The 56,989-nt window shown below is 72.2% G+C and carries 48 protein-coding genes and 1 pseudogene; 18 read left to right on the forward strand and 31 right to left on the reverse strand.

The genetic code is table 11. The features are described 5' to 3' along the window. Window positions 1-85 precede the first annotated feature (85 nt). Window positions 86-1,304: pseudogene (locus tag L3K22_RS09775) on the forward strand (IS3 family transposase). 38 nt (window positions 1,305-1,342) lie between these two features. On the opposite strand, the gene L3K22_RS09780 reads toward L3K22_RS09775, so the two are convergent. Beyond that, window positions 1,343-2,080 carry a TnsA-like heteromeric transposase endonuclease subunit gene (locus tag L3K22_RS09780; protein WP_263311222.1) on the reverse strand — a complete coding sequence of 246 codons (738 nt, stop codon included), beginning with the start codon at window positions 2,078-2,080 and terminating at the stop codon, window positions 1,343-1,345. Between the two features lie 148 nt (window positions 2,081-2,228). On the opposite strand from L3K22_RS09780, the gene L3K22_RS09785 reads away from it, so the two are divergent. Beyond that, window positions 2,229-2,903 carry a histidine phosphatase family protein gene (locus tag L3K22_RS09785; protein ID WP_263311223.1) on the forward strand — a complete coding sequence of 225 codons (675 nt, stop codon included), beginning with the start codon at window positions 2,229-2,231 and terminating at the stop codon, window positions 2,901-2,903. A gap of 141 nt (window positions 2,904-3,044) precedes the next feature. On the opposite strand, the gene L3K22_RS09790 is transcribed toward L3K22_RS09785, so the two are convergent. The 7 genes from L3K22_RS09790 to L3K22_RS09820 form a co-directional block, all read right to left on the reverse strand. Next, window positions 3,045-4,064, reverse strand: a complete 1,020-nt coding sequence (locus L3K22_RS09790; RefSeq protein ID WP_263311278.1) for an aldo/keto reductase — start codon at window positions 4,062-4,064, stop codon at window positions 3,045-3,047. Between the two features lie 121 nt (window positions 4,065-4,185). Continuing rightward, window positions 4,186-4,896: a sirohydrochlorin chelatase gene (locus L3K22_RS09795; protein ID WP_263311224.1), complete on the reverse strand. Its 711-nt coding sequence runs from the start codon at window positions 4,894-4,896 to the stop codon at window positions 4,186-4,188. Then, window positions 4,893-5,795 carry a uroporphyrinogen-III synthase gene (locus L3K22_RS09800; RefSeq protein WP_263311225.1) on the reverse strand — a complete coding sequence of 301 codons (903 nt, stop codon included), beginning with the start codon at window positions 5,793-5,795 and terminating at the stop codon, window positions 4,893-4,895. The genes L3K22_RS09795 and L3K22_RS09800 overlap by 4 nt, the downstream gene beginning before the upstream one ends. Further along, window positions 5,792-6,676 (reverse strand): uroporphyrinogen-III C-methyltransferase, encoded by an 885-nt coding sequence (gene cobA / locus L3K22_RS09805; protein ID WP_263311226.1) that lies wholly within the window; start codon window positions 6,674-6,676, stop codon window positions 5,792-5,794. Before cobA ends, L3K22_RS09800 begins: the two co-directional genes overlap by 4 nt. Beyond that, entirely contained in the window at window positions 6,673-7,059 is a 387-nt protein-coding gene (nirD, locus tag L3K22_RS09810) for a nitrite reductase small subunit NirD (RefSeq protein ID WP_263311227.1), read from the reverse strand. Before nirD ends, cobA begins: the two co-directional genes overlap by 4 nt. After that, window positions 7,056-9,620: a nitrite reductase large subunit NirB gene (gene nirB, locus L3K22_RS09815; RefSeq protein WP_263311228.1), complete on the reverse strand. Its 2,565-nt coding sequence runs from the start codon at window positions 9,618-9,620 to the stop codon at window positions 7,056-7,058. Before nirB ends, nirD begins: the two co-directional genes overlap by 4 nt. Further along, window positions 9,617-10,561 carry a formate/nitrite transporter family protein gene (locus L3K22_RS09820; protein WP_263311229.1) on the reverse strand — a complete coding sequence of 315 codons (945 nt, stop codon included), beginning with the start codon at window positions 10,559-10,561 and terminating at the stop codon, window positions 9,617-9,619. The genes nirB and L3K22_RS09820 overlap by 4 nt, the downstream gene beginning before the upstream one ends. A gap of 260 nt (window positions 10,562-10,821) precedes the next feature. Between L3K22_RS09820 and L3K22_RS09825 the strand changes: the two genes are divergently transcribed. Continuing rightward, window positions 10,822-11,802: an LLM class flavin-dependent oxidoreductase gene (locus tag L3K22_RS09825; protein ID WP_263311230.1), complete on the forward strand. Its 981-nt coding sequence runs from the start codon at window positions 10,822-10,824 to the stop codon at window positions 11,800-11,802. 34 nt (window positions 11,803-11,836) lie between these two features. On the opposite strand, the gene L3K22_RS09830 is transcribed toward L3K22_RS09825, so the two are convergent. Beyond that, a complete protein-coding gene (locus tag L3K22_RS09830; RefSeq protein ID WP_263311231.1) occupies window positions 11,837-12,841 on the reverse strand; it encodes a M14 family zinc carboxypeptidase in 1,005 nt (334 codons plus the stop codon). Window positions 12,842-13,069: 228 nt separating this feature from the next. On the opposite strand from L3K22_RS09830, the gene L3K22_RS09835 reads away from it, so the two are divergent. The 4 genes from L3K22_RS09835 to L3K22_RS09850 all read left to right on the forward strand — a co-directional run bounded on the left by L3K22_RS09835 (window position 13,070) and on the right by L3K22_RS09850 (window position 18,567). Further along, on the forward strand, window positions 13,070-13,615 hold the full coding sequence (locus L3K22_RS09835; RefSeq protein WP_263311232.1) for a nucleoside deaminase: 546 nt from the start codon (window positions 13,070-13,072) through the stop codon (window positions 13,613-13,615). Beyond that, on the forward strand, window positions 13,612-14,910 hold the full coding sequence (gene codB / locus L3K22_RS09840; protein ID WP_263311233.1) for a cytosine permease: 1,299 nt from the start codon (window positions 13,612-13,614) through the stop codon (window positions 14,908-14,910). The genes L3K22_RS09835 and codB overlap by 4 nt, the downstream gene beginning before the upstream one ends. A gap of 88 nt (window positions 14,911-14,998) precedes the next feature. Beyond that, window positions 14,999-15,427: a (deoxy)nucleoside triphosphate pyrophosphohydrolase gene (locus L3K22_RS09845; protein ID WP_263311234.1), complete on the forward strand. Its 429-nt coding sequence runs from the start codon at window positions 14,999-15,001 to the stop codon at window positions 15,425-15,427. Further along, window positions 15,427-18,567 carry a DEAD/DEAH box helicase gene (locus tag L3K22_RS09850; RefSeq protein ID WP_263311235.1) on the forward strand — a complete coding sequence of 1,047 codons (3,141 nt, stop codon included), beginning with the start codon at window positions 15,427-15,429 and terminating at the stop codon, window positions 18,565-18,567. Before L3K22_RS09845 ends, L3K22_RS09850 begins: the two co-directional genes overlap by 1 nt. 21 nt (window positions 18,568-18,588) lie before the next feature. On the opposite strand, the gene L3K22_RS09855 is transcribed toward L3K22_RS09850, so the two are convergent. Beyond that, complete coding sequence (locus L3K22_RS09855; protein ID WP_263311236.1) at window positions 18,589-19,896, reverse strand: acyltransferase family protein; 1,308 nt, start codon at window positions 19,894-19,896, stop codon at window positions 18,589-18,591. Window positions 19,897-20,047: 151 nt separating this feature from the next. Here L3K22_RS09855 and L3K22_RS09860 point away from each other — a divergent pair, with 151 nt between their 5' ends. Further along, a complete protein-coding gene (locus tag L3K22_RS09860; protein ID WP_263311237.1) occupies window positions 20,048-20,719 on the forward strand; it encodes a class I SAM-dependent methyltransferase in 672 nt (223 codons plus the stop codon). A gap of 94 nt (window positions 20,720-20,813) precedes the next feature. Here the strand turns inward: L3K22_RS09860 and L3K22_RS09865 are convergent, their stop codons facing one another. The 4 genes from L3K22_RS09865 to L3K22_RS09880 all read right to left on the reverse strand — a co-directional run bounded on the left by L3K22_RS09865 (window position 20,814) and on the right by L3K22_RS09880 (window position 24,127). Continuing rightward, window positions 20,814-22,307, reverse strand: coding sequence for a GmrSD restriction endonuclease domain-containing protein (locus L3K22_RS09865; protein WP_263311238.1), 1,494 nt, complete (start codon window positions 22,305-22,307; stop codon window positions 20,814-20,816). A gap of 259 nt (window positions 22,308-22,566) precedes the next feature. After that, the gene (locus tag L3K22_RS09870) at window positions 22,567-22,947 is read right to left on the reverse strand and encodes a nuclear transport factor 2 family protein (protein WP_263311239.1); all 381 of its coding nucleotides are present in this window, start codon (window positions 22,945-22,947) and stop codon (window positions 22,567-22,569) included. Between the two features lie 86 nt (window positions 22,948-23,033). Further along, a complete protein-coding gene (locus L3K22_RS09875) occupies window positions 23,034-23,831 on the reverse strand; it encodes an SDR family NAD(P)-dependent oxidoreductase (protein WP_263311279.1) in 798 nt (265 codons plus the stop codon). A 113-nt stretch (window positions 23,832-23,944) separates the two neighbouring features. Continuing rightward, window positions 23,945-24,127 carry a hypothetical protein gene (locus L3K22_RS09880; protein WP_010551926.1) on the reverse strand — a complete coding sequence of 61 codons (183 nt, stop codon included), beginning with the start codon at window positions 24,125-24,127 and terminating at the stop codon, window positions 23,945-23,947. A gap of 802 nt (window positions 24,128-24,929) precedes the next feature. Here L3K22_RS09880 and L3K22_RS09885 point away from each other — a divergent pair. From L3K22_RS09885 to L3K22_RS09900, 4 genes are all read left to right on the forward strand, one after another. Further along, window positions 24,930-25,901 (forward strand): hypothetical protein, encoded by a 972-nt coding sequence (locus L3K22_RS09885; RefSeq protein WP_263311240.1) that lies wholly within the window; start codon window positions 24,930-24,932, stop codon window positions 25,899-25,901. Between the two features lie 138 nt (window positions 25,902-26,039). Beyond that, complete coding sequence (locus L3K22_RS09890) at window positions 26,040-27,257, forward strand: toxic anion resistance protein (RefSeq protein ID WP_263311241.1); 1,218 nt, start codon at window positions 26,040-26,042, stop codon at window positions 27,255-27,257. Between the two features lie 249 nt (window positions 27,258-27,506). Continuing rightward, window positions 27,507-28,064, forward strand: coding sequence for a dihydrofolate reductase family protein (locus tag L3K22_RS09895; protein WP_263311242.1), 558 nt, complete (start codon window positions 27,507-27,509; stop codon window positions 28,062-28,064). Next, complete coding sequence (locus L3K22_RS09900) at window positions 28,061-28,582, forward strand: SRPBCC family protein (RefSeq protein WP_263311243.1); 522 nt, start codon at window positions 28,061-28,063, stop codon at window positions 28,580-28,582. Before L3K22_RS09895 ends, L3K22_RS09900 begins: the two co-directional genes overlap by 4 nt. A gap of 11 nt (window positions 28,583-28,593) precedes the next feature. Here the strand turns inward: L3K22_RS09900 and L3K22_RS09905 are convergent, their stop codons facing one another. From L3K22_RS09905 to L3K22_RS09925, 5 genes are all read right to left on the reverse strand, one after another. Further along, window positions 28,594-31,443, reverse strand: coding sequence for a sugar-binding protein (locus L3K22_RS09905; protein ID WP_263311244.1), 2,850 nt, complete (start codon window positions 31,441-31,443; stop codon window positions 28,594-28,596). A 76-nt stretch (window positions 31,444-31,519) separates the two neighbouring features. Beyond that, entirely contained in the window at window positions 31,520-32,779 is a 1,260-nt protein-coding gene (locus L3K22_RS09910) for a carbohydrate kinase family protein (protein WP_263311245.1), read from the reverse strand. After that, window positions 32,779-33,582 (reverse strand): carbohydrate ABC transporter permease, encoded by an 804-nt coding sequence (locus tag L3K22_RS09915; protein ID WP_053918393.1) that lies wholly within the window; start codon window positions 33,580-33,582, stop codon window positions 32,779-32,781. Before L3K22_RS09915 ends, L3K22_RS09910 begins: the two co-directional genes overlap by 1 nt. After that, window positions 33,579-34,442 carry a carbohydrate ABC transporter permease gene (locus L3K22_RS09920; protein WP_263311246.1) on the reverse strand — a complete coding sequence of 288 codons (864 nt, stop codon included), beginning with the start codon at window positions 34,440-34,442 and terminating at the stop codon, window positions 33,579-33,581. Before L3K22_RS09920 ends, L3K22_RS09915 begins: the two co-directional genes overlap by 4 nt. A 193-nt stretch (window positions 34,443-34,635) precedes the next feature. Further along, entirely contained in the window at window positions 34,636-36,003 is a 1,368-nt protein-coding gene (locus L3K22_RS09925; protein ID WP_263311247.1) for an ABC transporter substrate-binding protein, read from the reverse strand. A 157-nt stretch (window positions 36,004-36,160) separates the two neighbouring features. Here L3K22_RS09925 and L3K22_RS09930 point away from each other — a divergent pair, with 157 nt between their 5' ends. The 4 genes from L3K22_RS09930 to L3K22_RS09945 all read left to right on the forward strand — a co-directional run bounded on the left by L3K22_RS09930 (window position 36,161) and on the right by L3K22_RS09945 (window position 40,786). Continuing rightward, window positions 36,161-36,928: a DeoR/GlpR family DNA-binding transcription regulator gene (locus L3K22_RS09930; RefSeq protein WP_263311248.1), complete on the forward strand. Its 768-nt coding sequence runs from the start codon at window positions 36,161-36,163 to the stop codon at window positions 36,926-36,928. After that, on the forward strand, window positions 36,925-38,364 hold the full coding sequence (locus L3K22_RS09935; RefSeq protein ID WP_263311249.1) for a family 4 glycosyl hydrolase: 1,440 nt from the start codon (window positions 36,925-36,927) through the stop codon (window positions 38,362-38,364). The genes L3K22_RS09930 and L3K22_RS09935 overlap by 4 nt, the downstream gene beginning before the upstream one ends. A 220-nt stretch (window positions 38,365-38,584) precedes the next feature. Continuing rightward, complete coding sequence (locus L3K22_RS09940; protein WP_263311250.1) at window positions 38,585-39,337, forward strand: TSUP family transporter; 753 nt, start codon at window positions 38,585-38,587, stop codon at window positions 39,335-39,337. A 444-nt stretch (window positions 39,338-39,781) separates the two neighbouring features. Next, window positions 39,782-40,786 (forward strand): hypothetical protein, encoded by a 1,005-nt coding sequence (locus tag L3K22_RS09945; RefSeq protein ID WP_263311251.1) that lies wholly within the window; start codon window positions 39,782-39,784, stop codon window positions 40,784-40,786. An 18-nt stretch (window positions 40,787-40,804) separates the two neighbouring features. Here L3K22_RS09945 and L3K22_RS09950 read toward each other — a convergent pair whose 3' ends face one another. Continuing rightward, window positions 40,805-41,272, reverse strand: a complete 468-nt coding sequence (locus tag L3K22_RS09950) for a VOC family protein (RefSeq protein ID WP_263311252.1) — start codon at window positions 41,270-41,272, stop codon at window positions 40,805-40,807. On the opposite strand from L3K22_RS09950, the gene L3K22_RS09955 reads away from it, so the two are divergent. Both L3K22_RS09955 and L3K22_RS09960 read left to right on the forward strand, forming a co-directional pair. Further along, window positions 41,271-42,014 (forward strand): SDR family NAD(P)-dependent oxidoreductase, encoded by a 744-nt coding sequence (locus L3K22_RS09955; protein ID WP_263311253.1) that lies wholly within the window; start codon window positions 41,271-41,273, stop codon window positions 42,012-42,014. The genes L3K22_RS09950 and L3K22_RS09955 overlap by 2 nt on opposite strands. Continuing rightward, entirely contained in the window at window positions 42,011-43,711 is a 1,701-nt protein-coding gene (locus L3K22_RS09960; protein WP_505661137.1) for a D-apionate lactonase family protein, read from the forward strand. The genes L3K22_RS09955 and L3K22_RS09960 overlap by 4 nt, the downstream gene beginning before the upstream one ends. 18 nt (window positions 43,712-43,729) lie before the next feature. On the opposite strand, the gene L3K22_RS09965 is transcribed toward L3K22_RS09960, so the two are convergent. The 11 genes from L3K22_RS09965 to L3K22_RS10015 form a co-directional block, all read right to left on the reverse strand. Then, window positions 43,730-44,812 (reverse strand): LacI family DNA-binding transcriptional regulator, encoded by a 1,083-nt coding sequence (locus tag L3K22_RS09965; RefSeq protein WP_263311255.1) that lies wholly within the window; start codon window positions 44,810-44,812, stop codon window positions 43,730-43,732. Window positions 44,813-44,942: 130 nt separating this feature from the next. Further along, window positions 44,943-46,406, reverse strand: a complete 1,464-nt coding sequence (locus tag L3K22_RS09970) for a sugar porter family MFS transporter (RefSeq protein ID WP_263311256.1) — start codon at window positions 46,404-46,406, stop codon at window positions 44,943-44,945. A 413-nt stretch (window positions 46,407-46,819) separates the two neighbouring features. Then, window positions 46,820-47,551, reverse strand: coding sequence for a GntR family transcriptional regulator (locus L3K22_RS09975; RefSeq protein WP_263311280.1), 732 nt, complete (start codon window positions 47,549-47,551; stop codon window positions 46,820-46,822). Window positions 47,552-47,782: 231 nt separating this feature from the next. Continuing rightward, window positions 47,783-48,856, reverse strand: a complete 1,074-nt coding sequence (locus L3K22_RS09980) for a Gfo/Idh/MocA family protein (protein WP_263311257.1) — start codon at window positions 48,854-48,856, stop codon at window positions 47,783-47,785. After that, window positions 48,853-49,746: a 5-deoxy-glucuronate isomerase gene (gene iolB / locus L3K22_RS09985; protein WP_263311258.1), complete on the reverse strand. Its 894-nt coding sequence runs from the start codon at window positions 49,744-49,746 to the stop codon at window positions 48,853-48,855. Before iolB ends, L3K22_RS09980 begins: the two co-directional genes overlap by 4 nt. Before the next feature lie 37 nt (window positions 49,747-49,783). Beyond that, entirely contained in the window at window positions 49,784-50,719 is a 936-nt protein-coding gene (locus L3K22_RS09990; RefSeq protein WP_263311259.1) for a Cgl0159 family (beta/alpha)8-fold protein, read from the reverse strand. Further along, complete coding sequence (iolC, locus tag L3K22_RS09995; RefSeq protein WP_263311260.1) at window positions 50,716-51,753, reverse strand: 5-dehydro-2-deoxygluconokinase; 1,038 nt, start codon at window positions 51,751-51,753, stop codon at window positions 50,716-50,718. The genes L3K22_RS09990 and iolC overlap by 4 nt, the downstream gene beginning before the upstream one ends. Before the next feature lie 197 nt (window positions 51,754-51,950). Continuing rightward, entirely contained in the window at window positions 51,951-52,340 is a 390-nt protein-coding gene (locus tag L3K22_RS10000; protein WP_263311261.1) for a tautomerase family protein, read from the reverse strand. A gap of 149 nt (window positions 52,341-52,489) precedes the next feature. Beyond that, window positions 52,490-53,494, reverse strand: a complete 1,005-nt coding sequence (locus L3K22_RS10005) for a sugar phosphate isomerase/epimerase family protein (RefSeq protein WP_263311262.1) — start codon at window positions 53,492-53,494, stop codon at window positions 52,490-52,492. A gap of 30 nt (window positions 53,495-53,524) precedes the next feature. Further along, window positions 53,525-54,718 carry a Gfo/Idh/MocA family protein gene (locus L3K22_RS10010; protein ID WP_263311263.1) on the reverse strand — a complete coding sequence of 398 codons (1,194 nt, stop codon included), beginning with the start codon at window positions 54,716-54,718 and terminating at the stop codon, window positions 53,525-53,527. Between the two features lie 300 nt (window positions 54,719-55,018). Next, the gene (locus tag L3K22_RS10015; RefSeq protein ID WP_263311264.1) at window positions 55,019-56,629 is read right to left on the reverse strand and encodes an MFS transporter; all 1,611 of its coding nucleotides are present in this window, start codon (window positions 56,627-56,629) and stop codon (window positions 55,019-55,021) included. Between the last annotated feature and the right edge of the window lie 360 nt (window positions 56,630-56,989).

The following is a 56,989-nucleotide window of genomic DNA, read 5'->3' on the forward strand; positions in this document are numbered from 1 at the left end:
CACCGATGCACTTCCCGCGCTGACAGCCTGATCCCTATCGCCGAAGGATCGCTACACCACTTCCGGGGACTTGACCGTTGTCGTCATGGGAAAGCGGAAGAAATACACGCCGGAGTACCGCCGAGAGGCCGCGGCTCTGGTGCTGGATACGGATCGTCAGATCGCGCACGTGGCCGAGGAGATCGGCATGGGTGCGCAGCTGCTGGGCCGCTGGGTCCGGCAGGAACGCGAGCGCCGCGACCCGCTGCCGGGGACGGATACGCCCTTGGCCGCCGGGGAGCGGGAGGAGTTGAAGAAACTGCGGCGACGGGTCCATGACCTGGAGCGGGACAATGAGTTCCTGGGAAAAGCAGCAGCCTTCTTCGCGTCGAAGCCACCCGGACGGAACGGTTCGAGCTGATGGACGCGCAGAAGGCGAACTATGAGGTCACCCGCATGGCCAGGTTGCTCAGAGTGACGCGTCAGGGCTACTACGCCTGGCGCAAGCAGCGACAGACGGGCCCGGGCCCACGAGCGCGGCGCCGGGCAGAGATCGACCAGGCCGTGCGCGAGGCCTTCCGTGCTTCCGACGAGGTCTACGGGGCCCGCGGATCGCTCGCAAGCTCGCTGATCAGGGCGTGGTCCTCGACCGCAAGACGGTCGCCGCCTCGATGCGTCGGCAGGGCCTTGAAGGCACCAGCCCGCGCCGGTTCACCCCAGTGACCACGATCCAGGATCCCGCCGCCCGAGGCTTCGCCGATCACGCCCAGCGACGCTGGGACCAGGGACGCCTCGATGCGATCTGGACCAGCGACATCACCTACCTGCGCACCGGTGAGGGATGGCTCTACCTGGCCGCCGTCCGTGACGGCCACTCCCGGCGCGTGCTGGGGCGGGCGATGGACGAGTGCCAGGACGCCAGCCTCGTGGATCGGGCGCTACGCATGGCCCACACCCTGCGCGGCACCGTGCCCGAGGGCCTCGTGTTCCACGCCGACCGCGGAGTCCAGTACACCTCGCAGATGCTGTTTGAGACCTGCGAGGAGCTGGAGGTCCTGCAGTCCATGGGCCGGACCGGGGTGTGCTGGGACAACGCGATGGCCGAATCGTTCTGGGCCACGCTGAAGACCGAGTTCTACGACCGTCGCTCCTAGCCGACCCGGGCCGAAGCCCGCCGCGAGGTCGCTCGCTGGATCGAGATCGTCTACAACCGTCGCCGGCTGCACTCCAGCCTCGACTACACCAGCCCGGTCGCGTTCGAGAACGCCATCGACCACGACCAGGCCGAGACCGAAGAACACACCGATCAGGCCGAAGCAGCTTGATCAACCGTCAACGACTTGCGGGCACGCCCACTCCGCGCTCACGCCATCACCTCGGCGGTGCGTTGGAGGATCGTCTCGGCGTTCACGGGATGGCGGAGGTCGATCGTGACCTCACCAGACCAGGCGAGCGCGAAGACTGCCGCGTGCCACAGACTTTCATCTCCAGTCACGGGCCTGCGGGCAAGGATATTGCCCAACGTGGTTTCGGGCTCGTCCAATCTTGCCCGTACTTCTGGTAGGTACTCGTCGGGCAGTCGTCCGGGCCGGCGGCCGAGGGCAAGGAGCTTGATGTTGCGCAGCAGGATGGGGTCGCTGCCGGTGAAGACCTCGTAACGCCAGCCCTTGTCGCGACAGAGCCGACGCGTCCATTCGAACTGGGCACGAACCCGTGGCTTCTCGACGAGCGCAGCGGGCTTCACGTCGACGACGGTCGCCGTGCCGTCGTCATCGATCAGCAGCACATCGGGCACGTGCAAACGTGCGTCCGTACCGTCGAGGCCGGTGACTTGGAACGGCTGGGTACAGATTCTGGTCACTGCCGGATCGAAGTCCGCCAACCACAGTCGATCCAGCTCGAGCAAGCTCTCGTAGACCAGAGTTCGATCATTGGTCGCGGCCCAGAACAATCCTGGGTAGCTGCGTTGGCCCCGGTAGGTCGGCGGCACTCGCACGGGTAGTCCCTCGACGATCAGATCGGCACGTGCTTGCTCCCACGTCGTCGCGACCTCGTCGCCGGCGACGGTGCAGTACCGGAGGAACACCTCGCGTCCGCCCACACCTCCATCGTGCCCGTCAGACAGGTCGGCGAGAAATCTGACACGCACTGGCCAAGTAAGTGAGAACTGGCCAAGTTGGGCGAGAACCTACAACGCCGCCGAGACCGCGCCCGTGCACGCTCACGACGGATCTCGTACGGTGCTGAGCATGCGCCTCCTCCTTCTCCGCCACGGCCAGACGCCCTCCAACGTCGAGGGGATCCTCGACGCCGCCTATCCCGGGCCGGGGCTGACCACGCTCGGCCACACCCAGGCCCGTGCGGTCCCCGCCGCGCTCGCGCACGAGGACATCGCCGCCATCCACGTCTCCCGCCTGCTGCGCACCCACGAGACCGCGGCCCCGCTCGCCGCCTCGCGCGGGCTCAGCCCGCGCCTGACCGAGGGGATCGAGGAGATCCGCGCCGGGATCCACCAGGGCCGGCAGGACGCGGAGGCCGTCGACGCCTATCAGGACAACCACCAGCGCTGGAGCGCGGGCGAGCTCGAGGGCGGGCTGCCCGGCGGCGAGACCGGCCGAGAGTTCTGGGACCGCTGGACTCGGGCGCTGCGGCGCATCGCGGATCAGCACGCCGAGGACGCGACCGTCGTCGTGGTCAGCCACGGCGCCGCGATCCGCGTGTTCGCCTCGGTCGCCGGCGGGCTCGGCGCCGCCTCGCTGTCCGAGCGGCCGCTGTACAACACGGGCCTGGTCACCCTGGTGGGGGACCCGGCGGCGGGCTGGCGCGTCGAGGACTGGATCTCCAGCCCTGTCGGCGGCGAGCACCTGCTTCGCGATGCCGAGCACGACGTGACCGCCGACGACGCGGCCGACGCGAAGGCCTGAGGGCCGCCGCAGGTCACCGCGCCGTCGGCCAGGTGCGAGGAACCGGGGCTGTCCAGCTCGTCGTCGCAGCGGCGAAGGTGCTCTAGCTCCGGGGTCCGCCCGCCGTCGTCGGCGGGGGCGTGGTGCTCGGGGTCGGCGGGGTCACCATCGCGGATGGATGCTGTCCCGCAGCAGGGCGTCGTACGTCTCGTGCACCGCCGCGTCGAACCGGGCCAGGACGTCCTGCTCCGCGGTCGAGGTCGCGGAGCCCGCGGCGGCGTTCGCCCGGGCCTGCTCGCCGCTGCTCGCGCCGGGGATGACGGTGGTGACCCCGGGCTGCGCGAGGATCCAGCGCAGGCTCGCCTCGGGCAGCGCCATCTCCCCGTCGAGCGCCTGCTCGAGCCGGGCGACGGCCTCCAGGCCCGTCGCGTAGTCGACGCCGGAGAAGGTCTCGCCCTGGTCGAACGCCTCCCCGTGTCGGTTGAAGCGGCGGTGATCGTTCTCGGCGAACTCGCTCGTCGCGGAGAACTTGCCCGTGAGCAGCCCGGAGGCCAGCGGGACCCGGGCGATGACCGCCACGCCCTTGGCCCGCGCGAGGGGCAGCACCTCGTCCAGGGGCCTGAGGCGGAAGGGGTTGAGGATGATCTGGAGCGAGGCGAGGTGCTCGCGCTCGAGGCTGATCAGCGCCTCTTCGCAGGTCTCGACGCTGACGCCCCACGCGGCGATCCGCCCCTCCTCGACCAGCGCGTCGAGCACCTCGAACACCCGGTCGTCGCGGTAGATCGCCGGCGGCGGGCAGTGCAGCTGCACCAGGTCCAGGGTGTCCATGGCGAGGTTCTGCCGCGACCGCTCCACCCAGTCCCGCAGCGCCTCCTCGGTGAAGGACTCCGGCGCGAAGGGGTCCGCGCGTCGGGACGCCTTGGTGGCGAGGAACGGGAGGCCCTCGGCGGCGGTGGCGTCGGCGGCGACGCGGGCGCGCATCGCGCCGACGAGCCGTTCGCTGCGGCCGTCGCCGTAGACGTCGGCCGTGTCGAAGAAGGTCACCCCGGCCTCGAGGGCGGCGCCGAGCACCTCCTGGGCGGCGTCGTCGCCGACCTCGCCCCAGTCCGCGCCGATCTGCCAGCAGCCCTGGCCGATCACGGACAGCGGGCGGCCGAGGCGGGCAGGGGTGCGGTGCTGCATGGACATCGTCGACCTCGCGTTCTCCGGGCCGCCCCTCGATGGGCGGCGCTCGGGAGAGGAGTCTTCCAGACCGGCAGGCGCCCTCGCGCGCCGCGTTCGTGGGCGCTCACGGACCGCGGCCTCAGCCCACCGCCAGCGCGAGGGCGGCGCGAGCCTCCCGACAGCGCTGGGCGGCCACGGCGATCACCTCTGGGTGGTCGCCGAGCGGGGCGGAGACGAGGTCCGCGCCGGCCCGGTGGACGAGACCCGCGAAGTGCCCGGGAGCGAGGACGTAGCTCGCGGCGATCACGCGGCGCGCCCCGGCCGCGCGGGCCGCGGCCACGGCCTCCGGGAGACCGGGCGCGCAGCCGGCGCCGTAACCGGTCGTGACGGGAGCGGGCAGGCGCGCGGAGAGCAGGTCCCGCATCCGCTCCACGGCGCGAGCGGCCGCCGGGTCGGTGGAGCCGGCGGCGGCGAGCACCACGTGATCGCCTGGTCGGTGCCCGGCATCGCCGCCGCTCACGGCCGCCAGTCGGTCGCGCAGGGCCCGCACCAGGTGCCCGTCGGGGCCGAGGGGCTCGGCGGCCACGGCGCCGGGATGCGGGGCGACCGCGGCGGCGATGTCGACGGAGGTGTGGAAGCCGGTCGAGAGCAGCAGCGGCAGCACCACCACGGGTCCGCGCGACGCGGCGTCGGCGACGACCTCCGCGACCTCGGGCTGCTCGACGTCGACGTAGGCCTCCCGCACCGCGGCGTCCGGCACGGCGACGGCGAGCGCGGCACGGATCCGGGCGATCACGGTGCGGCCGGCCGGGGAGCGGGTGCCGTGGGAGCAGGCGACCAGGGTGGTCATGGGGCGTCCTCCTGGTGAGGGGCGGGCCGGCGGCTCCGAGGGGCGGCGGGCTGGTGGGCGTCGGCGGGGGCGGGATCGAAGTGCTGGACCACGGCGCGCACGAGCGCGCCCATCCGGCTGCGCGCGGGCAGCAGCGCGGGGATGCCGCGCGCCTCGAGCGGACCCGCGGTGAGGGGGCCGACGGCCGCCATCAGCAGCCGTCCGGCGCGGGCCTGGCCGGCGATGCCGGGCAGGGCGCCGGCCCGTTCGGCGGCGACCAGCCAGTTCTCGGTGCCGGGCGCGGCGGTGAACAGCACCGCGTCCACCTCGCCGGCGGCGGCGTCGAGCACGGAGCGGTGCACGGCCGCGGGGTCGCGCGGCGGCCCCCACCGGTAGACGGTCAGGGCCGTCACCTCCGCGCCGGCTCGCTCGAGCGCCTCGTCGAGGCCGTCGGCCCCGGAGCCGTGGTGCTGCACGGCGGCGCGGAGGCCGCGCAGGTCGTGGCCGGCGAGGTGGTCGATGATCTCGGCGGAGGTGCCGTCGGCGGCGACCCAGTCGACGTCGAGGCCGGCGCCCTGGGCGGCGCCGCGGGCCTTGGGGCCGCGGGCGAGGACGCGGGTGCCGGCGAGCGCGGTGCGCAGGGCGGGGGCGATGCCGGCGGCGTCGGCGGCCTCGAACCAGCCGCGCACGCCCACACCGGTGGTGGCGACCAGCAGCTGGGGCGGGTGCGCGATGAGCTCGGCGGTACGGGCCAGCAGCAGCGGGTCGTCGACGTGCGGGATCATGCTCATGGCGGGGGCGTGGCGGATCTCCGCGCCGTGGCGGGTCAGCGCCGCGGCGAGCTCGTCGGCTCGGCGGTCGAGGGCCAGCACGAGACAGCGGCCGGCGAGCGCGGAGGAGAGCCGGGCGGGGGTGCTCACGCCCCGCGCCCCGCGACGTGCGGTCCGGCGATCCGGGCCGACGCACCGGCGGGCGCCCCCGATGGGGAGAGGGCCGCGGCCGAGGAGCCGGCCGGCGCGCCCGCGACGATCCCCGCCGCGAGCGCCGACGGCGCCTCTCCGAGCAGGTCGGGCCTCGCGACCTCGCCGATCACGATCACGGCCGGGCTGCGCACCTGCGCCTCCTCCGCCGCGCGCACGGCGCGCTCGAGGGTGGTGAGGGTGGTGCGCTGGAGCGGGGTATGCCCGTTCTCGACGATCGCGACGGGCCGCTCCCCCGGCACGCCGTGGGCGCGGGCGGCGGCGACGAGGGCGGGCAGGGTCCGCACCCCCATCAGCACCACGGTGGTGATGCTGTCGTCGGCGAGCGCGGCGAGGGTCGCCGGGGACGGGCCGTGCGGCCCGGCGGCGTCGTGACCGCTGACCACGTGCACGCCTGCCGAGGTGCCGCGATGGGTGACGGGGATCCCGGCGGCCTGGGGCACGGCGAGGGAACTGGAGATCCCGGGGACCACCTCGACCTCGATCCCCGCCGCCCGGCAGGCGAGCACCTCCTCCCCGCCGCGGCCGAGCACGAAGGGGTCGCCGCCCTTGAGCCGCACGACCGTGCGTCCGGCCAGGGCGTGCTCGACCAGGAGCGCGCTGATCCGCTCCTGCGGGACGGGGTGATGGCCGGGGCGCTTGCCCACGTCGACCAGCAGCGCGTCGGGACGCAGCTCCGCGCGGATCTCGGCGGCGGGGCCGAGCCGGTCGGCGATCACCACGTCGGCCGCGCGCAGCAGGCGCAGGGCGCGCACGGTGAGCAGGTCCAGCGGACCGGGCCCGCCGCCGACCAGGGCGACGCGACCCGGCGCGCCGGTCACCGGGCGCCCCCGCGCAGCACGTACAGCTGGCCCTCGAGGATCCGCACGGGCCAGACGCGCAGCCGCTCCACGGCCTTCCCGCGGGTGTCCACGCAGGTGCCGGAGCGCAGGTCGAAGACCTGCTTGTACATCGGGGAGGCGACGGTGGGGCGGCCGCCGCGGGAGCCGACGATGCCGCGGGAGATGACGTTCGCGCCCGAGTAGGGGTCGTGGTTGTCCACGGCGCGCACGTCCCCGCCGGGCAGCAGGAACAGGGCGACCTGCTCCTCGCCGAGGAGGGCGGCGCGTCCGCGCTCCACCTCGAGGTCGGCCAGCGGGCACAGCCGCTCCCAGTTCGCGGCGAGCTGCGGGGCGAGGGCGGGGGTGGTGAGGGCGGTGCTCATCGTCGTACCTCCAGGGTCGTGCCGGCGATCAGGACGCGGGCGTCGCTGCGCTCCTCGGGCCGGGCGGGGCGGAGCTGGCCGCGCTCGGGGACATGGGCGAGGCCGGGGTCGGGGGTGGTGGGGGCGTTGACGAAGGAGCGGAAGCGGGCGAGCTTCGCGGGATCGGCGAGGGTCTCGGCCCATTCGTCGCGGTAGGCCGAGACGTGGCGGGCCATGGCGGCGTCGAGGTCCGCGGCCAGCCCCAGGGAGTCCTCCATGATCACCGCGCGCAGGGAGTCGATCCCGCCGTCGAGGGCCTCGACCCAGGGCGCGGTGCGCTGCAGCTTGTCCGCGGTGCGGAGGTAGTACATGAAGTACCGGTCCAGCGTGCGGATCAGGGTGTCGTCGTCCAGGCCCTCGGCGAGCAGCTCGGCGTGGCGCGGGGTCGCACCGCCGTTCCCGCCGACGTACAGGTTCCAGCCCTGGGCGGTGGCGATGATGCCCGCGTCCTTCCCGCGCGCCTCGGCGCACTCGCGGGCGCAGCCGGAGACGCCGAGCTTGAACTTGTGCGGGGCACGCAGGCCCCGGTATCGCAGCTCGAACCGCACCGCCATGGAGGTCGAGTCCTGCACGCCGTAGCGGCACCAGGCGGAGCCGACGCAGGACTTCACGGTGCGCAACGACTTGCCGTAGGCGTGGCCGGACTCGAAGCCTGCGTCGACCAGGCGCTGCCAGATCAGGGGCAGCTGCTCGAGGCGGGCGCCGAACATGTCCACGCGCTGCCCGCCGGTGATCTTGGTGTACAGCCCGAAGTCGCGGGCCACCTCCCCCACCGTGATCAGGCCCTCCGGGGTGACCTCCCCGCCGGGCATGCGGGGGACGACGGAGTAGGTGCCGTCCTTCTGCAGGTTCGCCATGACGTGGTCGTTGGTGTCCTGCAGCGTCGCGTTCTCGCCCTCGAGCACGTGGCCCTCGGGGACGAGGACGGCGAGAATGCTGGCGAGGACGGGCTTGCACACGTCGCAGCCGCGGCCGCGGCCGAACCGCTCGATGACGGCGCTGAAGGTGTCGAGGCCCGAGACGTGCACGGCGTCGAAGAGCTGGCGTCGAGAGAGGTCGAAGTGCTCGCACAGTCCCGTGGAGACGGCCTTGCCGAGCTTCGCGAGCTCGCCTGTGACCAGGGATTTCACCATGACGGTGCAGGAGCCGCAGGTGGCGCCGGCCTTGGTGCAGGCGGTGACCTCGGCGGCATCGGTGCAGCCCTGCTCGCGCACGGCGTGGCGGATCGTCCCGGCGCTCACGGAGGAGCAGGAGCAGACGATCGCCTCATCCGGCAGCTCGGGGGTGGGGGCGGAGCCGGCGCCGGCGGGCAGGAGGTGCACGGCCGGGTCGGCGCCGAGCGCTCCGCCCACGAGGGGGCGCAGGGAGCCGTAGGCGGAGGCGTCGCCCACGAGCATCCCGCCGAGCAGGGTCTTCGCGTCGTCGGAGAGGACGAGCTTCTTGTGCACGCCGGAGACGGGGTCGGTGTAGACGACGTCGAGGGCGCCGGGGGTGGTGGCGAAGGCGTCGCCGAAGGAGGCGACGTCCACTCCGGAGAGCTTGAGCTTGGTGGAGAGGTCGTAGCCGTCGAAGGTCGCGTCCCCGCCGAGGATCCGGTCGCAGACCACCTCGGCCATGGCGTATCCGGGGGCGACCAGGCCCACGCACTGCCCGTCGAAGGCGGCGACCTCGCCGATCGCGTGGATGCGGGGGTCGGAGGTGGTGCAGGCCGCGTCGATCCGCACCCCGCCGCGCTCCTCGCAGGAAAGGCCCGCCGCGCGGGCGAGCTCGTCGCGGGGGCGCACGCCGACGGTGAGGACGACGAGGTCGGCGGGCACCTCGTCGCCGTCCCGGAGGAGGACGGACTCGACCGCTCCGTCGGGACCGGGGCGGAGCGCGGTGGTACGGGCCTCGGTGCGCACGGCGATGCCGCGGGCCTCGATGAGGCGGCGCAGCACCGCCCCGGCGGGCAGGTCCAGCTGCGCGGACATGAGCCGGTCGCTGGACTGGAGCACGGTCGCCTCGGCGTCCATGCCCTGCAGGGCGCCGGCGGCCTCGAGGCCGAGCAGTCCACCGCCGACGACGACTCCGCGCACGGGGCGGTCCAGGGCCGCGGCCCGCTCCTGGACGTGGCGGCGCAGGTCCTCGACGTCCGCCAGGGTGCGGTAGACGAAGCTGCCGGGCAGCTCCGCGCCCTCGACGGGGGGCCGGGCGGCGACCGAGCCGGTCGCGAGGACCAGGTGGTCGTAGGCGTGGACGGTGCCGGAGGCGGTGGTGACGGTGCGGGCGCCGGTGTCGATCGCGGTGGCCGCGTCGTCGTCGTGGAGGGTGACGCGGGGGTCGGCGAAGATCGTGGCCGGGAGCGCGAGATCCTCGGGGCTCTCCCCGTCGAAGAAGCGGGTCAGGCCCACCCGGTCGTAGGGGCGGCGGGCCTCGTCGCCGAGGACGGTGATCTCCAGACGGTCCTCCGCGCGGGTCACCAGGGAGTCGACCAGGCGGTGCGCCGCCATGCCGGCGCCGATCACGACGATGCGGGCGCTCATCGGGTCGCCCCCACCAGGTCGGCGGTCTCGGTGGGTCCGACGGCCGACGGGTCGGCGGGCGACGCCGCCGGGAGGTCGGTCGGGACTGCGGGCGCGGTCGCGGTCGAGGCGGACTCGGCGGGGAGCGCCGCGGCGTCGGTCGTCGGGGTGCTGCGGCGGCGGTGGGCGAGGTAGAGCGGCAGGCCCACGAAGGTCAGGCCGCCCACGAGGTTGCCGATCACGGTGGGGATCTCGTTCCAGATCAGGTAGTCCATGAGGGTGAAGTCCGCGCCGAGCAGGAGGCCCGAGGGGAACAGGAACATGTTCACGATGGAGTGCTCGAAGCCCATGTAGAAGAAGAGCATCACCGGCATCCACATGCAGGCGATCTTCCCGAGCATGCTGTCGGACATGAACGCGCCGACCACGCCGGTGGAGACCATCCAGTTGCACAGCACGCCGCGCACGAACAGGGTGAGCATCCCGGCGGCGCCGTACTCGGCGTAGCCGACGGTGCGGCCGTGGCCGATCTCGGAGATCGCCTCGCCCACGGCGCTGGGCTCGGTGGCGAAGCCGTAGGTGAAGTAGATGGCCATGAGCACCGCGACGGCGACGGCGCCGATCAGGTTGCCCAGGAACACCAGGCCCCAGTTGCGCAGCATCGCGGGGAGGGTGACGCCGTCTCGGCGGGCGAGCCAAGCGAGGGGCACCAGGGTGAACACCCCGGTGAGCAGGTCGAAGCCCATCAGGTACAGCATGATGAAGCCGACGGGGAAGAGCAGCGCGCCGAGCAGCGGCTGGCCGGTCTGGGTGGAGACGGTGACGGCGAACGCGGCGGCCAGCGCCAGGATCGCGCCGCCCATGATCGCCCGGAGGATCGTGGCGCCAGTGGAGTAGGAGGCCTTCGCGGCGCCGGCGGCGGTGAGCCGGTCCACCAGGTCGGCGGGCTGGACGTAGGACATGGCAGCTCCTGGGACTCGGGGAGAGTGGTCATGTCCCGTGCGCCTGCAGCGGGATGCGGCCATCCTGTGGCTCCCGGGCCCGGGGGTGAAGACCAGGAGGGGCCCGTGACCTTCTCGTGACATGGGGTCTCAGGGGAGGTCCGCGGCGGGAGCCCCCCGCTGCTCCCGGGAGCACGGGAAGAGGAACGGCACGTGAGGCGTTGATCCCGTGGGTGCCGGGCGAGCCGGCACGGCACCCTCACTCGACGAAAGGTGCCCCCATGACCGTCCCGCTCTCGATCCTCGACCTCGCGACCGCCGCGCGCGACCAGACCCCGGCGGACGCGCTCGAGGGCACGGTCGCCCTGGCCCGAAAGGCGGAGGAGGCCGGGTACAGGCGGGTCTGGTACGCCGAGCACCACAACATGGCGTCGATCGCGTCCTCTGCGACCTCGGTGCTGATCGCCCACGTCGCCGCGCACACCAGCACCATCCGGCTCGGCGCGGGCGGCGTCATGCTTCCCAACCACTCCCCGCTCGTGATCGCCGAGCAGTACGGCACCCTCGAGACGCTCCACCCGGGCCGGATCGACCTGGGCCTCGGCCGTGCGCCGGGCACCGACCAGAACACGATGCGCGCGCTGCGCCGCAGCGGCTCCTCCGCCGACTCCTTCCCCGAGGACGTCATGGAGCTGCAGGGCTACCTGCAGGGCCGGTCGCGGATCCCGGGCGTGGACGCCTACCCGGGCAAGGGCACCGACGTCCCGCTGTTCATCCTCGGCTCCTCGCTGTTCGGCGCGGGTCTCGCCGCCGCGCTCGGGCTGCCCTATGCCTTCGCCTCGCACTTCTCCCCCGGCGCCCTCCACGAGGCGATCGCGCTGTATCGCCGCGAGTTCCAGCCCTCCGAGCAGCTCGAGAAGCCCCACGTCATCGCCGGCTTCAACGTGATCGCCGCCGACGATCGGGCCGACGCCGAGCGCCAGCAGCACGAGATGATGCGCGGCCGGGTGGCGCTGCTGCTGCGCCCGGGCACGGAGTACACCGACGAGCAGGCCGACGAGCTGCTCGCCGCGCCCCAGGCCCAGCACCTGCACCAGATGGCGACCTACAGCGCCGTCGGCACGCCGGACGTGGTGCGGGACCAGGTCGCCGAGTTCGCCGATGCCACCGGCGCCGACGAGCTGATCATCGCCCACCAGGGCCCGAGGGTGGAGCAGCGGCTGCGGTCGGCGGAGCTGCTGGCGGAGGCGTACATGCAGTGAGGGTCCCCCTCGGCCGCGGCCTGCGCCGCCGCCCTCACTCGTCGGGGTCGTACCGCCCCTGGGTGGGGAGGGTGTCCCAGAAGGAGGTGTCGGCGGCCTGGATGGACCCGTCGGCGATCGCGCGGGTCGTCTCCTCGAGGGTGATGACCGTCTGCCGGATGAGGTAGCCGCTGCTGCGGGCACCGAGCACGTAGCTCTCGCCGGAGTGGTCGGCCATGCCGCGCATCTCGAACAGGAGCGTGGCGATGTCGTACTCGACGGCGAGGCCGTTGCGACTGATGGTCTCGGCGGAGCCGCCGTTGTACTTGCCGATCAGCCCCCAGCCGGTCGAGTCGACCGCGTCGTACACGACGGCGCCGAGCTGCTTGGAGCGCTCGACGAGCTCGGCGGAGGCGTTCGGGGCGGTGGGGTACAGGATCGAGCCGGAGACCCAGTCCTCGCCGATCGCGCTGTAGGCGCCCTGGTGGTGGAGGTCGATCATGTAGTCGATGTCGTAGGCGCCCAGCACGTTCTCGTGCAGCGCCTGGGTCTCGGGCTGGAGCCGGTCGACGTGGTCGCGGTTGAGATCGACTTCGCGGGCGTTGTAGCGGGTGAGGTGGCGGTCGCCGTGGGCGATGTAGCCGTCGAGGGAGAAGTCGACGTCGCCCATCGCGCCGTCGGGGTTGAGCATCGGGACGACGAGGACGTTGACGCCGTCGAGCACATCGCGGTTGCGGCCGGTGCCGAGGTGCTTGATGAACTCGAGCGCTCCCTCGGTGGTGAGCTGCTCGTTGCCGTGCTGCTGGGTGAGGAAGAGGATCGTGGGGTTCGCGGGGTCGCCGATCCACGAGGCGAGGTAGAGGTCGCGGCCCTTCACCGACTGCCCGATGACGTCCAGCCTCATCGCCGGCTGCTTGTCGGCCTGCTTGTGGAGGAACGCCGCGACGTCGTCGTAGGTGGAGAGGTGGGCGGTGGTGATGTTTCCGTTGCCGCCCCATTCGGGGCCCTTGCCCACGGCGTGGGCCGCGGCGGGGAGGGTGAGGAGGGGGAGGGCCGTCATGGCACCGATGACACGTCGTCGTGTGAAGTGGGTCATGCGCCATAGCCCACCACGGGGCGCCGTTCGTCTCAAGGGACGATTCGGACAGGTTCCGACCGAATCGGAGACGGCGCAGGTCAGGGCGAGTCCGCACCGGGTCTCGCCGCCGGCGCGGGGCACGCGGCGTCGGGCGGATCGGCTCTACGATCTCCTGCGACCCCTCCCCCCACCCCGCAGGAGCACTCCGCCATGACCTGGACCCCCACCGCCGATGACGATCGTCGCTTCCTCTCCCTCGCGATCGAGCAGGCGCAGAAGAGCTGGGACGAGGGCGGGGTGCCGATCGGCGCGGTGCTGGTCCACGACGGGCAGGTGCTCGCCGCCGGTCACAACCAGCGCGTGCAGAAGGACTCCGCGATCCTCCACGGCGAGACCGACACGATCGAAAAGGCCGGGCGTCTGCGCGCGAGCGTGTACCGGGAGTCGGTGCTGTACACGACCCTGTCGCCGTGCATCATGTGCTCCGGCACCGCGCTGCTGTACGAGATCCCGCGGATCGTGGTGGGCGAGAACCGCACCTTCGAGATGGCCGAGGACCTGCTGCGCGAGCGGGGCGTGGTCGTGGACGTGCTCGACGACCCGAACTGCATCGCGCTGATGGAGCGGATGATCGCCGAGCGGCCCGAGATCTGGAGCGAGGACATCGGCGTGGAGACGGGCGAGCTCAGCACGTCGGCCGACGGCGCGGGCGCTGCCGGCGCCGAGGGCTCCGACATCGACGGCGCCAGCCGGTGACCGCGGCCGAGCTGCGCGAGGAGGCGGGCACGGAGCCCGTCGACCCCGACTACCCGGTCACCCCGGTCCCCGCCTCGGCGCGGCGCGGCGTCGTCTCGATCTCGGTGGTGCTGATCGGGTTCACCGTTTTCGCGCCGACGCTCATGGCCGGCGCCTCGATCGGGGCGGCCTTCCGCTTCAGCGAGTTCCTGGCGGTGCTGCTGGTGGGTTCGCTGGTGCTCGGCGCGTACGTCGCCGCGATCGGCTTCCTGGGTGCCCGCACGGGGCTGACCACCGTGGTCATGTCCCGCTACACCTTCGGCACCGCCGGGTCGAAGCTGGTCTCGGTGCTGCTGGGCGGCACGCAGATCGGCTGGTACGGGGTGGCGGTCGGCTCGATCGGGCAGATGACCGCGCTGGCCTTCGGCTGGCAGAGCGCCTGGGCGCCGGCACTGGTGATGATCGGTGTCTCCGCGCTGATGATGTTCACGGCGCTGTACGGCTACGAGGGCATGTACTGGGTCTCGCTGATCTCCACCCCGCTGATCCTGGTGCTCGCCTTCTGGATCACCGCCCTCGCGCTCGGCGAGGTGGGCGGTTGGCGGGGGCTGTTCGACATCGCGCCCACCACCTCCATGACCTGGGCCGCGGCCGTGACGACCGTGGTGGGCACCTTCGCCTCCGCCGGCACGCAGGCCGCGAACTGGACCCGGTTCGCGAAGCGCGGCCGCGACGCCGTGCTCGCCTGCGGGCTCGGCTTCGTGATCGGCAACGGGCTGATGGTGTTCTTCGGCGCCGTCTCCGCCCTCGCCTTCGGCGAAGGCGACTTCACCACCCTCCTGCTGGGCATGGGCATGATCGGCTGGGGCCTGTTCTTCCTGTTCGGGAACCTGTGGAAGTCCAACGCGGATGCCGCCTACGCCTTCGGCGTCGCCGGGGCCGAGCTCGCCAACGCGCGGCGCAAGGGCCCCTTCATCATCGGCGGCGTCGCGATCGGCACCGTGCTCGCGCTGCTCGGCGTCGAGGGGCACATCGTGGGCTACCTCAGCCTCATCGGCATCCTCATCCCGCCGGTGGGCGGAGTGCTGATCGGCGACTGGATCGCGAGGTGGCGCGGCGGGCAGCCGGCGCTGTCCACGCTCACCGAGAAGGTGCGCTGGCAGGCGCTCGTGCCGTACGTGCTCGGCTGCGTGGTGGCGTGGGTGTCGAACGAGTACGGCATCGGGATCGCGCCGCTGAACGGGATCGTCGTGGCGCTGGTGGGGGCGTGGGGGTTGGGGGTCCGGGCGAAGCGAGAGCTCACTCTCGCCACATAGGCACCCATACGTCCTCCGGCTTTCGCTGCGCCTGTCACCGACTCTTCGTACGATCGACGGTGTCGGCCCAGACAGAGGAGCATTCGCGGTGGAGAGTCCAGTCATCCGAGTCGTCGGCGCCATCATCGAACGAGACGGTGCGGTCTTCGCCGCCCGACGCAACGCCGAGCGCAGTGCTGGTGGGCTATGGGAATTCCCCGGCGGGAAGATCGAAGCGGGAGAGACCGCCGAGGACGCGCTGCGCCGCGAGCTCCAGGAGGAGTTGGGCGTCGACGTCGCCGTCGGCCCGTTCGTCGACCGGAGCCTGAGCGAAGTCGGCACTGCGCGCATCGAGCTCTCCTGCTACGCCGCGCAGTTCACAGGCGAGGATCCCACCGCCAGCAGCGACCACGACGCGATGCAGTGGGTGCCCCTCACGGGGCTGTCCTCGCTGCAGTGGGCGCCTGGCGACGTTCCACTCCTTGACGGTTTGCCAGACCGGCTCGCCTCACTTCGCCGCGAGCCCGAGGCGGAGTGATGGAGGCGCAGCAGGCCCTGGACCCCGGCCTCTACGAACTTCTCCTCACCACGGGCCTCACCAAGGCGGTCCAGTCGACCGAAGAGCAGGGCTTCCTCACCCCGACGGAAGACGTCGACGACGCAGATGTCGCGCACGTCCTCACTCAGCACATCGCACGGACCGTCGAGCAGGCGTTGAAGACTGCACCCCGTGAGGAACGCATCGCCCTCGCGAACCGCCTCCTCTCTGCGCTGCCCTCCTCTGCCCCGGATCCCGAAGTGTCTCCTGGACCGCGTTTCCTTACCTCGGTGACGCCACCGGAGACACCGCTCCTGCCCCGCCCATCAACGCCACTCAGCGACGTCGCGCTCTTCACGAACTCGCGAATGGATCCGCAGCTCGGCTCGGAACTGCGCCTCGAGATGGCGAGCGCGGATCGAATTGACCTGCTGTGCGCGTTTGTGCAGTGGAGCGGGATCCGGGTGCTGGAATCAGCTTTGCGCGAGGCGGCTGAGCGCGGAGTGCCCATCCGGGTTCTGACTACCACGTATATCGGTGCCACGGACCGGAAGGCGCTGGACTACTTCGTGCGCTCTCTGAACGCCGAAGTGCGGGTGAACTACGACGCGCAGTCCACCCATCTCCACGCGAAGGCGTGGATGTTCCATCGGTCCAGCGGTTACACCACCGCGTATGTGGGCAGCTCGAACATGAGCCGGGCAGCGCTCGTCGACGGACTGGAATGGAACGTCCGTCTCTCGCACCTCGCGACTCCGACCCTGGTCGACAAGTTTGAGTCGACCTTCGAGACCTACTGGGACGACGCGGCGTTTGCGCCGTACAACCCAGACACTGACGCCGAATTCCTCGATGCACTCCTCGCGAAGAACAGCGGCCGCGCCTCCGCGACAGACCTGTCGATCAGCCATCTCGACGTGCGTCCATACCCGCATCAAACAGAGATGCTGGATGACCTCGCCGCCGAGCGGGAGGTGCACGATCGACACCGCAACCTGCTTGTCGCAGCAACAGGCACGGGCAAGACCGTGGTTGCAGCGCTCGACTACAAGCGCTTGCGGACGTCGGACGCCGACCAACCGACCATCCTCTTTGTCGCGCACCGCAAGGAGATCCTCGAGCAGTCCCTGAGGACCTACCGCGACGTTCTGAAGGACGGCGCGTTCGGGGAGCTGTTCGTCGACGGGCGGAAGCCCATCCGGCGGCGGCATGTCTTCGCCTCGATCCAGTCGTTGCAGCAGGCCGGCGAGCTCGAGCGATGGGCGCGCGATCACTTCGACATCATCGTCATCGACGAGTTCCATCATGCCGAGGCGGCGACGTACCGCAAGGTCCTCGATTACTTCACCCCCAGGGAACTCCTTGGGCTCACCGCGACACCCGAGAGGGCCGACGGGGTGGACGTGGCTCAGGAGTTCTTCGGCGGTCGCGTGGCGAGCGAGCTGCGGCTGTGGGACGCGCTCAGCGCCGACCTGCTTGTGCCTTTCCACTACTTCGGGATCGCCGACGGGGTGGACCTCAGCGGGCTGCGATTCACCCGCGGTGCGTACAACACTGACCAGCTGAACAGCTTGTACACCGGCAACGATGCTCGAGCCTCCAAGGTCCTGCAGGCCCTGCGAGACAAGGTCACTGATCCGAGCCGAATGCGCGCGCTCGGCTTCTGCGTCAGCGTCGAGCACGCTCGTTACATGGCCGAGGTGTTCCGTCGCGCCGGGCTCCCCTCGCTGGCGCTCAGCGGCGCCTCCGGGTCCGATGAGCGGCAGGAGGGCCTCGCAAAGCTGCGGCGCGGCGAGATCGTGTGTCTGTTCGCTGTCGACCTCTTCAATGAGGGCCTCGATATCCCGATGATCGACACGGTCCTGATGCTGCGCCCGACGCAGTCCGCGACGATCTTCCTCCAGCAGCTCGGGCGTGGCCTCCGGCGTGCGGACAACAAGGCTGTACTCACCGTGCTCGATTTCGTCGGGCTCCAGCACACGAACTTCCGCTTCGACCTGAAGTACCGAGCGCTCACTGGTCTCTCGCGGAACCGGCTCGAGCGCAGCATTCGCGAGGGGTTCCCGTTCCTCCCTCCCGGAACGCAGATCGTCTTCGACCGCGTTGCGCAGGACATTGTGCTCTCGAACGTGAAGAAGCAGCTCAAGCTTTCCACGCGCGATTTGGTGGCGGACGTCCGTCAGCACAAGCCGGCCGACGCCACCCCGAGGGACTATGACTTGGGCTCTTACCTGCACGCGGCAGAGCGGTCTCTCGCTGACATCTACGGTCCGGGGACGCGCAGTTTGAACAGTCAGAAGCGTTCGGCGAGCTGGTCCACTCTCGTGGACTGGGCCTTCCCCGCCGACCGGGGAGGGCCGCTCTCAGACACGGACGACGCCCTCCTGCGCCGCGTGGGGACGTTGACGCACGTCGACGATCCTGACCGGATCCAGGCGTACCGCCAGCTTCTCACCGCGCCAACTCTCCCCGCCGGGATTGAAAAGGATCTGCACGCCTCGATGCTGGTGAACTCCTTCTGGCCCAACGGGGAGCGGAGCATTCGTACCGGCCTCGACGAGCTACGGTCACACGCGTCGGTAATCGAGGAGCTACTCCACCTGCTCGCGTTCCAGGAGCAGTCTTCTCGAGTCCGCCCGGAAGCACTGACTGGTTCAGTCGCGGACTCCCCGCTGCGATCGCATGCGAGGTACTCCCGCGAGGAGCTCCTGGCCGGATTGGGGCTTGGCACCCTGGACGCCGGCGCTCCAGGCTCGATCCGCGAAGGCGTGAAGTGGCTCCCCGGCATGAACGTGGACGCGCTACTGGTGACGCTCAAGAAGTCCGAAGCGGACTACTCCCCCACCACCATGTACCGCGACTACGCCATCAATCAGCAGCTCTTCCACTGGGAGTCCCAGAGCACGACAAACGTGGAGAGCCCCACGGGGCAGCGATACATCAACCACGCAACGCGCGGCTCCAGCGTCGTCCTCTTCGTGCGGCGCACGAAGACCGGCGACATCGGCACCGAGCCCTACACCTGCCTCGGCACGGCCCAGTTCCAGCAGGCGACGGGGTCACGGCCGATGCAGATCGTGTGGCGGCTGGACCGGACGATGCCTGCGGATCTCTTCATGGAAGCCCGGGCGGTGGCGTAGGCGCGTCCAACCGGCCGGGTCTTAAAGGTCGCGACGACGAGCGACCGGCACCACCCCAAACCCCCAAAGCCCCGCCACCGGCAGCAGCGGCCACCACCACGTCACACCGCTCTCCCCCACCACGCCCACTGACGCCATCACCGCGAGCCCCGCGATGACGCACACCGCCGCGGCGATCGGCTTCCACACCGGCGGTGCGGGACGGTCGTCGCCGCGCGGATCCTCGAAGCGCCCCATCACGAGTACGACTACGCCGGTCAGGGCGAGCAGCACGAGCGCCCACAGCGGCCGCGTCGCCCACCACAGCCCCGTCAGCGGCTCGGGCAGCAGCGCCCGGGCGTCGAGTGCGAGGAGCAGATGGGCGAGGCCCACCATGACGGTGAGGTGCCACAGGAACCAGGTCATGATCCGCTGGTTCACGAGCACGGTGACGAACCACAGCCTCGGCCGGCGCAGCAGCGCCTCGAGCGGCTTCTCGAGGGAGAGCACGAGCCCGGCCTGGAGCATGCCGAGGAACGCCATCGTCACGCGCGTGGGGCTCGAGTTGGAGATCGCGTCTCCCCCGGCGGTGATCATCGAGACCGGATACGGGCCCACCAGCACGAGCAGCAGCAGACCGACCAGACCGATCGCAGCCAGCAGCATCCGTCGGCCGATGCCCGAGAGTCGGCCGTCGAGCCAGGCGTAGCCGACCTGGTGGAACGCCGCCCAGACGAGGAGATAGTTCGGGTAGCCGAGCAGCGGCTGGTCGGCGGCGATGCTGATCGCGTCGACGATCCCGGCGAGCGCGATGCCTCCCACGATGGACCACCACCCGAATCGCTCCCACAGCCAGAGGCACGGCGGGCCCACGAGGATCACCATCAAGTACGCGGCGAGGAACCAGGTGGGGATCAGCGCCATCTGGGAGGCCAGCTGCACCGTCGCATGCGGGGCGCCGAGCGCGACCGCGACCACCCCGATCGCGAGCCAGGCGAGCAGCAGCGGGATCAGCGGGATGCCCAGGCGTCGGAGCCTCGTGCGCAGCCACTCGGCGTAGCCGATCTCCTTGCGCCTCGCGGAGCGCCAGGAGAGCCCGTTGGAGTACCCGCCGACGAGGAAGAAGATCGGCATGACCTGGAACAGCCAGGTCAGCGGGTGGGTCCACCGCGCGCCATCAAGAACGCCGTGCGGGAGGATCCCGCCGTCGGGGTCGACGGCGATGATCGTCCAGTGCCCGAGGACCACCACCGTGATCGCGGCGGCGCGCAGGAAGTCGACGACCCGGTTGCGGGAGGCGGGGGTCGCGGCGTCGACCTTCTCGGCGCGGCTCGGGCGCGTGCTCGTCATCGGGTCCTCTCCGTCGTCCCTGCGGCGGCGGAGCCGCTGGAAGTGGCGACAATCTACCCCGAGCTCCGCACTCCGCACGCGGGACCGGCTCGCTCTGGCGTCCCCGGCAAGAGCGCTTCCGCGCCTCGGCAGGGTCTGCGAGGCTCAGTCCATGACCGCACACCATCACGCCTCGCACGCTCACGCGCCCGCGCACGCCGAGCCGGACCCCGATCTCTCCCCCACCGAGTACTGGGAGCAGCGCTACTCCGGCAGCGAGCGGGTCTGGTCAGGGAAGGTCAACGCGACCATGGCGTCGGTCGTCGCCGAGCTGTCACCAGGCACGGCGATCGACCTCGGCTGCGGGGAGGGCGGAGACGTGCTGTGGCTCGCCGAGCAGGGTTGGACCGCACTCGGACTCGACATCTCCGCCACCGCCGTCGGCCGTGCCCGTGACGAGGCCGCCGCGCGAGGCCTCGACGGAGCGAGCTTCGAGGCCGTCGACCTCGACGCCTGGGAACCGGAGCCTGCATCGGTTGACCTGGTCACCGCGAGCTTCTTCCAGTCGAACGTGGCGCTGGACCGCATCGCGATCCTGCGCCGTGCGATGACTGCGCTGCGCTCCGGCGGGCGCCTGGTCGCCGTCTCCCACGCCGCGCCGCCCTCCTGGGCGAAGGACCACCCGGCGACGATGGTCTCCGTGCAGGACGAGGCGGCACAGCTCGGCGGCTCGGCCGAGGAGTGGGAGGTCGAGCTCGCCGCGGAGCGGCCGCGCGCCGCGATCGCCCCCGACGGCTCGGCGGGCGAGCACCTCGACGCGGTGCTGGTGCTGCAGCGGCGCTGACGACCGCTCGCCCTCAGCGGGTACAGCGGGCAGGAGCGGGACGCCCTCGTGGAGCGCGGGCATGACCAGTCAGGTCATGCCCGCGCCGTCGGCCTCACTCGCAGCCGACCCCGTCGCCGTCGCGGTCCAGCTTCCTGCTGTAGCCGGGGTCGCCGGCGTGCACGGGGGCCGCACCGGCCGCGCGCGCGGCGTCGCAGTTCTTGTAATAGGCGCTGCCGCCACCGGAGCCGCTGTCGTTCGACTCCTCCTTCGGGGCAGGCTCGTAGACCGGGGCGGGGGCCGGCGCCGGCTCGGGCTCGGGCTCGGGCTCCGGGGCAGGCTCGGGCTCGGGGGCCGGCTCAGGCTCAGGCTCCGGCGCGGGCTCCTCCTCGGTCGCGACGACGTCTCCCTCACCGGCCGCGGGCCACTGGTCGTCGTCCTCGATCGCGAGGAAGCCCTCGCAGTCGCTGAGCACGCGCTCCATGGCGTCGGCCTCGGCGGGCTTGACCCAGAGGTCGTACTTGTCCTTCACGGCGATCTGCCGGGCGACGTACTCGCAGCGGTAGTCCTTGAGCGGCGGGAGCCGGGTGGCGGCGTCGCCGTCGCCCTTCTGCCGGTTCAGGCTGGACTCGACGGCGAGCAGGTTCAACGGGTCGTTGGCGAACTCGCGGCGGGTCTGCTCGTCCCAGCTCGCGGCGCCGGTCTGCCAGGCGTCGGAGAGCGCGACGACGTGATCGATGTCCACCGTGCTGTTCTCGCGGTCGAAGTCGACGGTGTCGCCGCTGTACGGGGAGTCGAGGGTGCCGCGCTGGACCACGCAGCCGTTCGTCCCGCCCTTGAGGGTGATCGCGGTGAGGTCGCGGCGCAGGATGTCGTTGCGGGTGTCGCAGCCGTTGCGGTCCATATCGTCGCGCCAGCCGAACAGCTCGCGGTCGTAGTCCGTCTTCGGGGCGCGGCCCTTCTCGTCGAGGCCGGCGAGCTGGGCGAGAGCGGTGCCCTCGGCGGCGACGGGCTCCGGGGTGGGGGCGGGCGTGGTCGCAGGTGCCGCGGTGGTCGGGGCCTCGGTGGTGGGAGCCTCTGTCGTCGGCTCCGCCGTGGTGGGCTCCACCGTGGGGGCCGCGGCCTCTTCGAGAGCGGCGGGCTCAGCTGCGGTGATCTCGGCGGGCGGGGGCGTCGGGGCGGTCGCGCCGAGGATCATCATGCCCAGGAACCCAAGCGTGACCGCAGCGGAGATGGCGCGGGCGGGCCACTTCATGGCGTCGAACTCGCGCAGAGGGCGGCCCTTGGCGTCCTTGACCTGCCCGATGCTCAGCAGCACCAGGTCGACCAGCCACCAGATGAACAGCCCGCCGAAGGTGAGGAGCTTCAGCAGGCCGGTCTTCCACTTGCCGAGGTAGAAGCGGTCCGCGCCCCACGCGCCCAGCAACAGCGAGAGCACCCAGGTGATAGGGAAGCTCTTGGCCGGTGCCTGCACGGGTCGCTGCGGCTGCTGCCGCGCGGAGGCCGGCTGGAAGTGCAGGCCGTCCTTCGGGGCCTGGCCGTAAGACGGCGCCGAGGGCCAGCCATGGCCGTCATCAGGGCGCGGCGGAGTCGGGTTCTGAGCGTTCATGCCCATCCTTCGTGATCGTCACCGATGTCCGTGCACGGCACGGACCGGGGCGTCAGCGGCAGCCGCCCGTCCCCCCTCGTCTCCCCACCGGAGACACTCGAAGATTACGATTCAACGACCACAGACGACCAGGACTTTCGTCCGAAGTCGCAGACATCACACGAATGTTCAGAAAAGTACGGGACGGGCTCCCGCGCCGTCTCCCTCGTCGCGCACGGCGGCAGGCTCTTGTCGGTGCAGCAGCTGCCCGCCGCGCTCCTCAATGCGTCACCGTCGTCTGCTGGTACAGCGTGAGCGCCAGCCGGCCGTCCACCAGCGTGTAGTGGCTCGACATCAGGGCCACGAAGGGCTCCTCCTCGCCGTCACGGGCGGCGGTCGCCCGATAGACCAGCGCCGCGCTGCCCTCCCCCGTCGGCACCAGGCGTGCGTCCTCGAGGGTGAAGGCGCTCCAGGCGGGCGAGTCGTCGAGGGTCGCGGCGACGGTTTCGCGGTCCAGGACCATGCCGTTGACGAGGATCATCACCGCGTCGGCCGTCATCAGCGCGCCGTAGAAGCGGCCTCCGTCGTGCCGGGTGAGGGACTCCCAACCGCGGTGCTCCAGGGCAAGCAGTGCGTGGAGCGTCAGCGGATTCTCCGTCATGTCGTCTCCTCGGTCGTCGCGTCGGCGCGGGCCCTGCGGGCACCGTACCGAGGCGGCGGGACCCTCCGCCATGCGCCGCCCGTCGTTCACGGCAGGATCGCGTCCGTGTACCCGCCGTCCACGCGCAGCGCCCCGCCGGTCGTCGCCGACGCGAGCGGCGAGGCGAGGTAGACGACCATGTTCGCGATCTCCTCGGGCCGGATCAGGCGCTGCAGCAGCGACTGCGGACGGTGCAGGCGCATGAACTCGGCCTCCGCCTCCTCCCAGGGCAGGGACGGATCCACCAGCTCGTAGACGAAGTCCTGCACGCCCTCGGTGTACGTGGGCCCGGCGATCACGGAGTTCACGGTGACGCCGGTGCCGGCGGCGTCCTTCGCGAAGCCGCGGGAGACGGCCAGCAGCGCCGTCTTGGAGACGCCGTAGTGGATCATCTCGGCCGGGGTGACGATCGCGGAGTCGCTGGCGATGTTCAGCACCCTCCCCCAGCCGCGCTCCTTCATGCCCGGCAGGGTCGCGCGGATCAGCCGCACCGCGGCCATCACGTTCACGTCCCAGTAGCGCTGCCACTCGGCGTCGCTGATCTCGAGCGCCGGCGCGGCGGCGAAGATGCCGAGGCTGTTCACCAGAACGTCCACCTCGCCGGCGGCCTCGAGCGCGGCGGCGAGCCCGTCCTCCGCGGTGACGTCGCCGGGCGCCGCGACCAGCCGCGACGGGTCGACCCCGCCACCGACCAGGGCCTCGAGAGCCTTCTGCACCCGCTGTGCACTGCGGCCGTTGACCGCCACGCGCGCCCCGGCGAGCGCGAGCCGCTGCGCGATCGCAAGACCGATGCCCTGCGTGGAGCCGCTGACGAAGGCCGTCCTGCCGGTCAGGTCCAGGTCGATCATGGGATGGTCCTCTCCTCGTGCCTCGCGGGCCTCACACCCCGGGCTGCGAGGGAGCAACGCCGCGGGCCGGCGGATCCTTCCCGTGCCGTTCCCGGCGAGGGACCTGCCTCTCAGAGCCCCATCAGCACGATGCCGATGAAGGCGAGCACGAGCGCCGCGATCACGGCGGCGGTGGTGCGCGCGGAGCTGTCTCGCTGCCCCGCGTCCGCGCTCGCGGACACGGCCGGGATGGGCCCGGTATGGGTCGTCGGGGTCATCTCGTGACCGAGGTGGATGTCAGGGCGAGGATCCATGCCGGAGGCCTCCTTCAGCGGTGTGTGGGACGCGCCTGGTGCAAGACGTGTCCTGCCAGGTCAGTCGGGGGAATCGTGCGCCTGGGCGCACCGGTCAAGGGTAGGGTCCTCGCGGGCGCGCGCGAAAGAGCTGTCCAGCACCCGTCAGCGGGATCACACCGCCCCGGGCGCACTGCTCGTCGCCCCGTCCTGCGCCCTCCCCGCACTGCGCCGGAGCCCGGGGCCTTCAGTCGGCCCCACCTGCCCGCACACCCCACGCCGTACCCCGCCCCGTCGACCGCCGACGGTCACCGTGGACGTCGGACGAGGGTCCCATGACCGACGAGACCGACGCGGCCGATCCTCCCGCGGCTCCTCCCTGCCCGAGCATCTGCGCGGCGCCCTCGACGATGCCGCCGAGCGGCAGCGCCGCTGTGCGAGGACCTGCACAGCGCGGACGGCATGAAGGCGGGAGCGGATCCCCCGATCCGTCTCCCGCCTCCGCTGGGCCACGGGCCCGGCGCCGGCCTCCGCCCCCGCGGAGGGCCACCATCCCTCTCCCCCGAGAGTCCCGCACCCAGTGCCTGGAATCTATGACGGGTGCTGGAAATGCGCGATGGGGCGAACTGCCTGGGGAGAACTCCCCATGCCCTCCCCCGGCCATCCCCCGAATCCAGCCCGCGCCCACTTGCGGTCCAGCTGCTCGCGGTAGCCTTCCAGCACGCCCAGGACGAGGCGTGCGCACGGCCCTCGAGGCGGTCCCCCGCCTGCACGGGCCGACGCTCGGACCTCGTCACCGTCCCGGGGAGGACAGCGAATCGCAGTGAGCGCAGGAGAGACACCCTCGGCCGAGCAGCCGAGCAGCGGGAGCAGCCGGTTCCCGGACCCCTTCGCGCCCGACTCGCCGCCCCCGCAGGCCCGCCAGCCCGAGCCTCCGGCCCAGCGGCCCACCCCGTCGGCCGACGGGCCATCCGCCGCCCCCGGCGCTCAGGACCTGCCGTGGAAGGCGACCGCGGAGCGGCGCGACCTGTGGGGCCCGAAGCAGACGGCGCTCGAGGGCACGGTCCGCGGGCCCGCCTCCCGCGAGGTGTCCGCGGTGCGCCCGTCGTGGCTGGTGCGGCTCGGGGCGCCCGTCGTCCTCGGCGGGCTGGCCGGTCTCGCGGCCCTGCTGGTCGTGCTCGGCACCGGCCTCGGCGGGTCCGTGCTGGCCCTCGGCGCCGCGGTCGGCGTCGGAGCCGTCGCCCTCGGCGGGGTCGGCGTGGCCGTGAACCGGCCCCGGTCGGGATCCGCCGAGCGTCCCGTGATCGACGCGAGCGTCGCCGGCGGCACCCGCGAAGTGCTCGAGCGGATCCTCGAGGCCGATGCCTCCACCCGCGACCGTGTCGCGCAGCTGCGCCCTCAGACCTCCGCGGCCCCGGCAACTCAAGTGCTGGACGACGTCGACTCGCTGCTGACCAGGATCGACGCGCTCGTCGGTGCGGAGCAGCTGCAGCAGATGCGACCGTCCGCGGGCGAGGTGACGATGCTGGAGGGCATCGCCACCCGCTACGTCCCCGACCTCGTCGACGCCGCCGCCGACATCATCGGGTTCCTGCGCACCTTCGCCGGCAGCGCCCGCGAGGAGGCGCTGGCGAACCTCGCCTCGATCGACCGGCAGCTCGACGTGCTCGGCGAGGGCGTCGAGCGGATCGAGAGCGATCTCGTCGGCGGCGTCTCCCATTCGCTCGAGGTGCACTCCGAGTTCCTGCGCCAGCGCTTCGCCGACCAGCACCTGGACCCGATCATCGACGTCTGACCCGCCCCGTCGGCCGCACCGCCGCCCCTCCGCACCACCGCCGACCAACCCGCACCCACCGACCATCCGTCCGAGAGATGCCCGGCCCCGCCGGCATCGACCACGAGCCATCACCCGCGACCCGCCCAGGAGGCACCGATGGACAAGCTCCAGCCGCCCACCCCCGCCCAGGAGATCACCCCGGCCGAGCCGGTCCAGGAGATCAGCGACGACGACGCGGTCTCCGTCCTGCCCGACCTCCCTGCCGAGCAGCAGCAGGAGCTCGAGCAGCGGGCCGACGCCTGGGTCGACCAGGTCTCCCAGCTGAACCCCCACTCCCAGGAGTTCACCGCGCAGGTCAACGCCCTCGGCGCGGTCGCGCGGCGCACCTTCGAGCGCACCTCGCAGACCTCCTCGCGCTTCATGGAGCAGTCGCTGCGGGACGCCAAGGACAAGAAGGGCAGCGCCCAGGAGAACGTCGCGAAGTCGCTCACCGAGCTGCGCACCACCATGGAAGAGCTCGCGCCGAAGGAGGAGACCTTCGCCGACAAGGCGCTCGGCTTCCTGCCCGGCCGCAACCGCGCCAAGCGCTACTTCCGCAGCTTCGAGTCGAACCAGGACCAGCTCGACCACGTCCTCGGCGCGCTCTCCCGCGGCCAGGAGGGGCTCCAGCGCGACAACGCCGAGCTCGCCGTGGAGCGCCGCGCCCTCTGGGAGGACCTCGGCGCCCTCCAGAAGGCCTCCCACCTGCTGGGGCTGCTGGATGATCGGGCCGTGCGCAAGGCCGAGGAGATGCGCGCCTCCGGCAAGCAGGCCGACGCCGACGCGCTCGAGCGGGACGTGCTCTTCGCCGTGCGCCAGCGCCGCCAGGACGTCGCCACCCAGATCGCGGTGACCGTGCAGGCCTACCTCTCGATGGGTGTCATCGAGGACAACAACACCAAGCTCCAGCAGGGCGTGGAGCGGGCTCGCACCACCACCGTCACCGCGCTGCGCACCGCCGTGATCACCGCGCAGGCGCTCGAGAACCAGAAGCTCGTGCTCGACCAGATCGACGCGGTCAACGCCACCACCGACAACCTCATCTCCTCCACCTCGAAGATGCTCGCCGACAACTCGGTGAAGGTGCAGCAGCAGGCCGCGAACTCCGGCGTCTCCGCCGAGACGCTGCAGAAGGCCTTCGACAACCTGTTCACCACGATGGACGGCATCGACTCCTTCCGCACCCAGGCCAACCAGAACTTCCTCACCACGGTGACGAACCTGGAGCAGCAGGTCGAGCGGGCGCGGCCCTACATGGAGCGGATGCAGAAGGAGCGCCCCGAGCACGAGGAGATCGAGAGCGCGGCGAGCCTGCTGGAGATCGAGGACCGCTGACCGGGCGGGACGGCCGGAGTCGACCTGCGGCGGCACCGGCCGGCGTCTCCCGGATCAGCCTGCGGCGGCAGGTGATCTGCACAATGGGGCTCTGAGCGGCACGTCGTGGAGCTGAGCTCCGCGGCGTGCCGCTGGGAGCCCCTTTCTGCCGGCCGTGGCGACTGGCCCGGACTGCGCAGGATCGGACGCACCTGCGCCTCCCCGCCCCGCTAGCGTGGGCGCTCCGAGGCACCGACGGGAGGAGGTCCCGTGCGCCCCCTGATCCTCACCCAGAACATCACCGCCGACGGCAGCATCGAGATGCTCGACGACTGGTTCGACCCGATGGCCCAGGACGCCGACCAGGCCCGGATCGTCGCCCGCGACAGCGCCGCCTGCGACGCGATCCTGCTGGGGCGGCAGACCTTCGAGGACTTCCGCGGCTTCTGGCCGGAGCAGACCGAGGACACCACCGGCGTCTCCGACGAGCTGAACGCCCTGCAGAAGTACGTGGTCAGCTCCACGATGACGGACCCCGCGTGGCAGAACTCCACGATCCTCACCGGCGACCCCGTCGAGCAGGTGCGCGCGCTGAAGGAGACCGACGGTGCAGAGATCTCCCTGACCGGCTCGATCATGCTGTGCCACGCGCTCATCGCCGCCGGGCTCGTGGACGCCTACTGCCTGTGGACCTACCCGTACGTGCAGGGGCGCGGGCGCCGCCTCTTCCCCGACGGGCACAGCGAGCGCCTCGAGCTCGTCGAGCACCACGCCTTCGCCGCCGGCGTCACCTACACCCGCTGGACCACCCGGAAGGACCGCTCATGACCGCCTCGAGCTCCACGACGCCCGAGACCGACGGCCGCTACGTCGTCTCCCGCACGATCCCCGCCGCCCCGCAGCAGGTGTTCGCCCTGCTCGCGGACCCGGCCCGGCACCACGAGACCGAGCCGACGGACTGGGTGCGCGGCTCCCTCGAGGAGGATCCCGCCCCGCTGACGGAGCTCGGCCAGGTGTTCGGCATCGAGATGTTCCACGAGAACGCCCACGGCCGCTACGACATGCACAACCGCGTGATCGCCTTCGAGCAGGACCGGACGATCGCGTGGGAGCCGGGGCAGTACGGCCCGGACGGTGAGCTCGGCACGGGCGGCTGGACCTGGCGCTACGACCTCGCCCCGGCAGGTGGCGCGGGCGGCGCGGGCGAGGGCACCGAGGTCACGCTGACCTACGACTGGAGCGCCGCGCCCGACCCGCTCCGGAAGGAGCTCGGCCTGCCGCCGTTCCCGCCGAGCTTCCTCGAGGAGTCCCTCGCCGCGCTCGAGCGAGCGGTGACGGCGCAGTAGCCGCCGCCCGCTCAGCGCACCGTCGCGGCGCCCGCTCCGGCGCCGTCCTCGTTCTCCAGCGACACGGCCATCGTCAATGTCGCGTCGGCCGGCACGTCCCCGGCCAGCGGGATCGTCACGACCTCGCGGGCGGAGCGGACGTCGGTCGCCTCGAGCTCGCCGACGGTCCGCTCCCCGTCCCAGACGAACACGCGCCGGGTGCCGGGCGCCGCGGTCCGCACCACGGCGCTGATCTCGCGGCGTCGGCGGGTCGCCTTGTCCACCCGCACCGCGTCCGCGCCGAGCGAGGGGAAGCCGCCGAGCCCCACCCCGTCGGCCGCGGACTGCAGGATCGACTGCGGCGAGGCGACGGAGCGGGCCGAGGTGTTCGGGATCCTGGGCTCGACCGGCGCCGACGGCTGGGCCTCGAGGTCCGGCAGCTCGAGCACGCCCCAGCGGAAGGGGTCGGCCTGCACGCCGGGGAAGGTGGACCAGCCGATGCGGGACTGACCGGTGCGGTCCTGGGTGTCGGAGTCGTAGACGACCACGTTGAAGCCCATGCGGGTGGGGTCGATGCCGTCGGGCAGCTCCGCGAAGGGGATCGTCGTCTCGAGGACGTAGCCCTGGTAGGGCTCGGAGATCTCGGCGGCGATCCGCACCGAGGGCGCGACCTCCTCGATCGGGCCCTGGCGGTTGTCGTGGTCGCGTCCGGCGACCGGTCCGCCCACGCCGCCCGCGCCGTCGTCCGTGCCGGGCAGCGCCCCGAGGATGAAGGTGGTGGCGGTGTGGTCGGAGGTGCCGCGCGGGTCGATCATGATCTCGACCGAGTCGGTGCGGAAGCGCTGCTTGTTGTCCTCCGGCGGCAGCAGCGTGCCGAGCACGTCGTCGGTGACCTGCACGAACACGTGCAGCGCCTGGTCGTCGTAGGTGACCCAGGTGGAGCCGGAGGCGTCCTCGGGGGTGACCTCCGACCCCTCCCACAGGGTGCCGATGTCGATCGGCTCGCCGGGGTACTCCCCGGTGCCGCGCACCGCGTCGACCTCGACGCCCTCGCTGCGGGAGGCGACCAGCCGCGGCACGAGGTGGAGGCCCTGCGGGGTCGCGGCGGCGACGCCTCCGGCCGACGCGGTGACCGTGACGGCGTAGACGCCGCCGTCCGGGGCGCGGTTCGCCGTCGGCAGCGAGGGGTCGGTGTTCTCGATCCGCACCGTGGCCGTCGACTCGCCGAGCGCGGGTACCTGCTCCACCAGCAGCTGGGCGGGCTCGGCCGTGAAGCCGTCGGGCAGGGTGAGGGTGACCTCCGCGTCCTGGACCTGCTCGGAGCGGTTGCGCACCACGATCTCGAACTCCTCGGCGCGGCCCTGGCCGAGCGAGCGCCGGGTGGGCACGAGCGCGTCGAGGCGCTGCATGCCGAGCTCCTCGGTCCACTCGAGGAAGGCGGCGATCTCGGCGCGGTCGGCGATCCCGGCCTCGACCACGCCCGCGGTGCGCAGCGGGAGCACGTTCTCGCCGGTGCCCTTGCGGGAGGTGACGCGGGCGCGCAGCAGCACGTGCTCGCCGGGGGTCGCGCTCTCCGGCACCTCGACGGTGAAGGTCGCGGTGCGGGACTGCTTCGCGGGGATCGTGCCGAGGACCTGTCGGCGCCCGGCGTCCCATCCGTCCGGGACCTCGAGCTCGATCTGCACGCCGGGCAGGGCGCTGCCCGGGGAGCCGATCTCCACCTGGACCTCGACGCTGCCGCCGGTCTGGACGGCGAACTGCTCGCTGCGCAGCTCGAGCGTGGTGCCGAGCGGCAGCCCGCCCTCGACCGGGAGGCTCGCTCCGCCGAGCGCCGCGGTGTCGCCGCTGGTCGGGTCCGGGAAAGGGGTGCGGGAGTCGATCAGGGTGAACCAGGCGGCGGGGATCTTCGCGGGGTCCGTGGTGGTGGGCGGGAAGACGTGCCAGCCCTGGGTGCGGTAGGCGTGGATCGAGTCGTCACGCACAGCCGACCAGCGCTTGCCGTGCGTCTCGGACTCGGTGCCGTTCCATGCCCCGAACACCACGTCGCTCGCCACCAGCGGCGTGAACCCGGTCGCGACGGCGTCGGGCCCGGTCGGCGCCTGCCCGTCGGAGCCGGAGCGCAGCAGACGCTTCGGGGCGAAGGGCTTCAGGCCCTCGTCGAAGTGCTCGGGGAAGACGTCCTCGCGACCGGCGAGGAGGTACGCCTCGACGGCGAACATCGCGGCCTGCTGGTGGTTGCCGTGGTTGCCCTGCACGGCCGAGGGGTTCATCGTCACGATCACGTCCGGCCGGGTCGCGCGCACGACGCGGATCACGCGGCTGAGCACGTCCCGTCCGCCCCACACCTCGTGGCTGAGCGGGGCGGAGAGGGTGTAGAAGAAGTCGACCGCGTCGAGGTTGAAGACGTGCTCGATCCCGGCGAAGCCGACGGCGGTGCGCTCCTCGCCCTCGCGGATCAGACCCAGCGCCGGGCCCTCCTCGAGGCCGACGGCGTTCCCGCCGCCCTCGCCGCGGGTGATGGTGATGACCCCGGCCGTCTGGTTCTCGTACTCGTTCCACTGCCCGAAGGCGGCCAGCGTCCAGGCCTCGTCGTCGGGGTGGGCGCCGATGTAGAGGATGTCGAGGTCGACGCCGCCGTCGGCGAGGGCGCGCTCCATCGGCGGCAGCCCGCTGAGGTCCAGGGCGGTGGCCCCGGCGGCGAGGCCGAGCACGGCCGAGCCCTGCAGGAGGCGACGGCGGGAGAGTCCGCGCGGGGCGGGGGCCTCGGGCGCGGCGGTGGGGCCGACGCGATCGCGGCCGACGGGGGTCCCGGCCGCAAAGGCTGCGGGGACGGCGGCGGGTGCGGCAGAGGCGGGGCGGGCGGGGAGGGGACGGTGCGACATGGTTCCTGACTTCTCTCGTGCGGCGGTGCGTCGATGCACCGGTGGATGGGTCGGGGTCGTACGGAACCGGCCGGCGTCAGTGCCGGCCGGCGTCGGAGCGGAGCGCGAAGGTGCCCTGGGCACGGCGTCGGCCGAGGACGGGGTGGTCGGGGACGATGCCGTCGAGGAACTCGTAGCCGCCGCGGGTGTAGGCGGCGCGGAGGTCGCCGTCGGCGGAGGCGTCGCTGAGCTGGCGCCACCAGTCGGTGATATCGCCCCAGCCGGGCGCCGCGAGGGAGCCGCCGAACTGCTGCACGGCCAGCGCCGAGCACAGGGAGGCGAAGCGCAGCCGCTGCTCGAGCGGCCACTCCGCCAGGGTGCCCAGCACGAGCCCGGCGGCGAAGACGTCCCCGGCGCCGGTGGTGTCGATGGCGCGGACGGGCACGGCGGGGCAGAACGCCTCCTCGCCGGTGGAGGAGTCGATCGCGTAGGCGCCGTCGGCCCCGTCGGTCACCACCGCGAGCGGCACCTTCTCGGCCAGCGCTCGCACGGCACGGCCGGGGCTGTCGGTGCGGGTGTAGGCGGTGGCCTCGACGACATTGGGGGTGAAGGCGTGGCAGTGGGCGAGCGGGTCGAGGTCGGCGGGGTCCCACTTCCCGGTCGCGTCGAAGCCGATGTCGGCGAAGATCAGCGCGCCGCCGCGGGCGATCCCCGCCCACCAGGAGGTGTCCCCGGCGAGGTCCACGACGGCGGCGCGGGCGGCGGGGGCGCGGGCGATGAGGGTGGAGATCGGCTCGGGCAGGTCGTGGCCGTGGGTGACCATCGCCCGGTCGCCGTGCGCGGCGACCGAGACGGTCAGCGCCGAGTGGAAGTCGTCGAACTGCCGCGAGGCGCTGAGGTCGATGCCCTCCTCATCGGAGAGGGTCTGCCACATCCAGTCGCCGTAGGCGTCGTCGCCGAAGCCGGCGACCAGACCGGTGCGCAGGCCGAGCCGGGCGGCGGCGGTGGCGAGGTTCGCGATCCCGCCGGGGCTCGAGCCCATCCCCTTGGACCACAGCTCCTCGCCGGGCTGGGGCAGGCGGTCCATGCCGGTGAAGACGATGTCGAAGAACACGGTGCCGGAGAGCAGCACGTCCAGCGGCGGGGCCGACGGGGCGCGCAGCGAGGCCAGCGGGTCCCAGTCCTGCCGCTCGGCGGCCTCGGGCGGGGCCGGGGTCGCGGCGCCCGGGGCGTGCGAGGCGGCCGCGTCACGGGCGGCACGGCCGACGGCGGGCCCGTCGGCGGCGGGGGCGATGCGGTCGGCGGTCGCTCCGTCGGCGGCGGGCCCATCGGTCAGGGCGTCAGGGCGGTCGGTCATCACTTGGCGACTCCTTCGAGCATCCCGCGGATGAAGTGGCGCTGGAGGAACAGGAACAGGATCACGGTGGGCAGGGCGATGATCACGGCGGCCGCGGCGAGCAGCGCGGTCTCGGAGGTGTACTGGCCCTGGAAGGTCGCCAGGCCCAGCGGGGCGGTGCGTCGGCTGCCGCTCGGGGTCATGATCAGGGCGATGAGGAACTCGTTCCACGTCCACATGAACACCAGCACCACCAGCGTCACGATCGCGGGCCGGGAGGCGGGCACGAGGATGCTGCGCAGGGCGCGCAGGGGGCCTGCGCCGTCGAGCGCGGCGGCCTCGAGCAGGCTCGTCGGCATCGAGCGGAACTGCGCCCGCAGCCAGAAGGTGCCGAAGGCGATGGACTGGGCGACCTGCGGCAGGGCGATCGCGAGATAGGTGTCGGTCAGGCCCAGGGTGCGCAGGTCGAAGAACAGCGGGATGATCGTCGCCTCGGCGGGGATCATCATGCCCAGCAGGAACAGGTAGAAGAGCACCGTCGCGCCGGGGAAGCGCATGGTGCCCAGCGCGTAGCCGGAGCCGATCGAGAGCACGGTCGCCAGGCCCACCACGATCGCGGCGACCACGACGGAGTTCCCGAGCGAGCTGCCGAAGCCGCCCACCGTCCACGCCTCGAGGTAGTTGCCGGGGTAGAAGCCGGCCGGCTCCCCCAGCGGCGCCGAGACGGAGCCGATCAGGATCGTCAGCACGGGCGCGAGCGCGAACAGCGCGAAGGCGATCAGGAGGACGTAGTTCATCACGACCTCGCCGCGGGAGACCCTCATGACTCACGCTCCCCGATGCGGGTGACGCCTACGTTGATCGCGAAGATCAGCAGTGTCAGCACGATCGCGACGGCGCTCGCGGAGCCGACCTCGCGCAGGTCGAAGGCGCGGAAGTACACCTCGTAGCTGGGCACGGTGGTGGAGTTGCCGGGGCCGCCGGAGGTGGTCATGTAGACGAGGTCGAAGGTCTTCAGCGCCGCGATGATGGTCAGCACGAGCGCGACGGTGATCTCGCCGCGCACCGCGGGCAGGGTGATCGCGAAGAACTCCTTCACGGGGCCGGCGCCGTCCAGCCGCGCCGCCTCGAACAGCTCGGCGGGGATGCGGCTCATCCCGGACAGCATCAGCAGCATCACCAGCCCCATCTCGACCCAGGTGCCGATGAAGCCGACGGACGCGAGCGCGGTGCCCGGGTCGCCGAGCCAGCCGCGGGTGAGGCCTCCGAGGCCGACGGCCTCGAGGATCTGGTTCAGCGGGCCGACGGGCGAGTAGATCTGTCGCCAGGCGACCGCGACGACGACCAGCGCGATCACCTGCGGCAGGAAGATCACGGTGCGGAAGAAGCCCATCCCGCGCACCTGGCCGCGGCGCAGGATCGCGGCGAGCACGAGGCCGACGACCAGCGGGATCACCGCGTAGAACACGATCAGGACCAGGGCGTTCCCGATCGCGGCGCGGAAGGCGGCGTCCCCGGCGAGGTCGACGTAGTTCTGGAGGCCCACGAAGGTGGACGCTCCGAAGCCGCGCCACTCGAAGAGGGAGAACTGCGCGGCGCGGCCCAGCGGGTACAGCGCGAACGCGGCGTAGACCGCGAAGGCAGGCAGCAGGAACAGCAGCGGCGTGACCCACGAGCGGGCCACGGCCGAGGGACGCGGACGGCGCGACGTGGCATATGTGCCACGTCGTGCCACCCGCGTCCCGCCGGCCGACGGACGGGCGGGCGCCCCACCGGCCGACGCGCGCGCCGCCGTCCCGCCGGCCGACGCGCGCGCACCCGACCCGTCGGCCCCTCCACCTGCCCGGGCCGTGCTCCCGTGAGCTGACGCCATGTGGTCAGGACCCCTCGGTGAACGCGGTGTAGTCCTCCTGCAGCGCGTCGGCGGCGGCCGCGGGCTCGGTCTGCCCGCCGATCACCTCCTGCAGGGCGGCCCCGGCGGTGTCGGCGAAGGACGGGGTGGCGTAGTCGAGATAGGGCAGCAGGGTGCCGTCGGTGGAGACCGCGTCGAAGGCCTCGTAGACGTCCTTGTTCACCCCGGACTCGGGGGCGAGCTCGGCGGTGCGGTTCACGGGCATGCCGCCGTTGTCGGCGATGAGCTGCATCGCCTCGTCGCTGGTGAGGAAGTCGATGTACGCGGCGGCGACGTCCTTGTTCTCGGCGGCGGCGGGGATCGAGAAGGGGATGCCGGTGCCGCCGGTGGTGGCGACCGCGCCGTCGGCCCCGGGCGGCGGGGCCATGAAGCGCAGGTCCTCGCCCATCACGGCCTCCATGTCGGGGGCGAGCCAGGAGCCGCCGATGAGGAGCACGCCGGTGCCCTTGGTGTACAGCGGCCAGGCGTCGTCGTAGGCGAGGCCGTTGGGGGCCTCGCCCATCGCGCCGGAGGTGCCCCATTCGGCGAGCTGGGTGAGGGCGGCGACGTTCTGCTCGCTGGTCCAGTCGGCGCCGGCGTTGCCCATGCCGAGGGTGACGATCTCCTCGGCGGGCACGAAGTTGGCCTGCAGCGGGCCGAAGACGTGCAGGGCCGGCCACTGGTCGAGGTTGCCGAGCACGATCGGCTGCTCCCCGGCCTCCTTCGCGGCGTCGACCAGGGCGAAGAGCTCGTCCCAGGTGGTGGGGGCCTCGAGGCCGAGCTCGTCGAGCTTCGTCTGTGAGTAGTAGATGCCGCAGATCTCGCCGGTCTGGGCGAGGCCGTAGAGGGCGCCCTCGCCGAAGGTGACCCCGTCGGCCGAGTAGCGCATCTTCGCCAGCACGCTGTCGCTGAAGCGGTCCTCCCAGCCGTAGGCCTCGGCGTAGCCGGTGAGGTCGGTGAGCAGCTGGTCGGCGACGTAGGCGCCCATGTCGCCGCGGGCGTTGTTGACCTGGAGCACGTCGGGCACGTCGTTGCCGGACAGGGCCAGGCCCGTCTGCTGCTGGAGGTCGTCGAAGGACTGGCTCTGCCGGTCCACGGTGACGTTGGGGTACTTCTCCTGGAACGCGGTGATCAGGGCTTCGATCGCGTCGTTCTGCGCGCCGCGGACCTCCTGGTCCCAGACCGTGAGGGTCACGTCCCCGAGGGAGGCGATGTCGGTCTCGACCTCGCCGGCCGCCGGGCCGCCGCCGTCGGAGGCGTCCCCGCCGCCGCCGTCCGAGCCGGGGGCGCAGGCCGCGAGGAGCCCCAGGCCGCCGAGCGCTGCGCTGGTCCCGAGGAAATGACGTCGTCGCATGGTGTCCTCCTGAAGGGTCGGCGGTGCCGCTCCGTCGCGTCCGCCCGTGCGAGCACCCGGGTGTGGTGCACGGCACCATGATGGCATGATCTGCGCGGGACTGCACGTTCCTGTTCGAAGCTGCGTGAAGTTGCGTGCTCGGTGCTACGGTATCGCCATGCTGAGCGAGGAGCGCCACCGGGCGATCGTGTCGGCGATCCGTCGCGGCGGTGCGGCGACCGTCGCCGCTCTCAGCGCTGACCTGAAGGTCTCCGAGGCGACGATCCGTCGGGACCTCGACGCGCTCGCCGAGCAGGGCCTGGTCCGACGGGTCCGCGGCGGCGCCACCGATCCGCGCGGCTCGGTGCGCCCCGAGGCCGATCCGCGCTCCTTCGCGGACGTCGCCGCCTCCGCCCCCGCCGCGAAGCAGTCGATCGCGGCGCTCGCCTGCACCCAGATCCGCGACGGCGAGGTGATCGCGCTGGACATCGGCACCACCGTCGCCGCGATGTGCCCGCTGCTGGCCGAGCGCTCCCTCACCGTGGTCACCGCCTCCCTCGCCGTGGTGCGGGCGCTCGCGAGCGCCCCCGCGATCGACATCGTCGTGCTCGGCGGGCTGCTGCGCCCCAACTACGACTCCCTCGTCGGCACCCTCACCGAATCGGCGCTGCGCCAGCTGCGCGTGGACCGCGCCTTCCTCGGCACCGCCGGGGTGCGGGCCGACGGCGCGGTGCTCGACTCCACCCCCAGCGAGGTCCCCGTCAAGCGGGGCCTGCTCGAGGTCGCGACCTGCTCCTACCTGCTGGCCGACCACGAGAAGTTCCCCGGCTCCGGCTTCCTCGAGGTCACCCGCCTGCCGCGCTTCACCGCCCTGCTCACCGACCGCCCCCTGCCCATCGAGATCGACCTCCCCGAGGGGGAGGCCGTGGAGGTCCTGCTGCCATGAAGCTCACCATCCTGGGAGGCGGAGGGTTCCGCGTCCCCCTCGTCCACGAGGCGGTCGCCACCGCCGCCACCGGCCTCACCGTCGACGAGATCGCGCTGCACGACGTCGACCCGGAGCGTCTGGCGACCATCAGCGCCGTCATCGAGGAGCAGGGCGCGCGCCTGGCCGCCGAGGGACGAGCCGTCGCCCTCCCCCGCCTGCTCGCCACCACCGACCTGCGCGAGGCCGTGACCGGCGCGGACTTCGTGTTCAGCGCCGTGCGCGTGGGCGGGGCGGAGGCCCGCACGATCGACGAGCGGGTCGCGCTCGGCCTCGGCCTGCTGGGCCAGGAGACGATCGGCCCGGGCGGACTCGCCTATGCGCTGCGCACGATCCCCGTGGCCCTCGAGATCGCGCGGACCATCGCCGAGCTCGCGCCGACGGCGTGGACCATCAACTTCACCAATCCCGCCGGGATCGTCACCGAGGCGATGCGCTCCGTGCTCGGCGACCGCGTCGTCGGCATCTGCGACACCCCGATCGGGCTGGTGCGTCGCGTCGGCCGGCTGCTGGGCGCGGACCTCGTCGCCGGCGAGCGCGGCGCGGAGGTCGACTACGTGGGCCTGAACCACCTCGGCTGGCTGCGCTCGGTGCGGCTGGAGGGGACCGAGCGCCTCCCCGGGCTGCTCGCCGACGACGCGGCGCTCGAGGAGATCGAGGAGGCGCGGCTGATCGGCGAGGACTGGGTGCGGGCCGATGGCGCGCTGCCCAACGAGTACCTCTTCTACTACCTGCACACCGACGACGCGATCGAGCGGATCACCGGCGCCGCGACCACGCGAGGGGAGTTCCTCGCCAAGCAGCAGGGCGACTTCTACCTCGCCGCCGCAGAGGCCGACGGGCGGAGGCCGGAGGCGCGCGCCGCCGAGGCCTGCTGCACCTCCCCGCTGGACCTCTGGCGCGAGACGCTCCACGAGCGGGAGGCGACCTACATGGCCGAGTCCCGCGACGAGGAGCGTCGCGAGGAGGACGTCGCCGGCGGCGGCTACCAGGAGGTCGCCATGCGGCTGATGACCGCTCTCGCCACCGGCCGTCCCGAGCGGATGATCCTGGACGTCGGCAACATCGCCGCCGGCCGCGAGGACGCTCCCGCGAGCGAGCGGATCGTGCCCGAGCTGCCTGCGGACTGCGTGCTCGAGGTGCTGTGCGAGGTCGACGGCGAGGGGGTGCATCCCCTGCCGATCGCGCCGGTGGAGCTGGGGAGGCTCGGGATGATGTCGACCCTCCGCGCCGCCGAGCGGAAGATCCTCGAGGCCGCGACGACCGGCTCCCGCGAGGCGGCCTGGCAGGGCTTCGCCACGCATCCGCTGGTCAGCTCGCCCGAGCTCGGCCGGAGGCTGCTCGAGGGGTACGAGGCCGGACACCCGCAGATCGCGGCGCTGTTCGGGCGGGGCTGAGCAAGGCCTGCCCCTCCTCCTGAACCTACCGCCCGTCCATCGCACGTGCCAGGAATGACAGCTCGTCGCACCGGCCACGGGTCGCGCCTGCACAAAGGGGACTCCAGCGGCACGCCGCGGAGCTCAGCTCCAGCGCGTGCCGCTGGGGTCCCCTTTCTGCTGCCCCCCTCGCACCGCGGGCTGCTGACCGCCCGACCGGCCTGCTCGATACGGTGGCGACGTGTCCCTCACCCTGTCCCTGAGCCTGATCGCCCTGGTGCTGGTCTGCGCGATCATCCAGCGTGTGGCCGGGATGGGGCTCGGCATCGTCTTCGCGCCCTATGCGGTGGTGCTGATCGGTGCGCACGAGGGGATCATGCTCGCGAACCTGCTCGGCGGGCTCGTGCCGGTGGTGATGCTGCCGCGGATCTGGTCGCAGATCGAGTGGGGCAAGGTGCTGCGGCTGGGACTGCCGGCGATCGCGGTGATGCCCTTCGCCGCCTGGCTGTCCTCCATCTCCCCGCCCGCGCCGCTGTACCTGGTGGTCTCCACGCTGGTGCTGCTGAGCCTGGTGATCTCGGTGCTCCTCGCCCGCGTGCACACCACCGTCGACGGCGTCCCGGTGCAGATCGGCACCGGGGTCGGGATCGGTCTGGGCACGGTGCTCGGCGGGGTCGGCGGACCGGCCGCGACCGTGTACGCGGTCCTCTCGCGGTGGCCGGCCCTGCCGATGGTCGCCACGCTGCAGCCGCTGTGGATCCTGGTCTCGTTCGTGTCCTTCGGCAGCAAGCTGGCCTGGGACGACGGTCAGCTGCCGGAGATGCCCGTCTGGGTGTGGGCGGCGATGCTGGGCTCCCTCGTCCTCGCGGTCGGTCTCGGCGAGGCGCTGCAGAGGAAGCTCGGGGAGCTCGGCATCCACCGGCTCGTGATCGTGCTGGGCTTCATCGGCGCAGCGCTGTCGCTGTGGACCGGGCTGCGGCTGCTGCTGGGCTGAGCACTACGACGCGGCCCCGCCCAGGGGCCGCGGCGAGCGCACCGCCAACAGGATCCGGTCCGGCGGCCCCGGCGCCGACCCGTCGGCCTCCTTCGCCGATGCATCCCGGACCGGGCCGACCTGGTCGTCACCGAGCGGCGTGGACCAAGACCTGCAGCGGCTGGGTCACACCCGGATCGACCGGCCGATGATCCCCTTCGATCCGGAGATCCCTGCCCCCGCTGCGGCGGACCTGCGGACCTGCGGCGGCGCCTGACGCCCCGGCACGACGAGGTCAGGGCGAGGGCGCCTCGACGAGCGGGACCTGGCCACCCGCGGAGCGCCGTCGGCGGAGCGCTTCCGCTCCCAGGCGCGATCCAGGGACATCCCGGCCGGCGCGGAGGCGGCGCCGTCACTCTCGTCCCCTGCCCGGAGCCCCGGGCGCGTCCCACCGGAAGGACCCTCATGAGCACGTTCCGCCGCCTGATCGGCACCGCCCAGAAGGCCCTGGACCAGCAGGGCTCGGGCCGCTCCCGCACGGGAGGGGGCTCGGACTGGCGCTCCCTCGTGCGCGGCGCCGCCGGTGCCCTCACCGGGGACGACTCCTCGCAGCGCTCCGCGCACGGCTCCTCGTCGCGCTGGGACGACAGCCCCCGCCGTGATCAGCGGGACGGGAGCTCCTCGCGGCGGGCGGGCGTGGGCATCCCGACGACGTCCATGCCGTCGGTGGCCGGGGACAGTTCGCCGCACGCCGGCGCGAGCGGGCCCGCCGGCCGGAGCGGAGGGGGCGGCGCCGCGGCGGCGGAGCTCTCCGCGGAGGATCGTCGGGCGATCGCCCGCTACGACTACCTGGTGCGCACCGCGGAGCCGGACCAGCTCGAGCGCGTGCACCGCGAGGCGTTCGAGCGCCTCACCCCGGCCCAGCGGGAGCAGCTGAGCTCGTCGATGCGCAGCGAGCTGCCCGAGGGCGAGCGGCCGCGCTCCGATGCCCCTCAGGACCTGGCCCGCTCCGCGACCCGTCTCGGGGTGCTGGATCCGCGGCGGCTCACGCGGCTGCTGAGTCGTTCCGGCGGCAGCGCCGGGAGCGGCCGTTCCGGCGCGATCGGGAAGGCCGCGCTCGGCGCCGGAGCCGTCGGCCTCGGAGCGGCGGGCGCAGCGGCGGGCGGTCTGCTCGCCGTGGTCGCGGGCGGCGCGGTGCTCAGTTCCGTCGGCGGCTCGCTGCTCGAGGCCGCGATCGGCGACGGGATCGACGTCGACGCCCTCGCCCCCGACCTCTCCGACCAGCTCGCGGGCTTCACCGAGGGGTTCGAGGGGATGGACGCCGAAGGGCTGGGCGATCTCGCCGGCGTCGAGAACCTGGACGGGGCGGCCGACGGGCTCGGCGGCGGCATCACCGATCTCGGCGAGCAGCTCACCGGCTTCGGCGACCAACTCTCCGACCTGGGGATCGGCGACCTGTTCGGCCGCTGAGCGCCACGGATCAGCGCCTCACTTCGCCTCGGGGTCGGGCTGGTGGATGCCGAAGACGTTGTTCTCGGTGTCGTGGAAGTAGCCCTGCCAGGCCATGCCGGGCAGCGCGTACTTCGGCAGCGCGACCGTGCCGCCCGCGGCGGTGATCCGCTCGGCGACCTCGTCGAAGTCGGCGACGCCCATGGTCAGGGTGGCGCCCATGACCGGGCCGCCCACCTCGGCGTTCTCCCCGCCCGGGCGTCCGAGGATCGCGCCGTCGATGCCGGGGCCGGTGCCGGTGGTGACGCCGAAGTACGGCATGCCCGCGAAGCCGGACCAGTCCTCGGTCGTCCATCCGAACACGCTCGTGTAGAACTCGACGGCGCGCTGCGGATCGGCGGCCTGGATCTCGAAGTGGACGGGGCGGCCCTTCGACCAGTCCTGGCCCTGCGCGGTGTCGCCGTCGGTGCTGCCTGCGGTGCCGCCCTGTGCGGAGTTCTCGGTCATGACGGATCCTCTCCGGTGCGGTCCCGCGCCGGTGCGGGGGCTCGGGGGAAGCGTACGACCGCGGGCCGACGGGCGGGAGGGGTCTGGAGGTCGATGCGGTGGCGAGCGCACTCCGCTCCCCACGACGCCGCAGCCCCTGCGCCTCCACCGCCCCCTCGCCATCGACATCTCCTCGGAGCCCGCGGTCGAGGCCGGATTCGCCGAGCTCGCGGAGGCTGGCTGGAGTCCGGACGTGGTGGTCGCGAACGCCGGCGTGCAGCTGTTCGGTCAGGACGCGAAGATCGCCGACCTCGACCTCGCCGTCTGGCAGCGGACCGTGGACGTGAACCTCACCGGCACCATGCTCACCGTGAAGCACGCAGTCCGCTCGATGCTCACCACCGGCGGCGGCTCGATCATCCTCACCGGCTCCCCGACGGGACTGACCGGGGAGGGCAACGACTTCACCTCCTACGCGACCACGAAGGCCGGGATCCACGGACTCGCCCGCACCGTCGCCGCCGCCTATGCGGCGGACGGGATCCGCGTGAACGCCGTGGTCCCCGGCTACACCGAGACCCCGCTGGTCACGACGATCTCCGACGACCCGGCCGAGCGCGCCGCGATCGTCGGCCGGATCCCGATGGGCCGCCCCGGCACGCCGGCCGACGTCGAGGGGATCATGGTGTTCCTCGCGAGCGACGACGCCGCCTTCGCCACCGGCGCGCTGTTCCGGGTCGACGGCGGCATGACCTCGCTGTGAGCGCCGCCGACGGCGCTCCCGCCCCCGCCGCGTCAGCCGCTGGACGCTCCGCGGAGGGCGCCTCCTCCGCGGTCGCGTCCCCTACGAGGAGGCCTTGGACGTCCGGCCGTTGGTCGCTCGAGGTGCGCGGCGACGAGCTGGCGGACATCCGCTGCGACGGCCGCGTGGTGCTGCGTGCCGTGCGCGCGGTCGCCCGCGACGACGACTGGGCGACCGCCTGGCCGAGCTCGGTGGACGTCACGGCCGACGGCGACCGCCTCGTCGTCGATCTCGACCTCGAGGCGGTCACCGACTCCTCGACGAACCGCATCGGGCTCGTGGTGCTCCACCCGCCGCAGCTCGCGGGCACGCCCCTGCAGGTCGCGCACCCGGACGGGAGCATCTACGAGCTCACCTTCCCCGTGCAGGTCAGCCCGCACCAGCCGGCGAAGGACATCGCCGGCCTCGCCTGGGAGGCCGGCGGCCTCCCGCTGCGCCTGGACCTCGACGGCGACGTGTTCGAGATGGAGGACCAGCGCAACTGGACCGACGCCTCGTACAAGACGTACTCCCGACCGCTCGACCTGCCGTTCCCGTACACGGTGGCCGCCGGGGATCGTGTGCGGCAGCAGCTCGTGCTGACCACGGGTGCCCCGACGCCCACGAGCGGTGATGAGGCGGCGGGCGCGGCCCCCGCGCAAGCTGCCGACCGGTCGACGGAGGCGTCGGACGGGCGTCCCGTCCTCGCCGATCGCACCGTGCCCGGAGACCGGGCCAGCACCGGTCCCGAGGCCGAGGAGCTGACCTGGCGGCGCGGCGGCGCGGTGCCCGTGATCGGCACCGGCCATCTGGACCTCGAGCTCGCCGATCCGGATTGGCCGCAGCGCCTCGACGCTGCGCTCACCGCCCGCGATGAGCTCGCGCTCTGGGTCGTCGCCCCCTCCCCCGCCGATCCGGCCGTGCTCGCCGAGCTCGGGAGCCGCCTGACCGCGGCGGTGCGCGACGGCACCTCTTTCCGCTTCCTCGGCATCGCCGATGCGGTCCGGCACGCCACCACCCCGGAGCTCGCCGCGGCGCTGCGGAAGATCGCCCCGGAGGGCGTCCCCCTGGTCGCCGGGGCCCGCTCGCACTTCACGGAGCTGAACCGCGAGTGGGAGACCGTGCTCGCCGCCGAGCCGGAGGCGCTCGCCTTCGCGACCACGCCGCTTTTCCACACCCTGGAGTCCGAGCAGCTGATCGAGGCGGTCGCCATGCAGCGCCTGCTCGCCGAGCAGCTCACGACGCGCGTCCCCGAGCAGCCCGTGCACGTCGGCCCGATCACCTTGCGCCCGCGCTTCGCGAACGTCGCGACCCGCCCGCAGCCGGTGCCCGCACCGGCCCCGCCTGCCGATCCCCGCGCCGGCACCGCGCTGCACGAGGCGTGGACGGTCGCAAGCGCGGCGGCCCTCGCGGTCCCAGGGGTCGTCTCGCTGACCTACGAGCAGCTGCCCGAACCGCTTGCGGCGCTCGGCCGCAGCGCGCCCGGCGCGCCGCATCACGACCGCGCGGACGCCCTGGTCACCGGCTATTCCGTCGACGACCTGATCTGGGCGATCGGTGACGGCGACGCTCTCCTGCTCGCGAACCTCTCGGCCCTTCCGCGCCGGGTGCGGCTGACCGGGCGCTCGGCTCCGCTCGACCTCGACCCGGTCTCCTGGAGCGCCGTCCCCGTCCTGTGACCGATCGCGTCGGCCGGCTCAGCCGCGCACGGGTGCCGGCCCGGTGCTCGAGCGCACCACGAGCTCGACCGGGACTCGCGGGTGCTCCGGGGGGCGGCGGGGATCGGCGATGCGGCGGTCCGCGGCCTTGATCGCGAGCCTCGCCATCTCCAGGGGGTCGGGGCGCAGCGTGGTGAGGTCGAGGAATGGCAGGCGCGCGACCGCGCTGTCGTCGAAGCCGACCACGGAGACGTCCCCCGGTATGTCGAGCCCGGCTCGCAGCAGGGTCTCGGCGAGGCCGAAGGCGCAGCGGTCGTTCGCGCACAGCACTGCGGTGGGGCGCTGCGGCTCGGCGAGCAGCGCGCTCGCGGCCGCATGCCCGCCGATCTCGTCGAGGGGGCTTTCGAGGGAGCGGATCCGGTCGCCGAGCCCCGCCGCCGTCATCGCGGTCTCGTAGCCGGCGCGACGCTCGGCGGGGTTCGGGCCGTCGGCGGGGCCGACGAAGACGATGTCCTCGTGGCCGAGTTCGACCAGGTGCCGCACGGCCGCGCTGACCCCGGTCGTGTTCTCGACCCGCACCTCGTCCAGCACCTCGGCATCCTCGCCCTCGGCCGCGCCGGGACCGGCAAGGAGTACGACCGGCACGGTGGTGGGGAGGTCCGAGATGGTGCCGGCCCCGTCGTCGGCGGCGGTGGCGATGAACGCCTCGATCCGCTGCCCGAGCAGCTCGTCCATCGCGGTGCGCTGGGTGCGGCCGGGGCCGATGTGGCTCAGTGCGAGCCGGTAGCCGCGCTCCGCCGCCGCGGCGTAGAGGGCGTCGACCAGCTCGACCTCGAAGGGCTGGCGCATCGTGAACATCAGCCCGATCATCCGGCTGCGGCGTCGGCGGAGCATGCGGGCGGAGTCGTCGGGGTGGTAGCCGATCTCGCGGGCCGCGGCGAGGACCCGTCGGCGGGACTCCTCCGAGGCGCCGGGCGCCCCGCGCAGCACGATCGAGACCAGCGGACGGGACATGCCCACCCGATCGGCGACGTCCTGCATCGTCGGGCGCCGCGCAGGACGGACCGGAGCCGACGCACCCTCGGGGCTGTCGCGTCCGTCCGGGGTGCTGGTGCTCGTCACCCGGGCATTGTCCCATGGGGGTCGCGCCCGACGAGGCGTCGGTGGGAGAGCCGGGGCCGGCGACGGAGAGCCGCCGACGGCCCCGTGCACCGGGACCGTCGGCGGCCGCTCGTGGACTGCTGCCCGCCTGTCAGGACGTGGTCTGCGGCAGGTAGATCTCGCCGGTGGTGACGTCCTCCTCGAGCTGCTCGAGGGTGCGTCCGCGCGTCTCGGGCACCCACTTCATCACGAAGCCGAAGGCGATGACGTTCAGGACCGCGAAGGCGAAGAAAGATCCCGACAGCCCCAGGACCTCGATGATCTTCGGGAAGAACAGTCCCAGGAAGGAGTTCGTCATCCACAGCACGAACACGGAGACGCCCATGCCGAAGGCCCGCATCCGCTGGGGGAAGATCTCCGAGAGCGTCACCCAGGTGGCGACGTTCAGGCACAGCTGCATTGCGCCGACGAAGAGGGTGATCAGGGCCAGCAGCACGAAGGGCTTCAGAAGGCTGTCGGGGTTCTCGGGGATCGTGACCGCGGCGAGGCCGATGAGCAGGTGGAAGAGGGCCACCAGGCCGTAGCCCCACAGGAAGGTCTTGCGCCGGCTGAAGCGGTCCATCATCTGCAGGGCGACGATCGCCGCGAGCACGGAGATCGCGGCCGGGGCGATATTGGCGATCAGGGCGCCGCCGTGGGTGAAGCCGGACTCGTGCAGCACCTTCTCGCCGTAGTAGAGGATCGAGTTGATGCCGGTGGTCTGCTGGAAGAACGCGAGTCCGCAGCCGATCAGCACGATCTTCACGAGGTTCTTGTTCGAGAAGATCTCGGCCAGGCTCATGGTGCTGCGGCGGGCCTCGGCCTCCTGGCTGCAGGAGATGTCGGCGAGCTCGGGGACGGCCCGCCCCTCGGGGCGCAGGGTCTCCAGGATCGTGAGCGCCTGGTCCGCACGGCCCTTGGCGATCAGCCAGCGGGGCGACTCCGGCAGACGCGCCATGCCCAGGAGCAGCAGCACCGCCGGGATGCCGGCGAACACGAACATCACGCGCCAGATGCCGACGAACTGCTCGCCCCACAGGTTGCCGATGATCGCGTTGACGACGATGGCGGCGAGCTGACCCGTCACGATCATCATCTCGTTGCGCCCCGCGAGGGAGCCGCGGATCTCGTAGGGGGCGAGCTCGGCGAGGTAGACGGGCACCACCACGGAGGCGGTGCCCACGGCGAGCCCGAGCACGATGCGGCCGACGACCACCGCGCCGAGGCCCGGCGCGCTGACCACGATCACGACGCCGACCAGGAACATCAGCGCCATCGCGAGGATGGTGCGCTTGCGGCCGATGGCGTCGGAGACGCGGCCGCCGGTGAGAGCGCCGACGGCCGCGGCGAACAGCAGCGAGCTGACGGCGATGCCGAGCCCCAGGGCGTCCAGGCCGAGGTCCTCCGACATGAAGCCGCCGGCGCCGTTGATGACGCTGGTGTCGTAGCCGAACAGCAGCCCGCCGAGGGTGGCGACGAGTGCGACCTTGCCCAGTCGGCTGCGGTAGGGCCCCGGGGTGAGGGGCGGGAGGTGAGCAGGGCCGGCAGGTGCCGGCGTGAGAGATCCGTGCGACATCGTGACTCCTTCGTCCGTGATGGCATCGGCGACCCAGACCACGATGTGCATATCCCAGGGTCGCGATGTCCGCACAAACTACCACGTGCTACTAGCACGTGGTAGTGCTTCGCAGGGGTAACTTGTAATGGGCGTACTACCTGGCGTTATGCCGTCGTAGGCGAATTGGTGGCCGAGCGCATGGGGGGCATGCGCCTCGAGTCGACAGCATCTTCGACTGTCCGCACGTCCGCACATGGGGCTTCCGTCGCGCTCCCCCACCCCGCGCCCGCGCACAAACGAGAAATGCGCCGTTCTGAACCACTTTCGCGCCCGAAGTGGTTCGGAACGGCGCATTCCTGGCCCAGCCGGCGGCGGTGGCGGGGCGGCGGCGGCGGTCGGTGCCGGTAGCCGCCGCCGCCCGGTGGCCGTGCTCAGGAATCGACCAGCGTGACCTCGAAGGAGTACCGCGAGGCGCGGTAGACGTGGTACCCGAACTCGACCACGCTGCCGTCGTTCGCGAAGGACTTGCGTTCCATGGTCAGCAGCGGCGCGCCGATCTCCTCCTCGAGCAGCTCGGCGTGCTCCTCGTCGGCGATGGTCGCGCCGATCCGCTCATGGGCGAGGACGGTGGTGATGCCGCGCTCGCGCAGGCAGGCGTACAGGCCGGAGGCGGCGAGCGCCTCGCGCGAGGGCGCGATCCGCTCGGGGATCGTGTTGCGCATGACGGCGAGGGGCTCCCCGTCGGCGTAGCGGACGCGGATCAGGTCCAGCACCTGCTCGCCCGGGGAGAGCTGCAGACGGTCCAGCGCCTCCGGGGAGGGCCGGCCGATGCGGTACTCGATGATCTCGGTGCGCGGGGCCTTGCCGGCGGTGCGCAGGTCGTCGTACAGCGAGGTCAGCGCGACCTGCCGGTTCACCGGCGCCTGCACCACCTGGGTGCCGACGCCGCGCTTGCGCACCAGCATCCCCTTGTCCACGAGCTCCTGGATGCCCTGGCGCACCGTGGGCCGCGACAGCTTCAGCCGCTTGGAGAGTGCCAGCTCGTTCTCGAGGCGGCTGCCCGGGGGCAGCACGCCGGAGCGGATCGCGTCCTCGATGCCGCCGGCGAGCTGCAGGTACAGCGGGGTGCTGGTATCGCGCTCGATCGTGAGGTCCAGGGTGATCGCGCCGTTCTCCGGCGCGCCGCTGCCCGCCGCGCCGTTCCCCGGCGCCGCGTGCTCCGTCGTGCTCCCGATGGCGTCGCTCGTGCTCTCGCTGTCCACGTCTGTCTCCTCGTCCTCCGGGTCTCCCCAGCGAGTTCCGGGTCCTCCCCCGCCGCGGCGCGGGCCCGCCCCGCAGGATACGGGGCGGGCCGAGCCGTGGTGCCGGGGGCGGGGCTCCTCGACCGCGCCGCCTCAGGCGGGGCGCTCCTGCAGGGTCACGTCCACGGCGCCCTCGGCCGTGAGCGACCGCTCCGCCGCCTCGCACACCGCGGCTGCGGCATAGCCGTCCCAGGCGGTCGCCGAGCGGGGCGCGATGTTGCTGCCGTCGGCCACTGCGGCGACCCACGCCTGCACCTCCGCGTCGTAGGCGGCGATGAAGCGGGGGCGGAAGTCCAGCGGCACCTGCCCGCCCCAGCGGGAGCCGGCCTGCTGGGTGGTGACCATCCCGGACTCCTGGCCCACGGTCGCCGCGCCCTTCGAGCCGACGAGCTCGGTGCGGACCTCGTAGCCGGCGTCGGTGCTGACCCACAGCTCGTCGGTGACCACGGTGCCGGAGGCGGTGCGGAACAGGAACAGCAGCGGGTCGTGCAGCCCCTCGGGCGCCTTCTCGGTGCTGCGCGGCATGACGGTCTGCACCGAGACCACCGGCTCCTCGAGGAAGAAGGAGATCGCGTCGATCTCGTGCACGGCCGAGTCGTAGACCATGTGGGTGTCGGTGAAGCCGGGCAGCACCGAGGCGTTGCGGTGCTTGCAGTTCAGCAGCATCGGCGTGCCGAGCTCGCCCGCCTCGAGGGCGTCCTTCAGCTCGCCGTAGCCGACGTCGAAGCGGCGCATGAAGCCGAGGGAGACCAGCGCAGTGCCGGCCTCGGCCTCGGCGCGGACCACGTCGTAGGCGTCGGAGGGGTTCATCGCCAGCGGCTTCTCGCAGAGCACCGGCTTGCCCGCCTCGATGCAGGCCAGGACCTGCTCGCGGTGGAACTCGCCGGGGCTGGCGATGAGCACGGCGTCGACGTCCTCGGCCGCGACGACCTCCTGCCACGTGTCGACGACGCGGGAGCCGGGTGCGGCGTGGGAGACCTTCTCGGCGGTCTCGCGCAGGTAGTCGCTGAGCACGCTGACGCGCGCACCCTTGATGCGGCGCGTGATGCGCTCGACGTGGTCGGCGCCCATGCGACCCACGCCGATCACGCCGACGCGGACGTCCTGCGGGGGTGCGGTCTGCGGCGCCGCGTTCTGCTGCACCGGGGCTGCATGCTCTGCGGTCATCGGGCCTCTCCTTCGAGTCGCGGGTCGATCCCGGCGTCGGCCCAGGTGTCGCGCACCCAGCCCTGCTCGGGATGGTCGGTGATGTTCCAGGCCCGCTCCGCCTCGGGGCCGGCCATGACGTTGAGGTAGTACATGTCGTGGCCGGGCGCGGCGGCGCAGGGGCCGTGCCAGCCGTGCGGGACCAGGACCGTGTCGCCGCTGCGCACCTCGGTGAGCACGTCGATCGGCGTGTCCTCGCCGCTGGAGGTGGTCTGGTGGAAGCCGAAGCCGGGACCGGCGGGGCCGTCCTGGATCTCGTAGTAGTAGATCTCCTCGAGCTCCGACTCCAGGTGCTCGCCGTCGTGGACCGTCTCGTCGTGCTTGTGCGCGGGGTAGCTGGACCAGTTCCCGCCGGGGGTGATGACCTCGCAGGCGATGAGGGAGTCCATCTGGTCGAAGGCGCCGACGGTGCCGAAGTTGCGCACCTTGCGGGTCATGTTCCCGCCGCCGCGGATCTCGACGGGCACGTCCTCGGCGCGGATCAGCGCGACGGGGTGGGCGCCGGTGGCGACGGCGGTGGCGAGCGCGAAGCGGCCGCCCTGCTCGGAGGAGATCGTCAGCTGGGAGCCGACGGGGACGTAGAGCACGTCGGTCGCGGAGGCGAAGACGTCCTCGCGGCCGCGCAGTCGGTGGGTCTCGCCGGCCACGGTGACGTCGCACGCCCCGTTCAGCGGCACGACCATCGCCTCGACGCCGCCCGCGGTGACCAGCTCGCTGCCGCCCGCGGCGAGGGCGAGGACGCGCAGGCCGGTGTGGACCCAGCCCTCGCGCGCGCCGGGATCGATGATCGTCTCGTAGTTGCCGCGGCCGGTGGACCCGGCCGGCAGGTGGAGCTGCTCGGTGTCGCTCATGGATGCTCTCCTGTTCTCGATGCTGGGGGCGGGGTCGTCAGGACGCGCTCGCGGAGCGGATCATGTCGACCGACGCGGAGACCGCCGCGGTGACGTCGTCCCCCGCCGGGTACAGCAGGGTCCGGCCGACGACGAGGCCGCGCACGTTCGGGCGGGCCAGCGCCCTCCCCCACGAGGCGCGGATCGTCTCGGGATCGTCGTCCACCGGGTCTCCGCCGAGGATCAGGGTGGGCATGGTGGTGGCGTCCATGACCCGCTCCATGTCCTCGACCGCCGGGAGCTTCAGCCAGGTGTAGGCGCTGGTGGCGCCGAGGCCCTGGGCGATGTGGATGGACTTGATGACCGCCTCCGGGGAGAGGTCGTTGACGACCTTCGTGCCCGGCCCGCCGGGGCGGGAGGACATGAACGGCTCGACCATCGCGATCAGCTCGTGGCGGGCGAGGTCGGTGACCGCGTTCGCGCTCGCCTCGAGGATGAAGGAGGTGCGGTCGTCGTCGAGGTCGATGCGGATGAGCATCTTCCCGCCGTCGAAGCCGGCCTGCTTGATCGAGGCGGCGTCGTAGGCGGTGAAGCGGTCCTCGATCTCCCAGGACCCGCCCTGCAGGCCGCCGCGGTTCATCGAGGCGAACACGACCTTGTCCTCGAGCGCACCCATGACCAGCAGGTCCTCGAGGATGTCGGCGGTGCCGAGCACCCCGTCCACACCGGGCACGGCCAGCGCCTCGCGCATGCGGTCCAGCAGCTCGGTGCGGGAGGCCATGGCCTGGTCGCGGGAGCCGACGCCGAGGGCGCCGCGGGCCGGGTGGTCGGCGGCGATGATCATCATCGTGCCGTCGGTGTCGGCGACGGTGCGGCGCTTCCGCGCGGCGGCGAGGCGGGCGAAGCGGCCCGGGTCCTCGATCCGCACGCGCGTGACCTCGTCGTAGGTCGAGACGAAGCCGTCGGCTCCGACGACGGTGGGGCTGGTGGTCATCGCTGCTCCGCCCCGACGGCGCCGCGACCCCGCAGGGCCCCGAGCATCTCGTCGACCGTCTGCCCCTTGTTGGGATCGCCGCCCGCGATGAGCAGGTCGATCTCCTCGGTGGTGGGCATGGCGGTGGAGCACTCGAGGCGGGAGGTCACGATGGCGCCGGCCGCGTTGCAGCGGGTCAGCGTCTCCTCGAGGGACTGGCCGGTGAGCAGGCCGTGGCAGAGCGAACCGCCGAAGCTGTCGCCGGCGCCGAGGCCGTTGATCACCTGGATCATGTTCGGGGCGACGACCACACGCTCGTCGGCGGTCTTCCCGAGCACGCCCTTGGGGCCCTGCTTGACGATCGCGACCTTCACGCCGGCCTCGAGCAGCGCGTCGGCCGCGCGCTCGGGCTCGGTCTCGCCGACGGCGACCTCGCACTCCTCCTTGTTGCCGACGGCGACCGTCGTAAACTCCAGCGCCTCGCGGTACTGCTCCCGGGCCTCCTCGATCGAGGACCAGAACATGGGCCGGTAGTCGAGGTCGAAGACGGTGTGCCCGGCGTTCGGGCCCCCGTCGCGGCCGCGGACCTCGAGCGCCGCGTGGTGGGCGGAGCGGCTGGGCTCCTCGGACAGGCCGGTGCCGGAGAACCAGAACAGCGGGACCTCGCGGATCGCGTCGAGGTCGAGGTGCTCGGGCGCGACCTGCAGGTCGGGGGCGCTGGGCTTGCGATAGAAGTACAGCGGGAAGTCGTCCGGCGGGAAGATCTCGCACAGCGTGATCGGGGTGTTCAGCTCGTCGTTCTTCACGACGTAGCGGCCGGAGACGCCCAGGCGCTCCATCTCCTTGACCACGTAGCGACCGAAGGGATCATCGCCCACGCCCGTGATCACGGCGGGCGTGTGCCCGAGCCGCGCCGCCGCGACGGCGACGTTGGTGGGGCTGCCGCCGAGGAACTTGCCGAAGCTGTGGATGTCCTCGAGACCCTTCTCGATCTCCAAGGGGTAGATGTCCACGCCGCTGCGGCCGAACGTGATGATGTCGAGATCAGATGCCATGGCTCTCCATGCCTCCCTGCGTCAGAACCTGGTGCGGTGTCGCGGGCAGCTCTGCCCCACGACCCTCCGGTCACCACCCATGATCACATGGGGAACCGTCTTTGTCCATACAAATATAGGGAATTGTCGGGCGGCCGACGGCCCGCCACTCGATCTCCCGAGACCGGGGCGGGTGCCCGGCTGCCGGGCGGTCGGGCTCAGAGCTCGCCGGTGAGGAACTGCGCGCGGCCCCTGCCGAAGGACCAGTCCTCGTGGCCGTTCTCCACGACGGAGACGATCAGGTCGTCCTCGCGCACGAGACCTGCGGCGGCGAGGCGCTCCGACAGCGCCGCGTAGATCGCCTTCTTCTGCTCCTCGCCGCGGCCCTGCTGGGTGATGTGGATGATCACCACGCCGTCGCTGCGCTCGAGGCCGAGACCGGTGTCCTCGGCGATGATCGAGCCGACGGGCAGGGTCTCGAGGATCTGGTAGCGGTCCCCGGGCGGGGCGGCGAACAGCTCGAGCATGACGTCCTGGACGAGGTCGGCCATCTGCCGGGACTCTTCGGGGGTGCGGACATCCTGCTGGGTGATGCGGACGAGCGGCATGAGGTGCTCCTTCTGTGGGGATGGGACTGCGGAGGGATCAGAGCGGAAGGGGCGGACCGAAGCGGTCTCGGCGGCCCATCCCATGAGAAGTGCGGGAATCAGGCCCGATAACGACACTTCTCATGGGATCGTCGGGGCCGCCGCCGGGGTCAGACCCCGGCGGCCTCGGCGGCGGCGAGCAGGGTGCGGGCGCCGCGCTCGAGGCCCTCGACCTTGCCGAAGGCCGCGTCCTCGTGCTCGATGTTGACGCCCAGGTCCGGGTTCACCGCCGCGAGCGCCGTGAGGAACCGGGTCCAGTAGTCCACGTCGTGCCCCTCGCCGAGGGCCACGAAGCGCCAGGCCGGGTCCTCGGGCCAGGTGCTGCAGTAGTGGCCGATGCCGGTGGGGGTGCGCTGGGCGGGATCCTCGGGCACCGGGTCGAAGGCGGTGTCGAGCACGCCGCGCACGGCCGCGCCCGGCAGCACCGCGGTGTCCTTGGCGTGCACGTGGGTGATGTGCGCGCCGAGCCGCTCGATGCAGTCGATCGGCTCCATCTGCTGCCAGAACAGGTGCGAGGGATCGAGGTTCACACCGATGTTCGTCGGCTCCACGCGGTCGAGGAACTGCTCGAAGGTGAGCGGGGAGAAGACGAGGTTGCGCGGGTGCATCTCGAAGGCGAGCTGCACGTCGCGCTCCCGGGCGAGGGCGTCGATCTCCTTCCAGAAGGGCACCGCGACGGACCACTGGTGCTCCAGGATCTCCAGATCGATGCCGTTCCAGGGGTTCACGATCCAGGCCGGGTAGCGGGCGCCGGGATCGGTGCCGGGCGTGCCGGACATCGCGACCACGTCGCGCACGCCGAGGCTGCCGGCGAGCTCGATGGTGCGGCGCAGGTCGTGGGCGTGCGGGAGGCCCTCGGTGGGCAGCGGGGAGAGCGGGTTGCCGGAGACGGTCAGGCCCGTCAGCTCCATGCCCTTGTCGGCGAAGAGGGCGCGCAGCTCGCCGCGCTCCTTCTCGCTGGCCAGCAGCGCGTCGACGTGGGCGTGCGGGGAGGGGATGAAGCCTCCGGTGTTGAGCTCGGCGCCCGTCAGGCCCGCCGCGGCGAGCACGTCGAGGGCCTCGGAGAGGGAGCGGTCCTGCAGGCAGGCGGTGTAGGCGCCGTAGGTGAAGGCCATGTCGGGTCCTTTCGGGGGTCGTGGACGGGATCAGTCGATCTGGATGGCCGCGCCGCCGCGCTCGGCGGACTCGGCGACCGCGCCGAGGATCCGCATCTGGCGGTAGCCGTCGGAGAAGCTCGCGCAGCGCGGCAGGGCGCCGTCCTCGATGCCCGCGACCTGCTGGAGGAAGGCGTGGGCCTGGTAGGTGAACTGCTCGATCTGGTTCAGGCCCACGCCGCCGAAGGCCATGGAGGAGCCGTTCTTGAAGTAGGGGAAGTCGGGGTTGACCAGCACCTGGCGGAGGCCGCCGAGGCCCGCGGGCGAGGAGGCGTCGGCCAGCTGGATCTCGCCGGTGCGGTCCAGGGACCAGGTGGCGGAGCCGCCGGTGCCGAGCACGGCGAGGTTCTTGAAGTTCGGCAGGCCGTGGGCGACGCGGGAGACGGAGAAGGTGCCGGCCGCGCCGGAGGCGAAGCGGGCGGTGAAGGTCGCGACGTCGTCGTTCTCCACCTCCTCCTTCGGGGCGTCGGCCGACGCGGTCACGCCGCGGCCGCCCGCGACGGCGCCGGTCACCACGGGGCGCTCGGCGATGGTGCGGACCAGCTGCGCACCGGAGACCTCGACGACCGGGCCCATGATCAGCTCGGCGGAGTCCACCAGGTGCGAGCCGACGTCGCCGAGGGCGCCGGAGCCCATCGGGCCCTTGTAGCGCCAGGCCATCGGCGCGTTCGGGTCGGCGCCGTAGTCGCACCAGTAGCGGGCGTCGAGGTGGGCGACCTCGCCGAGCGCACCCTCCTGCGCGAGCTTGGCGAGCATGGCGATGCCGGCGTTGCGGCGGAAGGTGTAGCCGGTGGCGAGGACCAGGTCGGGGTGCTTCGCCTCGAGCTCGGCCATGGCCTTCGCGTCCTCGAGGGTGCCGGCCAGGGGCTTCTCGCAGAGCACGTGCTTGCCGGCGGCGGCCATCGCCTCGGCGATCTCGCGGTGCAGGGCGTTGCCCACCACGATCGAGACGATGTCGATGGAGTCGTCGCCTGCGACCTCGCGCCAGTCGCCGACGGCCTTCTCGTAGCCGTAGCGCTTCGCGGCGTCCTCGGCGAAGGGCAGGTGGGCGTCGGCGATGGTCGCCAGGCGCACAGGCGGGAGGCCGAGGTCGTAGACGGTGCCGGCCTGGCGCCAGGCGTTGGCGTGGGTCTTGCCGGCCATGCCGGCTCCGATCACGGCGACGGACAGTGGCTTCGTGCTCATGGGCATGGTCCTCTCGGAAGGTGGAGTCGTGCAGGAGGGTCGACGGGTCGGGGCCGAGCGGGGTCGGGCGGGGTCGGGCGGGGTCGGGCGGGGTCGGGCGGGGTCGGGCGGGGTCGGGTCGGATGGTCAGGAGCTCGGCTCCTCACCGAGTGCTGCATCTGGACCGCCACGGGGCCGCCATAGCGGTCCAGATGCAGCACTCGGTGTGATCGGCGCGGGGTCGACGCTGGGTCGGGGCGAGTGGCGCAGGCCGGGGTGCGGGGCGGGTGGCGCAGGGCGGGGGCGCGGGGCCGTCGGCCGTCAGCGCAGGCGGATGACGCCGCCGGCCTCGCGGAACTCCCATTCGATGCGCTCGAGGGTGAACTTCCGCGTCTCCGGCACCCGCAGGTAGTACCAGGTGACGGCGAAGATGTTGATCGCGGCGAACAGGCCGTAGGTGAACACCGGGCCGACCCCGTCCATCAGGACCGGGAAGGTGACCGTGACCAGCATGTTCGCCAGCCACAGGAGCATGACGGCGAAGCCGTTGGCGGCGCCGCGGATCGAGGCCGGGAAGATCTCCGAGAGCATCACCCACATGACCGGGCCGGGGCCCGACTGCATGCCGAGCATGAACAGCACGATCACGACCACGACGAGATACGGGACGAAGCCGGGGATGTCCGGCGAGACCGTGCCGTCGAGGTTGATGTACGGGTTGATGCCGAGCAGGAAGATCGCGGTCATCGCGATGAGGGACAGGGTGAGGATCGCCTGTCCCACGAGCAGCACCTGGCGTCGGCCGAAGCGGCGCAGCGCGAGCAGGCCCGCGGCGGAGCCGATCACGGAGGCGACGCCGGTGAAGACGTTGAGGATGATCGAGGCCTGCGAGTCGAAGCCGGCCGCCATCAGCACCTTAGGGGCGTAGTACATCATCGTGTTCACGCCGGTGAGCTGCTGCAGGATCGCGAAGGTGCCGCCGAAGATGATGATCGAGCGCAGCCACGGGACCCTGAAGCCGGCGCGCAGGCTGAGCTTCTCCCGTTTTGCCTCGAGGCGGCGGGCCTCCTCCATCTCGGCGACCTCGACGAGGACGTCGTGCCTGCCCTCGATGCGCAGACGCTTGAGGGAGCCGATCGCCTCCTCGAGCTCGCCGCGGCTGACGTGCCAGCGGGCGGACTCCGGCATCAGACGGATCCCGATCCACAGCGCGATCGCGGGGATCGAGCAGAGCACGAGCATGTAGCGCCATGCGTGGCCGTTGCCCTCGGAGACGCTGACCCCGGCGATGCCGGCGAGCAGGTCCCAGGAGACCGTCTCCCCGGCCTGGTAGGTGCCGGAGGGGTCGTTCTCGACGACGGCCTGGGGCCCGCCCTGCAGCGAGGCGATCACGGCGTTGAAGGCGAAGGCGGCGAGCTGGCCGGTGACGATCATGAGCTGGTCGACCGCGACGAGCATGCCGCGCTGCTCCTTGGGCGCGGACTCGGAGAGGTAGACCGGCACGGTGGTGGAGGCGCCGCCGACGGCGAGGCCCAGCACGAAGCGGGCGATGTACATCAGGACGATGTTCGGGGCGAGGGCGCAGCCGACGGCGCCGACGAAGAAGAGCACCGCGAGCAGCAGGATGTTGTGGCGTCGGCCGTAGCGGTCCGAGAGCCGGCCGCCGACGATCGCGCCGACGGCGCAGCCGAACAGCAGGAAGCCGCCGATCAGCCCCTCCTCGAGGGAGGTCAGGGCGAGGCCGCCCGCCTCGGAGGGCAGGTGCATGTAGGGCAGGGCACCGGAGATCACGCCGGTGTCGTAGCCGAAGAGGAAGCCGCCGAGGCAGGCGACGACGGCGAGGAATCCGATCGAGCGCTTCTTCCCGGAGGCGGGGGTCTTCGCGACCAGCTCGCGTAATCTCTCGGTGGAGTGCGACGGGGTGAGGCTCATGTTCCCTCCTTGGAACCTGAGACCGACGCCGGGGCGCCGGTGCGCGGTGCCGCCGGGCACCTGCGCGCTGGGCGGGGTCGCTCCCCGTCGATCCGCGGCGCCCTGATATGTCAGGACGGAGGAGCGCTGGAGAGGCTTGATTGTCCTGTCTTAACGACCGAACAATACTGACGAGACGGCAAGCTAACACAGGATTCTGACCCGGGGAAGGCCCGTTCGACCCGGGTCGGCAAGCGCAGATCGCGCCTACCTGGAGCTTTACCACAGGCACCTGCGGACATTCTTGTCATGACAAAGTGTTGACAGGGTCGGTCTCGCAGGCCATGCTTGTCCCACGAGCTCACCGTCGAGTGGACCCCG

The sequence above is a fragment of the Brachybacterium atlanticum genome (assembly GCF_025669985.1).
Lineage (GTDB): Bacteria > Actinomycetota > Actinomycetes > Actinomycetales > Dermabacteraceae > Brachybacterium > Brachybacterium conglomeratum.

Coding starts and splice junctions, on each gene's coding strand:
- L3K22_RS09785 (WP_263311223.1), top strand. CDS start 2,229: ATGCGCCTCCTCCTTCTCCGCCACGGCCAGACGCCCTCCAACGTCGAG.
- L3K22_RS09790 (WP_263311278.1), bottom strand. CDS start 4,064: ATGCAGCACCGCACCCCTGCCCGCCTCGGCCGCCCGCTGTCCGTGATC.
- L3K22_RS09795 (WP_263311224.1), bottom strand. CDS start 4,896: ATGACCACCCTGGTCGCCTGCTCCCACGGCACCCGCTCCCCGGCCGGC.
- nirD (WP_263311227.1), bottom strand. CDS start 7,059: ATGAGCACCGCCCTCACCACCCCCGCCCTCGCCCCGCAGCTCGCCGCG.
- nirB (WP_263311228.1), bottom strand. CDS start 9,620: ATGAGCGCCCGCATCGTCGTGATCGGCGCCGGCATGGCGGCGCACCGC.
- L3K22_RS09820 (WP_263311229.1), bottom strand. CDS start 10,561: ATGTCCTACGTCCAGCCCGCCGACCTGGTGGACCGGCTCACCGCCGCC.
- L3K22_RS09825 (WP_263311230.1), top strand. CDS start 10,822: ATGACCGTCCCGCTCTCGATCCTCGACCTCGCGACCGCCGCGCGCGAC.
- L3K22_RS09830 (WP_263311231.1), bottom strand. CDS start 12,841: ATGACGGCCCTCCCCCTCCTCACCCTCCCCGCCGCGGCCCACGCCGTG.
- L3K22_RS09835 (WP_263311232.1), top strand. CDS start 13,070: ATGACCTGGACCCCCACCGCCGATGACGATCGTCGCTTCCTCTCCCTC.
- L3K22_RS09850 (WP_263311235.1), top strand. CDS start 15,427: ATGGAGGCGCAGCAGGCCCTGGACCCCGGCCTCTACGAACTTCTCCTC.
- L3K22_RS09855 (WP_263311236.1), bottom strand. CDS start 19,896: ATGACGAGCACGCGCCCGAGCCGCGCCGAGAAGGTCGACGCCGCGACC.
- L3K22_RS09860 (WP_263311237.1), top strand. CDS start 20,048: ATGACCGCACACCATCACGCCTCGCACGCTCACGCGCCCGCGCACGCC.
- L3K22_RS09865 (WP_263311238.1), bottom strand. CDS start 22,307: ATGAACGCTCAGAACCCGACTCCGCCGCGCCCTGATGACGGCCATGGC.
- L3K22_RS09870 (WP_263311239.1), bottom strand. CDS start 22,947: ATGACGGAGAATCCGCTGACGCTCCACGCACTGCTTGCCCTGGAGCAC.
- L3K22_RS09880 (WP_010551926.1), bottom strand. CDS start 24,127: ATGGATCCTCGCCCTGACATCCACCTCGGTCACGAGATGACCCCGACG.
- L3K22_RS09890 (WP_263311241.1), top strand. CDS start 26,040: ATGGACAAGCTCCAGCCGCCCACCCCCGCCCAGGAGATCACCCCGGCC.
- L3K22_RS09900 (WP_263311243.1), top strand. CDS start 28,061: ATGACCGCCTCGAGCTCCACGACGCCCGAGACCGACGGCCGCTACGTC.
- L3K22_RS09905 (WP_263311244.1), bottom strand. CDS start 31,443: ATGTCGCACCGTCCCCTCCCCGCCCGCCCCGCCTCTGCCGCACCCGCC.
- L3K22_RS09910 (WP_263311245.1), bottom strand. CDS start 32,779: ATGACCGACCGCCCTGACGCCCTGACCGATGGGCCCGCCGCCGACGGA.
- L3K22_RS09915 (WP_053918393.1), bottom strand. CDS start 33,582: ATGAGGGTCTCCCGCGGCGAGGTCGTGATGAACTACGTCCTCCTGATC.
- L3K22_RS09925 (WP_263311247.1), bottom strand. CDS start 36,003: ATGCGACGACGTCATTTCCTCGGGACCAGCGCAGCGCTCGGCGGCCTG.
- L3K22_RS09930 (WP_263311248.1), top strand. CDS start 36,161: ATGCTGAGCGAGGAGCGCCACCGGGCGATCGTGTCGGCGATCCGTCGC.
- L3K22_RS09935 (WP_263311249.1), top strand. CDS start 36,925: ATGAAGCTCACCATCCTGGGAGGCGGAGGGTTCCGCGTCCCCCTCGTC.
- L3K22_RS09945 (WP_263311251.1), top strand. CDS start 39,782: ATGAGCACGTTCCGCCGCCTGATCGGCACCGCCCAGAAGGCCCTGGAC.
- L3K22_RS09955 (WP_263311253.1), top strand. CDS start 41,271: ATGACGGATCCTCTCCGGTGCGGTCCCGCGCCGGTGCGGGGGCTCGGG.
- L3K22_RS09950 (WP_263311252.1), bottom strand. CDS start 41,272: ATGACCGAGAACTCCGCACAGGGCGGCACCGCAGGCAGCACCGACGGC.
- L3K22_RS09970 (WP_263311256.1), bottom strand. CDS start 46,406: ATGTCGCACGGATCTCTCACGCCGGCACCTGCCGGCCCTGCTCACCTC.
- L3K22_RS09980 (WP_263311257.1), bottom strand. CDS start 48,856: ATGACCGCAGAGCATGCAGCCCCGGTGCAGCAGAACGCGGCGCCGCAG.
- iolB (WP_263311258.1), bottom strand. CDS start 49,746: ATGAGCGACACCGAGCAGCTCCACCTGCCGGCCGGGTCCACCGGCCGC.
- L3K22_RS09990 (WP_263311259.1), bottom strand. CDS start 50,719: ATGACCACCAGCCCCACCGTCGTCGGAGCCGACGGCTTCGTCTCGACC.
- iolC (WP_263311260.1), bottom strand. CDS start 51,753: ATGGCATCTGATCTCGACATCATCACGTTCGGCCGCAGCGGCGTGGAC.
- L3K22_RS10000 (WP_263311261.1), bottom strand. CDS start 52,340: ATGCCGCTCGTCCGCATCACCCAGCAGGATGTCCGCACCCCCGAAGAG.
- L3K22_RS10005 (WP_263311262.1), bottom strand. CDS start 53,494: ATGGCCTTCACCTACGGCGCCTACACCGCCTGCCTGCAGGACCGCTCC.
- L3K22_RS10010 (WP_263311263.1), bottom strand. CDS start 54,718: ATGAGCACGAAGCCACTGTCCGTCGCCGTGATCGGAGCCGGCATGGCC.
- L3K22_RS10015 (WP_263311264.1), bottom strand. CDS start 56,629: ATGAGCCTCACCCCGTCGCACTCCACCGAGAGATTACGCGAGCTGGTC.